The sequence below is a fragment of the Halomonas stenophila genome, assembly GCF_014192275.1.
Lineage (GTDB): Bacteria > Pseudomonadota > Gammaproteobacteria > Pseudomonadales > Halomonadaceae > Halomonas > Halomonas stenophila.
The window spans coordinates 107,083-162,587 of record NZ_JACHXR010000007.1 but is presented as its reverse complement, the minus strand read 5'-3'; the positions used below and the strand labels follow the sequence as shown (position 1 = coordinate 162,587).

At 68.0% G+C, this 55,505-nt stretch carries 53 protein-coding genes (2 of these 53 only partly in view); 18 read left to right on the top strand and 35 right to left on the bottom strand.

What is annotated here, in order from left to right:
• The 3 genes from FHR97_RS13370 to FHR97_RS13360 form a co-directional block, all read right to left on the bottom strand.
• A protein-coding gene (locus FHR97_RS13370) for a toxic anion resistance protein (RefSeq protein ID WP_183384313.1) crosses the window boundary here: on the bottom strand, positions 1-939 show its 5' portion. The gene continues 240 nt to the left of window position 1, outside the view; 939 of the gene's 1,179 nt are visible here — the first part of the coding sequence; the start codon lies at positions 937-939; the stop codon falls past the left edge of the window.
• An 88-nt stretch (positions 940-1,027) separates the two neighbouring features.
• Positions 1,028-1,972 (bottom strand): cobyrinic acid a,c-diamide synthase, encoded by a 945-nt coding sequence (locus tag FHR97_RS13365; RefSeq protein ID WP_183384312.1) that lies wholly within the window; start codon positions 1,970-1,972, stop codon positions 1,028-1,030.
• Between the two features lie 115 nt (positions 1,973-2,087).
• Positions 2,088-2,789, bottom strand: a complete 702-nt coding sequence (locus FHR97_RS13360; RefSeq protein ID WP_183384311.1) for an extensin-like domain-containing protein — start codon at positions 2,787-2,789, stop codon at positions 2,088-2,090.
• 120 nt (positions 2,790-2,909) lie between these two features.
• Between FHR97_RS13360 and FHR97_RS13355 the strand changes: the two genes are divergently transcribed.
• Together FHR97_RS13355 and msrA are read left to right on the top strand one after the other, a co-directional pair.
• On the top strand, positions 2,910-3,734 hold the full coding sequence (locus tag FHR97_RS13355) for a helix-turn-helix transcriptional regulator (RefSeq protein WP_183384310.1): 825 nt from the start codon (positions 2,910-2,912) through the stop codon (positions 3,732-3,734).
• Positions 3,735-3,826: 92 nt separating this feature from the next.
• A complete protein-coding gene (gene msrA / locus FHR97_RS13350) occupies positions 3,827-4,543 on the top strand; it encodes a peptide-methionine (S)-S-oxide reductase MsrA (protein ID WP_183384309.1) in 717 nt (238 codons plus the stop codon).
• Positions 4,544-4,618: 75 nt separating this feature from the next.
• On the opposite strand, the gene FHR97_RS13345 is transcribed toward msrA, so the two are convergent.
• The 6 genes from FHR97_RS13345 to FHR97_RS13320 form a co-directional block, all read right to left on the bottom strand.
• A complete protein-coding gene (locus FHR97_RS13345) occupies positions 4,619-5,842 on the bottom strand; it encodes an MFS transporter (protein WP_183384308.1) in 1,224 nt (407 codons plus the stop codon).
• Positions 5,843-6,006: 164 nt separating this feature from the next.
• Positions 6,007-7,125: an agmatine deiminase gene (gene aguA / locus FHR97_RS13340; protein ID WP_183384307.1), complete on the bottom strand. Its 1,119-nt coding sequence runs from the start codon at positions 7,123-7,125 to the stop codon at positions 6,007-6,009.
• 70 nt (positions 7,126-7,195) lie between these two features.
• Positions 7,196-8,107, bottom strand: a complete 912-nt coding sequence (locus FHR97_RS13335) for a LysR substrate-binding domain-containing protein (protein WP_183384306.1) — start codon at positions 8,105-8,107, stop codon at positions 7,196-7,198.
• Positions 8,108-8,294: 187 nt separating this feature from the next.
• Positions 8,295-10,190, bottom strand: coding sequence for an amidohydrolase (locus FHR97_RS13330; RefSeq protein ID WP_183384305.1), 1,896 nt, complete (start codon positions 10,188-10,190; stop codon positions 8,295-8,297).
• Positions 10,191-10,251: 61 nt separating this feature from the next.
• Entirely contained in the window at positions 10,252-11,769 is a 1,518-nt protein-coding gene (locus tag FHR97_RS13325) for an aldehyde dehydrogenase (RefSeq protein ID WP_183384304.1), read from the bottom strand.
• Between the two features lie 15 nt (positions 11,770-11,784).
• Entirely contained in the window at positions 11,785-13,023 is a 1,239-nt protein-coding gene (locus FHR97_RS13320) for a M20 family metallo-hydrolase (protein WP_183384303.1), read from the bottom strand.
• A gap of 267 nt (positions 13,024-13,290) precedes the next feature.
• Between FHR97_RS13320 and FHR97_RS13315 the strand changes: the two genes are divergently transcribed.
• The 4 genes from FHR97_RS13315 (at position 13,291) to FHR97_RS13300 (ending at position 17,759) form a co-directional block, all read left to right on the top strand.
• The gene (locus tag FHR97_RS13315; protein ID WP_183384302.1) at positions 13,291-14,709 is read left to right on the top strand and encodes an aminotransferase; all 1,419 of its coding nucleotides are present in this window, start codon (positions 13,291-13,293) and stop codon (positions 14,707-14,709) included.
• A 198-nt stretch (positions 14,710-14,907) separates the two neighbouring features.
• Complete coding sequence (locus FHR97_RS13310) at positions 14,908-16,290, top strand: Na+/H+ antiporter NhaC family protein (RefSeq protein ID WP_343065602.1); 1,383 nt, start codon at positions 14,908-14,910, stop codon at positions 16,288-16,290.
• An 8-nt stretch (positions 16,291-16,298) separates the two neighbouring features.
• Positions 16,299-17,423 carry an agmatine deiminase gene (gene aguA / locus FHR97_RS13305; protein ID WP_183384300.1) on the top strand — a complete coding sequence of 375 codons (1,125 nt, stop codon included), beginning with the start codon at positions 16,299-16,301 and terminating at the stop codon, positions 17,421-17,423.
• 93 nt (positions 17,424-17,516) lie between these two features.
• Positions 17,517-17,759, top strand: a complete 243-nt coding sequence (locus FHR97_RS13300; RefSeq protein WP_183384299.1) for a hypothetical protein — start codon at positions 17,517-17,519, stop codon at positions 17,757-17,759.
• 42 nt (positions 17,760-17,801) lie between these two features.
• Here FHR97_RS13300 and FHR97_RS13295 read toward each other — a convergent pair whose 3' ends face one another.
• Entirely contained in the window at positions 17,802-17,978 is a 177-nt protein-coding gene (locus FHR97_RS13295) for a hypothetical protein (RefSeq protein WP_183384298.1), read from the bottom strand.
• Positions 17,979-18,125: 147 nt separating this feature from the next.
• Between FHR97_RS13295 and FHR97_RS13290 the strand changes: the two genes are divergently transcribed.
• The 3 genes from FHR97_RS13290 (at position 18,126) to gfa (ending at position 20,458) form a co-directional block, all read left to right on the top strand.
• Positions 18,126-19,127 carry an LLM class flavin-dependent oxidoreductase gene (locus FHR97_RS13290; RefSeq protein ID WP_183384297.1) on the top strand — a complete coding sequence of 334 codons (1,002 nt, stop codon included), beginning with the start codon at positions 18,126-18,128 and terminating at the stop codon, positions 19,125-19,127.
• A gap of 104 nt (positions 19,128-19,231) precedes the next feature.
• On the top strand, positions 19,232-19,627 hold the full coding sequence (locus tag FHR97_RS13285) for a hypothetical protein (RefSeq protein WP_183384296.1): 396 nt from the start codon (positions 19,232-19,234) through the stop codon (positions 19,625-19,627).
• A 258-nt stretch (positions 19,628-19,885) separates the two neighbouring features.
• Complete coding sequence (gfa, locus tag FHR97_RS13280) at positions 19,886-20,458, top strand: S-(hydroxymethyl)glutathione synthase (protein WP_183384295.1); 573 nt, start codon at positions 19,886-19,888, stop codon at positions 20,456-20,458.
• Positions 20,459-20,509: 51 nt separating this feature from the next.
• Here the strand turns inward: gfa and FHR97_RS13275 are convergent, their stop codons facing one another.
• From FHR97_RS13275 to FHR97_RS13250, 6 genes are all read right to left on the bottom strand, one after another.
• Positions 20,510-21,295: a M48 family metallopeptidase gene (locus tag FHR97_RS13275; protein ID WP_183384294.1), complete on the bottom strand. Its 786-nt coding sequence runs from the start codon at positions 21,293-21,295 to the stop codon at positions 20,510-20,512.
• A 183-nt stretch (positions 21,296-21,478) separates the two neighbouring features.
• Positions 21,479-22,309 (bottom strand): 3-oxoadipate:acetyl-CoA acetyltransferase, encoded by an 831-nt coding sequence (locus FHR97_RS13270; protein WP_183384293.1) that lies wholly within the window; start codon positions 22,307-22,309, stop codon positions 21,479-21,481.
• 100 nt (positions 22,310-22,409) lie between these two features.
• Positions 22,410-23,201: an alpha/beta fold hydrolase gene (locus FHR97_RS13265; protein ID WP_183384292.1), complete on the bottom strand. Its 792-nt coding sequence runs from the start codon at positions 23,199-23,201 to the stop codon at positions 22,410-22,412.
• A 76-nt stretch (positions 23,202-23,277) separates the two neighbouring features.
• Entirely contained in the window at positions 23,278-24,483 is a 1,206-nt protein-coding gene (pcaF, locus tag FHR97_RS13260) for a 3-oxoadipyl-CoA thiolase (RefSeq protein WP_183384291.1), read from the bottom strand.
• 15 nt (positions 24,484-24,498) lie between these two features.
• On the bottom strand, positions 24,499-25,275 hold the full coding sequence (locus FHR97_RS13255) for a CoA-transferase subunit beta (RefSeq protein WP_183384290.1): 777 nt from the start codon (positions 25,273-25,275) through the stop codon (positions 24,499-24,501).
• Positions 25,275-26,093: a CoA transferase subunit A gene (locus FHR97_RS13250; RefSeq protein ID WP_183384289.1), complete on the bottom strand. Its 819-nt coding sequence runs from the start codon at positions 26,091-26,093 to the stop codon at positions 25,275-25,277. Before FHR97_RS13250 ends, FHR97_RS13255 begins: the two co-directional genes overlap by 1 nt.
• 361 nt (positions 26,094-26,454) lie before the next feature.
• On the opposite strand from FHR97_RS13250, the gene FHR97_RS13245 reads away from it, so the two are divergent.
• Both FHR97_RS13245 and FHR97_RS13240 read left to right on the top strand, forming a co-directional pair.
• Positions 26,455-27,234, top strand: a complete 780-nt coding sequence (locus tag FHR97_RS13245; protein WP_183384288.1) for an IclR family transcriptional regulator domain-containing protein — start codon at positions 26,455-26,457, stop codon at positions 27,232-27,234.
• Between the two features lie 101 nt (positions 27,235-27,335).
• Positions 27,336-27,635 carry a hypothetical protein gene (locus FHR97_RS13240; protein ID WP_183384287.1) on the top strand — a complete coding sequence of 100 codons (300 nt, stop codon included), beginning with the start codon at positions 27,336-27,338 and terminating at the stop codon, positions 27,633-27,635.
• A gap of 13 nt (positions 27,636-27,648) precedes the next feature.
• Here the strand turns inward: FHR97_RS13240 and aroQ are convergent, their stop codons facing one another.
• Positions 27,649-28,089: a type II 3-dehydroquinate dehydratase gene (gene aroQ / locus FHR97_RS13235; protein WP_183384286.1), complete on the bottom strand. Its 441-nt coding sequence runs from the start codon at positions 28,087-28,089 to the stop codon at positions 27,649-27,651.
• 339 nt (positions 28,090-28,428) lie between these two features.
• On the opposite strand from aroQ, the gene FHR97_RS13230 reads away from it, so the two are divergent.
• Positions 28,429-29,232, top strand: coding sequence for an SDR family NAD(P)-dependent oxidoreductase (locus FHR97_RS13230; RefSeq protein ID WP_183384285.1), 804 nt, complete (start codon positions 28,429-28,431; stop codon positions 29,230-29,232).
• Between the two features lie 24 nt (positions 29,233-29,256).
• On the opposite strand, the gene FHR97_RS13225 is transcribed toward FHR97_RS13230, so the two are convergent.
• From FHR97_RS13225 to FHR97_RS13150, 16 genes are all read right to left on the bottom strand, one after another.
• Complete coding sequence (locus FHR97_RS13225; protein WP_183384284.1) at positions 29,257-31,029, bottom strand: extracellular solute-binding protein; 1,773 nt, start codon at positions 31,027-31,029, stop codon at positions 29,257-29,259.
• 81 nt (positions 31,030-31,110) lie between these two features.
• Positions 31,111-31,848, bottom strand: a complete 738-nt coding sequence (locus FHR97_RS13220; protein WP_183384283.1) for a sulfite exporter TauE/SafE family protein — start codon at positions 31,846-31,848, stop codon at positions 31,111-31,113.
• A gap of 84 nt (positions 31,849-31,932) precedes the next feature.
• Positions 31,933-32,523: a malonic semialdehyde reductase gene (locus FHR97_RS13215; RefSeq protein ID WP_183384282.1), complete on the bottom strand. Its 591-nt coding sequence runs from the start codon at positions 32,521-32,523 to the stop codon at positions 31,933-31,935.
• A gap of 41 nt (positions 32,524-32,564) precedes the next feature.
• Positions 32,565-33,428 carry an intradiol ring-cleavage dioxygenase gene (locus FHR97_RS13210; protein ID WP_183384281.1) on the bottom strand — a complete coding sequence of 288 codons (864 nt, stop codon included), beginning with the start codon at positions 33,426-33,428 and terminating at the stop codon, positions 32,565-32,567.
• A gap of 4 nt (positions 33,429-33,432) precedes the next feature.
• Positions 33,433-34,350 (bottom strand): NAD(P)-dependent oxidoreductase, encoded by a 918-nt coding sequence (locus FHR97_RS13205; RefSeq protein ID WP_183384280.1) that lies wholly within the window; start codon positions 34,348-34,350, stop codon positions 33,433-33,435.
• A complete protein-coding gene (locus tag FHR97_RS13200) occupies positions 34,347-35,714 on the bottom strand; it encodes an amidohydrolase family protein (protein ID WP_183384279.1) in 1,368 nt (455 codons plus the stop codon). The genes FHR97_RS13205 and FHR97_RS13200 overlap by 4 nt, the downstream gene beginning before the upstream one ends.
• The gene (locus FHR97_RS13195) at positions 35,711-36,790 is read right to left on the bottom strand and encodes a maleylacetate reductase (RefSeq protein ID WP_183384278.1); all 1,080 of its coding nucleotides are present in this window, start codon (positions 36,788-36,790) and stop codon (positions 35,711-35,713) included. The genes FHR97_RS13200 and FHR97_RS13195 overlap by 4 nt, the downstream gene beginning before the upstream one ends.
• Before the next feature lie 40 nt (positions 36,791-36,830).
• Complete coding sequence (locus FHR97_RS13190; RefSeq protein ID WP_183384277.1) at positions 36,831-38,414, bottom strand: sugar ABC transporter ATP-binding protein; 1,584 nt, start codon at positions 38,412-38,414, stop codon at positions 36,831-36,833.
• The gene (locus tag FHR97_RS13185) at positions 38,411-39,370 is read right to left on the bottom strand and encodes an ABC transporter permease (RefSeq protein ID WP_183384276.1); all 960 of its coding nucleotides are present in this window, start codon (positions 39,368-39,370) and stop codon (positions 38,411-38,413) included. Before FHR97_RS13185 ends, FHR97_RS13190 begins: the two co-directional genes overlap by 4 nt.
• Positions 39,371-39,383: 13 nt before the next feature.
• Entirely contained in the window at positions 39,384-40,394 is a 1,011-nt protein-coding gene (locus FHR97_RS13180; protein WP_246403995.1) for an ABC transporter permease, read from the bottom strand.
• A 197-nt stretch (positions 40,395-40,591) separates the two neighbouring features.
• Complete coding sequence (locus FHR97_RS13175; protein ID WP_246403993.1) at positions 40,592-41,596, bottom strand: sugar ABC transporter substrate-binding protein; 1,005 nt, start codon at positions 41,594-41,596, stop codon at positions 40,592-40,594.
• Positions 41,597-41,863: 267 nt separating this feature from the next.
• The gene (glnE, locus tag FHR97_RS13170; RefSeq protein ID WP_183384275.1) at positions 41,864-44,848 is read right to left on the bottom strand and encodes a bifunctional [glutamate--ammonia ligase]-adenylyl-L-tyrosine phosphorylase/[glutamate--ammonia-ligase] adenylyltransferase; all 2,985 of its coding nucleotides are present in this window, start codon (positions 44,846-44,848) and stop codon (positions 41,864-41,866) included.
• Between the two features lie 146 nt (positions 44,849-44,994).
• Positions 44,995-45,366: a diacylglycerol kinase gene (locus tag FHR97_RS13165; RefSeq protein WP_183384274.1), complete on the bottom strand. Its 372-nt coding sequence runs from the start codon at positions 45,364-45,366 to the stop codon at positions 44,995-44,997.
• A 109-nt stretch (positions 45,367-45,475) separates the two neighbouring features.
• The gene (dacB, locus tag FHR97_RS13160; RefSeq protein ID WP_183384273.1) at positions 45,476-46,918 is read right to left on the bottom strand and encodes a D-alanyl-D-alanine carboxypeptidase/D-alanyl-D-alanine endopeptidase; all 1,443 of its coding nucleotides are present in this window, start codon (positions 46,916-46,918) and stop codon (positions 45,476-45,478) included.
• 98 nt (positions 46,919-47,016) lie between these two features.
• Positions 47,017-47,349 carry a DMT family transporter gene (locus FHR97_RS13155; protein ID WP_183384330.1) on the bottom strand — a complete coding sequence of 111 codons (333 nt, stop codon included), beginning with the start codon at positions 47,347-47,349 and terminating at the stop codon, positions 47,017-47,019.
• Entirely contained in the window at positions 47,346-47,762 is a 417-nt protein-coding gene (locus tag FHR97_RS13150; RefSeq protein ID WP_183384272.1) for a PACE efflux transporter, read from the bottom strand. The genes FHR97_RS13155 and FHR97_RS13150 overlap by 4 nt, the downstream gene beginning before the upstream one ends.
• A 120-nt stretch (positions 47,763-47,882) precedes the next feature.
• Between FHR97_RS13150 and FHR97_RS13145 the strand changes: the two genes are divergently transcribed.
• Entirely contained in the window at positions 47,883-48,776 is an 894-nt protein-coding gene (locus FHR97_RS13145) for a LysR family transcriptional regulator (RefSeq protein WP_183384271.1), read from the top strand.
• 6 nt (positions 48,777-48,782) lie between these two features.
• On the opposite strand, the gene trmB is transcribed toward FHR97_RS13145, so the two are convergent.
• On the bottom strand, positions 48,783-49,472 hold the full coding sequence (gene trmB / locus FHR97_RS13140; RefSeq protein WP_183384270.1) for a tRNA (guanine(46)-N(7))-methyltransferase TrmB: 690 nt from the start codon (positions 49,470-49,472) through the stop codon (positions 48,783-48,785).
• A gap of 201 nt (positions 49,473-49,673) precedes the next feature.
• On the opposite strand from trmB, the gene FHR97_RS13135 reads away from it, so the two are divergent.
• The 4 genes from FHR97_RS13135 to FHR97_RS13120 all read left to right on the top strand — a co-directional run bounded on the left by FHR97_RS13135 (position 49,674) and on the right by FHR97_RS13120 (position 53,378).
• Positions 49,674-51,566, top strand: a complete 1,893-nt coding sequence (locus tag FHR97_RS13135) for a beta-ketoacyl synthase (RefSeq protein ID WP_183384329.1) — start codon at positions 49,674-49,676, stop codon at positions 51,564-51,566.
• Positions 51,563-52,042: a pantetheine-phosphate adenylyltransferase gene (gene coaD, locus FHR97_RS13130; protein WP_183384269.1), complete on the top strand. Its 480-nt coding sequence runs from the start codon at positions 51,563-51,565 to the stop codon at positions 52,040-52,042. Before FHR97_RS13135 ends, coaD begins: the two co-directional genes overlap by 4 nt.
• Before the next feature lie 88 nt (positions 52,043-52,130).
• A complete protein-coding gene (locus FHR97_RS13125; RefSeq protein ID WP_183384268.1) occupies positions 52,131-52,379 on the top strand; it encodes a YfhL family 4Fe-4S dicluster ferredoxin in 249 nt (82 codons plus the stop codon).
• 375 nt (positions 52,380-52,754) lie between these two features.
• A complete protein-coding gene (locus FHR97_RS13120) occupies positions 52,755-53,378 on the top strand; it encodes an outer membrane beta-barrel protein (protein WP_183384267.1) in 624 nt (207 codons plus the stop codon).
• Positions 53,379-53,503: 125 nt separating this feature from the next.
• Here the strand turns inward: FHR97_RS13120 and FHR97_RS13115 are convergent, their stop codons facing one another.
• Positions 53,504-53,842 carry a hypothetical protein gene (locus FHR97_RS13115; RefSeq protein ID WP_183384266.1) on the bottom strand — a complete coding sequence of 113 codons (339 nt, stop codon included), beginning with the start codon at positions 53,840-53,842 and terminating at the stop codon, positions 53,504-53,506.
• 440 nt (positions 53,843-54,282) lie between these two features.
• On the opposite strand from FHR97_RS13115, the gene FHR97_RS13110 reads away from it, so the two are divergent.
• On the top strand, positions 54,283-55,505 hold the 5' portion of the coding sequence (locus tag FHR97_RS13110; RefSeq protein ID WP_183384265.1) for an MATE family efflux transporter. The gene runs 115 nt beyond the window's last position; only the first 1,223 of its 1,338 coding nucleotides appear in the window; its start codon is at positions 54,283-54,285; its stop codon lies beyond the right edge, outside the window.

Sequence of the window (55,505 nt, the reverse complement as noted above, 5' to 3'; positions counted from 1 at the left end):
CAGGGCGCGGGCGGTCCCGGCGATGGTCTCCGAGGTGGCGGCATTGAGGGACTCGATGCGATCCAGCACCAGCCGCTGGTTGGCCAGCGCCAGGGCGACCGTGGCCGCCACGCTCAAGGCCGAGACGGTGACGTTGATGGCGCGGTCCACGCCGCGCATCAGCTCACGGTTGTTGCGGATGATCACCTCGAGGGCCAGCACGCCCTGCTGGCAGACCGCCTGCTGCTGCTGGAGGTCGAGGATGCGCTGGCGCAGCGGGAACAGCAGCTCCTCCTCGACGAAGGCCCGCCGCGGCTCGTCGACGATCTCGGGCAGCGCCCGCTCGAGGCGCCGGTCGATCAGCCGCCCCAGGGCCACCTGGCGCTCCAGTTGCGTCAGGGTCTGGCGCATGGCGTCCTGGTCGTCGGCGAGGGTCAGGTTGTCGCGCGCCAGCATGTCGCGCCCGCCCTCCAGGTCGGCGATGATCGCCTCCAGGGCCTGCTGCGCGGTCTCGAAGCGATGGAAGTAGCGCTGCAGCCGGCCGCCCACCCCGGGCAGCAGCCGCAGCACCCGGTCAAGGGGCCCCGGCGTCAGGCGATGGTGGCGGGGATCCAGGGCGCCCATGCGGTCGCGAAGCTCGACCAGCGCCTTGGCCACCGGGCCGCCCTCCTCGCCGTGCTCGGCCAGCTGACGCAGCGGGGTCTTGAGCATCTCGCTCTGGCGGGCCGCCTGCTGCTGCAGCTCGAGGCCCATCTCGTCCACCGCGCGGCGCTGGCGGCTGGGCCCGCCCTCCCCGCGGTCGTCCAGGGTCTCCGCGACGAAGGCATCGGCCATGGCCGCCAGCTCGGGATCCTCGTCCTGGTGGCGGGACGCGGCCGCCTCGGCCCCCTCCAGTTCCTCGGCGATGCGTTCCACCGGTGGCAGCGACAGCGGGCTGCCGGGCTTGGGCGCGTCAATCATGGCATGGGACTCCCCTGGTTGCCGGTTCTGCGTCTCGGACAAGGCTTAGGACCCCTGCGGGAACGGCCTGTTCGCGAGGGGCCTCTCCCTACCGTGAGGGGCGACTGTAGCGCTCGGCGCCGTCGATGAAGCGGCGCAGCTCCTCGCAGGCCTGGTCGGCCCCGACCCGGGCCCGGGGTCGGTCGGTGACGATCCGCGAGAGCGCCACGCTGGTGTCGTCGAGCGCCGTCAGCGCCGCCTCGTTGCGGGCCGCGAGGCGACGCAGCGAGCGCTCGGTATCCTCGATCAAGGCCAGGCGCCGGCGCAGCGCGCTGGTTTCGTTGGCGGTCAGCCGGTCGGCCCCCTGGCCGAGGCGGCGGCGCACGAAGTCGACGTCGAGACCGGCCACGCCCCGGGCCTGGGCCACCATGGCGTTGAAGTTGTCCACCGCGCCCAGGCAGACCTCCTCCACCAGCGAGCGGGCGCGCTCGAAGGCCAGCTCGCTGCTGTCGAAGCGCGACCCCAGCACCCCCAGCACATGGCGATAGCGACTGTAGAGACGATCGACCTGGCCGGCATGGTCCTCGCGCCCCGCCTCGAGCAGCTCGCGCTTGGCGCGACACAGGGCCTGCACCACCTCGTCGGCATCGTCCGGCGGGTTCGCCGGGTCGAGCTCGCTGACCCCGGCCTCGCGTCCCTGCCGGGCCTGTTCGGCGCGGCGGCGGCTCGCCTCGGCCTCGAGCATCGCCTCGAGCCGGCGCTTGTGGCGCCGCGCCCGGAACCGCCGCCAGCGCCGCTCCAGGGGTATCTCCACCGCGATGCCGACCAGCCCCGTCAGCCAGCCCGGGAGGCTGGGATCGAAGCCGCCCCACAGCGAGGTCAGCCACATCAGCAGGCTGAGGAAGGGCACCAGGAAGGCGTAGCGCAGGACGACCTGCCAGCGGGTGGGGTGTTCGGTGGGCAAGGCCAGTCGAGGCCTGGCCAGGCCGATCAGGCACCAGGGCAGGCACGTCAGGAACAGGCCGTAGGCGGCCCCCTGCAGGAATCCCAGCATGGTGTGGTCGAAGCTCCTCTCTCTACAAGCGCGACAAGGCTACGGTGGCGGATGCCCCATGATGAGGCCAGAGGCCGGCCACCGCCAGTGACGCGGCCTCGCGGGGGCGATATCCCTAGCGGCAGACGCCCGTCCCGCGCAGGCCCAGGTGGAAGTGGCCGGCATGCGCCGCGTTGTAGTCCGGCCCGAGCACGGTGCCGAACAGCCCGCAGGCGCCCCGCTGGGCCCGGCGCAGAAAGCGCCCGTCCGGCCGCTCGTCGCCCCAGTCCCGGCGCACCGAGACGCGCCGTCCATCGCCGAGCCGGAAGGCCGAGACGTCCAGGGCGGCCGCGGCGGCATGGTCGCTGCGACGTCCCTGCTCGCGTCCGTAGATGTTGCGACAGGCGAAGCTGCCGACGTGCTCCACCGCCACGACCGGCTGATCGAACACCTCCCGGGCGAGAGGCTGCAGGCGATGCCGCTCGTAGAGCAGCCAGCTCACGGCCAGCGGACAGCTGGCGATGAAGCTATCGTCGAAGGCGACCCCCGCGCGATGCAGGCGCAGGACATCGGTGAGGGGGCAGCCGGCGACCGGGGTATGGTCCGCCAGGACGGTGTAGCGCAGCTGCGCGTCGGGCACCGCGGCCAGCACGGCTCGACAGGCCTGGGGATCGTCCTCCAGGCGGGCCAGCTTCCAGCGGGTCACCGGCGTCACTGGCGCCGCCACCCTCAGGGGCGCCCAGGGGTTCCAGGCCGGCGGAACCGACCACCAGCCCTTGTCGAGGCCGATGCCCAGCAGCAGGCCGAGGATCACCAGGCCCAGCAACAGCGCGCGCATGTCTCTCCCGTCTCCTCGCGGTCGCGTCGTCCCGAGCATAGCCCGGCGCGCGCCTTGTCACCCGCCGCGCCGGCGGTGGTACCCTGAGTCGGCGATCCCCACTCGAGCCTGCCGTTACCCATGACCCTCACCGACCTGCTCGCCACGGCCGACAGCCAGGCCTGGCACCAGCGTCTCGCCCAGCTCACCCTGGCCGCCGGCGGGGTCGGCTTCCCCGTCCTGCTGGAGAAGACCCTCCACGAGTTGGCCGGCTTCGACACCATCCTGGTCAATACCTACCAGGGCCAGCATCGGCCGCTACTGATCCACGACAACTACCCGCCGGGGCGTCGCGAGCAGGGCATCGAGCGCTACCTGAGCCAGGCCTACCTGCTCGACCCCTTCTTCAAGGCCGTCCACGACGGCCTGGCGAGTGGCGTCCATCGCCTGCGTGAACTGGCCCCGGACCGCTTCGAGAGCAGCGACTACTACCACCACTACTATCGTGCCCTGGGCCTGACCGACGAGGTCGGCCTGTTCGCCCGGGTCGATGCCGAGGTGGTGATGGTGGTGTCGCTGGGCTTTCGCGAGGACGCCCCGCGGCTGACGCGGCGCAGCCTGCAGGCGCTGCGCCATGTCGCGCCGGTCATGGAGGTGCTGCTCGGCGAGTACTGGAAGTGGCAGGGCCACCGCTTCCAGGAGCGGCTGGCGGAGCGCGAGCCGGTGGAAGCCGCCTTCGACAGCTTCGGCCAGGAGGCCCTCACGGCCCGGGAACGGGAGATCGTGCGCCTGCTGCTGGCCGGCCATTCCACCAAGTCGGCGGCCCGGGAACTCGACATCAGCGACGGCACCGTCAAGGTCCACCGCAAGCACATCTACCAGCGCCTCAATCTCTCGAGCCAGTCCCAGCTGTTCCGGCTGTTCCTCGACCACGTGGCGCTGGTCTCCCGCCAGCAGGGCGGTTGAATGCGAGTCTGTGCTGCGTGACCGAATCGTGATGATTTTCGCCGGGCCGAGCGCCTAGCGTGGGACAGGGTCCACAGCACAGGAGTCCCGCCATGCTCGCCTCATCCCTGCCCCGTCGGCCCCTCATCGGGCTGGGCGCCGCGCTGGCGCTTGGCGTCGCCCTCGCCTGGTCACCGCTCGGTCACGCCGCCAGCCGCGCCGTCGCTCTGCCGCCGCCGGCCACCACCGGCCCCGCTCCCCCGGACGATGCGCCGCACAGCGCGGTGCTCGCCGGTGGCTGCTTCTGGGGCATCGAGGCGGTGTTCCAGCACCTCGACGGCGTGACCGACGCGGTCTCCGGCTACAGCGGCGGGGCGGCCAGGACCGCCGACTACCGCAGCGTCAGTGCCGGTCGCACCCGCCACGCCGAAGCGGTGCGCATCACCTACGATCCCGGGAAGATCTCCTATGCCCGACTGCTGCAGGTGTTCTTCTCGGTGGCCCATGACCCGACCCAGCTCAACCGCCAGGGGCCGGACATCGGCCCGCAGTATCGCTCGGCGATCTTCCATGCCGACGAGACCCAACGGCGGGTCGCCCAGGCCTATATCGACCAGCTCGACGCCGCGGGCGCCTTCGATCGGCCGATCGTCACGCGGCTCGATCCGCTGGAGGCCTTCTATCCGGCCGAGGCCTACCACCAGGACTACGCCTATCACCACCCGAACCAGCCCTACATCGTGTTCAACGATCTGCCCAAGGTGGCCAACCTCGAACGCCTGTTCCCCGAGCTCTACCGCGACGATCCGGTCCTCTCCGCGATGCCCTGAACCACAAGGAGCGACACCCGGCGCCCGTGAGGGGCGCGGGGTGTCAGGCAGGCGAGCCCGCGATGGAGGCCAGCCTCACTCGGCGTCGGCCAGGCCCGGGGCCAGTCGGCGCATCTGCGCGTAGACGATGCCATAGAGGCACAGTGCCGCCAGCGACCCCGCCGCGCCGAGCAGCATCACCGCGCTGTAGCCCAGCTCGCGAGCCAGCAGGAAGCCGGCGATCGCCGGGGCGGCGGTCTGGGCGAGCCCTTGGGCGGCCGGCACCAGCGCCGCGTAGCGGCCCGAGGCGTCGATATGGCTCAGGGTGCCGAGCTGGAAGATGTCGGTGAACAGCCAGGCGATGCAGAAGCCGAAGGTGCCGATGACGAAGGTCGTCGCGGAGATCTCCACGGCCAGCAACAGAAGCACCCCGGCCATGCCCACCAGCGCCGCCATCAGCACCCGCGACTGGCCGGCGCGATGACTCAGCCAGACTGCCGCGACGCAGCCGGCCAGGGTGAAGACATTGCCCAGGGTCAGCACGTTGGCGATGAAGGCGTCGCCCAGCCCGGCGTCGACCCCGGCGCGCTCGATGAACGCCCAGAACGAGCCGATGGTGATGTAGAAGCACGCCACCGCCAGCAGGCAGCACAGCGGCAGCAGGCGGGGCAGCCGCGGGGCGCTCTCTGCCTGGTCCGCCCCGGTCGCTCCCTCGGCGTCGCCCGGCGTGTGCGGATAGAGGCAGGGCAGCACCGCCAGGCACAGCGCAAAAGCCACGCAGAAGGCCAGGAAGATGCCGTCGATGCCCCAGGCACCGGTCAGGTAGGGAATGGTGTAGAGCTCGATGGCGTTGATCGCCACCAGGCCGAACATCATGATGCTGAAGTTGCGCCCGGTCCTGTGGGTGATGGCCAGGCAGGCGATGCCGGTGGAGTAGCAGATGCCGCCGCCGAAGCCGGCCAGCAGCCGCGCCGCCACCAGCGGCCCGAAGTCGTGATACTGGGTCGACAGCAGGTTGCCGGCGATTGCCACCAGGATGCCGAACAGCGCCAGGTGGCGCCGGTTGAGGCGCGACACCAGGGCGGCGGTGGCCAGCGAGGCCAGGAACATGCCGCCCAGGTCCGCCGAGGCCAGCCAGCCCACCTGCTGCTCGTCGAAGTGCAGGAAATCGGCCAGCGCCCCGACCATCAGCGGCATGCCCATGACCACGGCGTTGCCGACGAAGCTGATCGCCACGGCGGCGGCGATCGCCAGCGGATGGTCGACGCCGATGCGGGGGAGTCCCCGGGCCTCGCCCGGGACGGTGGTGGATTGCGTCATCGTGGATACCTCACTCGCTTGTTGGTTGTTGTCGAGTCGGTTCCGGCCGCAGGGGCCCCTGGCGCCCCGCGCAGGAGGGGCACCGGCGGCCGCTGGGGCCGACTGTCGAGCTGGGGGATAAGGCCACGGCCGCCGCACGAGGGGCGACGGCCGGGCGCGCCGGCTCAGCCGCCGGTCGGCGTCGGGGCGGCGTACTGGGGCATGGTGATGCAGGCGACGTTGCCGCCGCCGAGCAGGATCTCGCGGGAGCCCTCGATGCGGACGATGCGGTGACGGGGGAACAGTTCGGCCAGGGTGGCCTGGGCGACGCGATCGTTGGGATCGCCGAACAGCGGCACCACGATCACCGAGTTGCCGGCGTAGTAGTTGATGTAGGAGGTGCAGATGCGGGTGCCGGCCTGGCGCGGGTGAGTGCCGTCGACCTGGTCCAGGCCCTCGGCTTCCTCGGCCGTCCACTCCAGGGCCCGCGGCTGAGGCATCTTGTGCACGGTGAGCTCGCGCCCACGGGCGTCTCGGGAGCTCTTCAACACCTCATACGCCTCCTGGTAGATCTCCCACTGCGGGTCGTCGCGGTCGTCGGTCCACTGCAGCAGCACCTCGCCGGGGCGCACGAAGCAGGCCAGGTCATCGATGTGGCCGTCGGTCTCGTCGAACTTGCAGCCTCGCGGCAGCCAGATCACCCGCTCGGCGCCGAGGTAGTCCTCGAGATGCCGGGTCACCGCGTCCTTGCCCAGGTGGCCATTGCGGTTGCGGTTGAGCAGGCACTGCTCGGTGGTCAGCAGGGTGCCCTGGCCGTCTGACTGGATACCGCCCATCTCGGCGATGAACGGCGCCCGGTAGCGGTCCAGCCCCTCGATCTCGAGCACCTTCCGGGCGATCTGGTCGTCCTGGTCCCAGGGAAAGTACAGGCCGCCGTCGAGGCCGCCGTAGGCGTTGAACTCGAGGTCCACCCCACGCACCTCGCCGGTGGCGTCGTTGACCACGAAGGCCGGCCCGCTGTCGCGGAACCAGCTATCGTTGCAGGTCATCTCCACCACCCGCACCGAGGGCGGCAGCAGTCGCCGGGCGTTGGCGAACTGGGCGGCGGAGGCGCAGACGGTGACCGGCTCGCTCTCGGCGATGGCGGCGGCGATCCCGGCCCACACCCGCTGCGCCGGCTTGCCGCCGTTGCGCCACACGTCCGGGCGCTCCGGCCAGCCCAGCCAGCAGCCGGCCTTGGGTTCGAACTCGCCGGGCAGCCGGAAACCGTCGGCCTTGGGCAGGGAGGTCAGCAAGCGCGCCATGGAACACCTCGTTCTCGTTGTTGGGGTATTCCGATGCTAGGCCCGACCTCTCGTGACGCACCAACGACGATTATTGCGCCACCCTTGAATGGAATTCAGGGGTCTCGAGAAGCGCGACGCACCAGTCGATGAAGTGCGCGACTGCCGGCCGCTCGAGGCGCTGGCGGTCGCAGACCAGCGCGTACTGGCCGAGCGAGCCCACGCTGGCGGCGAAGGGGCGCACCAGCCGCCCTCGTGTCAGGTCCTCCGAGGCCGTCAGCGCATCGCCGAGCGCCACGCCCAGGCCGTTCGCGGCGGCTTCCAGGGCCAGGCCGGCATGTTCGAAGTAGAGGTTGCGTCCGGCCCGGGCGTCGCCGGCGTGAGTGGCCAGCCAGGCGGCCCAGGTGCCGCCGTCCTGGTCGTCGTGCAGCAGCCGGCAGCGGGCCAGGTCCTCCGGTCGGGTCAGGCCGCCCGCATTGAACAGCCCCGGGCTGCACACCGGGAAGAAGTGCAGCGGCGGCAGGGGGCGCACGAAGAGCTCGTGGGCATCCGCCGGCCCGGCGCCGTAGATGATCGCCAGGTCGAGGTCGGGGCCGACGTCCTGGACGTCGTAGGCCCGGGCATGCAGGTGCAGGTCGATGTGCGGGTACCGACGGCAGAAGTCGTCCAGCCGCCCCACCAGCCACTTCTGGGCCAGCTCGGCGGGCACGGCCACCTGCAGCGCAGCCTGGGTATCCGGGGCGGCGATCGCCTCGCAGGCCTCGCCGACCCGCTCGAAGGCCTGCTGCAGGCTGTGCAGCAGGCGCCGGGCCTGGGGCGTGGGCTGCATGTGGCGCCCGCGGCGCACGAACAGCGTCGCCCCGAGCTGCTCTTCCAGCTGGCGGACCTGGTGGCTGACGGCGCTGTCGGTGACGCACAGCTCCGCCGCGGCGCGGCCGAAGTGGGCATGGCGGGCGGCGCACTCGAAGGTGCGCAGCGCGGTCAACGAGGGCAGACGGCGCATGGCGGGAGCCTCCTCGGGCGCTCTCTCGACGGTTGGACGACAGGATACGCGATTCCCTCTCGCCGGGCGCGCCACCAAAAAAGCCGGCCCGAGGGCCGGCAAACGACGTGGAAAGCGTTCCCCAATGGCACGTCGATGAACCTCGAAGGCACCGCTGGCGGCGCCCCGATGTCGCAGGGAGATCGGCCTAGGGCTGGAAGTCCTCGGCGCGATGAACGACGTCGCCGCCGACCATGGTCATCAGCACTTGGGTCTCGGAGATGTCCTCGGCCGGGACCTCGAACAGGTTCCGGTCGAGGACCAGCAGGTCGGCGAGCTTGCCGACTTCCAGCGAGCCGGTGACCTCGTCCTGGTGCATGGCGTAGGCGGCGTTGAGGGTGATGCCGCGGATCGCCGCGTCCAGCGACAGGGCCTGCTGCTCGGCGTTGAGGTCGCCGGCATAGGCCGGGAACTCCGGCCCCCAGTCGGCCTCGCGCAGCACCGCCGCCTCGAGGGCGAACCAGTGGTCGAGCGGGTCCACCGGATAGTCGCTGCCGTAGGCGATCTTCGCGCCCGCCGCGGCGAGCTCGCCCTCCGGCTCGTAGCCGGCCCAGCGCTCGGCGCCGAGGTAGGGCTTCACCGCATCGGTGGAGTCCGGCGCCGGCTTGGCCCATTGGTAGGACATCACCGGCACCACCCCGAGCCCCGCGAAGCGCTCGTGATCGGCGGCGTCGACCAGCTCGGCGTGGGACATCAGCGGCCGCGAGTCGCCGACCCGGTCGTAGCCGCTGGCCTGCGGCGCGGTGGCGTCAGCTTCCCGCAGCATGGCGAAGGCGTCCAGGGTGTTGCGCACCGCGCGGTCGCCGATGGCGTGGATCTGCGTCTGGTAGCCGCGCTCGGCGAACCGGGTCGCCATCTCGCCCAGGGTCTCGGCGTCGATGTAAGCCTCGCCACGGTTGTCCCCGGGCCGCCAGTCCGGTGCGTCCTCGCTGCCGGCGTTGACGCGATAGGGCTCGAGCAGCGCCGCGGTCTGGGTGGGCGCCTGCAGGATGCCGTCGGCCATCACCTCGCCGACGCCCGCTACCGAGACGCCGGGCTCGGCCACCAGGCGGGGGCCTTCCTGCTCGCCGGGCCGCCAGGCGCGGACCTGCAGCGGCAGCCGCTCGGGGTTCTCGACGGCCTCGCGGATGGCGTCGAGCTCGTCGATGAAGGCCGCCAGCTCGTCGCCGGTTTTAGCCCCGGAGTCGATCAAGAAGTGGGCCCGGGCGGTCAGGCCGTGGGCCTCGCGCAGCTCGGCGAAGGTCTCGACCGTGTCCCGCGATTCGCTCTGGGCCTGGAAGCTGGTGATGCCCTCCTCGGCCAGCACCGCCAGGCCGCGACGGGCCGCATCGACGGGATCCAGCGGCGGCCGCTCCGGCATGGCCTCGTCCACCAGGAACTGGGCGTCGTCGTAGAGCCAGCCGTTCGGCCGGCCCCGGTCGTCGTGCTTGATGACCCCGCCCTGCGGGTCCGGGGTGTCGGCGTCGATGCCGGCCAGCTCGAGGGCCCGGGAGTTGGCCAGGGCCGCGTGGCCCCAGACGTCGTAGACGATGATCGGCCGCTCGGTGTCGATGGCGTCCAGCACCGCCTTGTCGACCTCGGTGCCGCGGGGCTTGAGGAACTGCACGTACCAGTGCTCGACCGTCAGCCAGTCGTCTCGCTGGGTGCCGAAATCGGGATCGGCGAGGCAGCCCTCGAAATGCGCCGTGAACTCGTCGACGCTTAGGGGCCGGTAGTCGAGGTCGCACTGGGCACGGCCGGCGGTGATGCCGTGGATATGGGCGTCCTGCAGCCCCGGCATCACCATCCTGCCGTCGAGGTCGATCACCCGGGTGTCCGGGCCGACGTAGGCGTCCACGCCGGCCTCGTCGCCGACGTAGACGATCTCCCCGTCGCGCACCGCCAGCGCCTCGGCGCTGGGGTGCTCGGCGTCGACGGTGTAGAGGCTGCCATCGCGCAGCACGGTATCGGCCGGCGACTGAGCCTCGGCGGTGGCACCGACGCTCAGGGTGGCCAGCGCGCCGGCCAGCAGGGCACGACTCGGCATCGAGGTCTTGTTGGGCATTGTTGTTGTCCTTCCGTTGGTGGTGCTGGGTTCACGCCCCCGCCTAGGGGCCAGACGACGCTCAAGTGGCGAGCGTCATCCATACGCTCTTCAGATCGGAGTACTCCTCCAGCGAGTGGTGGGACTTGTCGCGGCCGTTGCCCGACTGCTTGACGCCGCCGAAGGGCACCGTCTGGTCCATGTCCGCCCAGTTGTTGACGAACACCTGGCCCGAGCGCAGCCGCCGCGTCACCCGCATGATGCGATCGATGTCCTGGCTCCACAGTCCCGCCGCCAGGCCGTAGTCGCTGTCGTTGGCTAGCCGCACGGCCTCTTCCTCGCTGTCGAAGCCGAACACCGCCAGCACCGGGCCGAAGATCTCCTCGCGGCCGATGGCCATGGCGTCGGTGACGCCGTCGAACACCGTCGGCGGGATAAACAGCCCCGGCCCCTCGAGGGCACGCCCTCCTGTCCGTAGCGACGCGCCTTCCTCCACGCCGCGGCGGATATAGTCCAGGATGCGGGCATGCTGGGTTTCATCCACGATCGCGCCCATAAAGCTCGCCGGGTCCAGCGGGTCGCCGGGCTGCATGCGCTCGGCGGCGGCCAGCACCTTCTCCACGAAGGCCTCGCGGATCGCATTCTCGACCAGCAGCCGCGAGCCGGCGATGCACACCTCGCCCTGGTTGTGGAAGATCGCCGCGGCGGCGTGCTCGGCCACCCGGTCCAGGTCCTTGCAGTCGGCGAAGACCAGGTTCGGGCTCTTGCCGCCGCACTCCAGGAAGACCTTCTTGAGGTTCGACTGGCCGGCGTACTGCATCAGCTGCTTGCCGACCCCGGTGGAGCCGGTGAAGGCCAGGCAGTCGACGCCCATCGACAGTGCCAACGCCTTGCCCACGCTGTGGCCGAAGCCCGGCAGCACCTGGAAGACGCCCCGCGGCAGGCCGGCCTCGCGGGCCAGGCTCGCCAGACGCAGCGCCGAGAGCGGCGACTTCTCCGAGGGCTTGAGGATGACGCTGTTGCCGGCGGCCAAGGCCGGGGCGATCTTCCAGGCGGTCATCATCAGCGGGAAGTTCCACGGCACGATGGAGGCCACCACGCCGAGCGGCTCTCGCAGCACCAACCCCAGGGCGTCGTCGCCGGTGGGCGCGACCTCGCCGTAGAGCTTGTCGATGGACTCGGCGTGATGGCGAAGACAGCCCACGGCGCCGGCCATGTCGCCCAGCGAACTCGACACCGGCTTGCCCATGTCCAGGGTGTCGAGCAACGCCAGCTCGTGCCTGTGCTGCTCCATCAAGTCGGCCAGGTGCAGCAGCACGGCCTTTCGGCCCGCCGGGGCCAGGCGCGACCAGGCGCCGCCGTCGAAGGCGCGCCGCGCGGCCGCCACCGCGGCCTCGGCGTCGGCGGCGTCGCAGCTCGCCACCTCGGCCAGCACCTCGCCGGTGGCCGGGTTGGTGGTGGTCAGGGTCGCGCCGTCGGCGGCATCGACGAAGGCGTCGTCGATATAGGCGCGGGTCTCGAACCCTTTCTCGAAATTCAGCGAGGCGGCCAGCGCCTGCCAGTCGTCGCGGGTTTGGGGAATTCGACGGTTATCGGTCATCAGGGGCTCCCGTGATCAGGTCGGACGGTCGGCACGCGCGACCATGGCGTCGCACAGCACCTGGGCACCCAGGCTGCAGTGCTCCGGGGTGGCGTACTCGGCCTCGTTGTGGCTGATGCCGTCGCGGCAGGGGATGAAGATCATCGAGGTGGGGGCGACGCGCGAGACGTAGACGGCATCATGGCCGGCGCCGCTCATCATGCGCCGATAGGGCACCGCCTGGGCCCGGGTCGCGGCCTCCACGGCCTCGATGCACTCGGGGGCGAACGCCACCACCGGCGAGGCCCAGATCCGCTCTCGGGACACCGCCACGCCGAAGGTCTCGCCGGCGGCGGCCAGCTCGCGCTCGAACACCGCCTGGAGCGCATCCAGCTCGGCCTCCACCACGTGGCGCAGGTCGACGGTGAGGCGCACCTCGCCGGGGATGACGTTGCGCGAGGCCGCCTCGATGTCCAGGCAGCCGCAGGTGACCTTGGTGTCGCCGCTGTCATCGGCCAGGGCGTGGGCCTGCAGGCGGTCGATCAGGCGCGCCGCCGCGGCCAGGGCGTCGTGGCGCAGCCGCATCGGGGTGGGGCCGGCATGGGCCGACTGGCCGGCGAAGGTGACGTCGAACCAGCGCATGCCCTGCACGCCGGTGACCACGCCGATGGCCTCCCCTTCCTCCTCGAGGACCGGTCCCTGCTCGATATGCAGCTCGAAGAAGCCGTCCAGCCGCGGCTCGCCCACCGGCAGGTCGCCGGCATAGCCGCAGGCCTCCAGAGCCTCGCCGAGGGTCACGCCGTCGGCGTCGCGACGACTCAGGGTATCGTCGACGGCGAATTCGCCGGCATAGGTGCCCGAGGCGACCATCGCCGGGGCGAAGCGGCTGCCCTCCTCGTTGGTCCACACCACCAGCTCGAGGGGGCGCTCGGTGACGATGCCCCGGTCGTGCAGGCTGCGGAACACCTCGAGCCCGGCCAGCACGCCGAGGATGCCGTCGAAGCGGCCGCCCTTGGGCTGGGTGTCCAGGTGGCTGCCGGTGCCCACCGGCTCGAGGTCATCGCGCTTGCCGGCGCGGCGGATAAAGAGGTTGCCGACCCGGTCGACCCGCCAGGTGCAGCCGATTGCCTCGCACCAGTCGAGCAGCAGGCGCCGGCCGGCGGCGTCCTCGGGAGTCAGGGCCAGGCGGCAGCTGCCGCCGTTCGCGGTGGGGCCGATCTCGGCCATGGCCATCAGCGTGTCCCACAGCCGCTGGCCGTCGATGGAAGTCGTCATGGTGCGCCTCGTTGGTCGTTGTTCGGGCAGGGCCGTTGACGTTGTCGCGCGGGGCTGCTCCGTCGACAGGTCTAAGTTTCCCTTCTTCGACCTGTCCCCGGCGCCCCTCGATACGTTCACCGCCGGTGGCCTCGGTCATTCGGGGCAATGCGTGCCGTGAGATCACCTTACGAGGGCGGCGCGAGCCCCCGATATACCCCAATCAGGATATGTCGCCCGCTCCCCGGGCCTGGCTAGGCTGGCCTCCATACGACAGGAGGTAACGCCATGACCACAACAACCATCCGCCCGACGACCGATCGCCCCGTCCTCGATACCCAGACCCTGTGGCAGAAGGACAAGGATCACTTCATCCATCCCTTCACCGACTTCAGCGTCTTCCACGAGGAAGGCTGCGACCTGATCACCGACAGCGAGGGCATCCACGTCCAGGACTCCCGTGGCAATCGGTTCATCGACGGCATCGCCGGGCTGTGGTGCGTCAACGTCGGCCACGGTCGCGCCGAGATCGGCCAGGCCATGGCCGACCAGGCCACCCGCATGGCCTACTTCTCGACCTTCAACAACCTGTCCAACGCCCCGGCCGCGGAGCTCGCCGCCAAGCTCGCCGAGCTGGCGCCCGCGCACCTCAACCACATCTTCTACAGCTGTGGCGGTTCGGCGGCCAACGACGCCACCATTCGCCTGGTGCACTACTACTTCAACCGCCTGGGCAAGCCGGAAAAGAAACGCATCCTCTCGCGCAACAACGCCTACCACGGCACCACCTACCTGGCCGCCACCCTGACCGGCATCGAGAGCAACAACTGGGACTTCGACACCCTCGACCACCTGGTGACCCACCTCAGCGAGGCGAACTGCTACCGTCGCCCCGAGGGCATGAGCGAGGCCGAGTACTGCGATCACCTGGTACGGGAGTTCGAGGACACCATCGCCGAGGTCGGCGCCGACAACATCGCCGCCTTCATCGCCGAGCCGATCATGGGCGCCGGCGGGGTGCTGGTCGCGCCCGAGGGGTATCATGCACGCATGCAGGCGATGTGCCGCGCCAACGACATCCTCTTCATCGCCGACGAGGTGGTCACCGGCTTCGGCCGCCTGGGGCACTTCTTCGCCTCCGAGGCGGTGTTCGACACCCGGCCTGACATCATCAACTGCGCCAAGGGACTGTCCTCGGGCTATGCGCCGCTGGGCGCGACCCTGATCTCCGACGAGATCTACGAGGTGCTGGGCACCCCGCAGCGCAAGGGCGGCGTGCTGAGCACCGGCTTCACCTACTCCGGCCATCCGGTGAGCTGTGCGGCGGCGCTCAAGAACATCGAGATCATCGAGCGCGAGGGGATCTGCGAGAACGTCCGTGAGGTGGGGCCCTACCTCGAGGAACAGCTCAGGACCCTGTCGCACCACGCCACCGTGGGCGACGTGCGCGGCAGCCACTTCATGATGTGCCTGGAGAACGTGGCCGACAAGATTACCAAGGAGCTGCTGCCGGTGGAGGCGCGGGTCGGCGACCGAGTCGCCTTCGAGGCCCAGCAGCGCGGCTTGATCATCCGCCCGGTGGGCCATCTGAACATCGTCTCGCCGCCGCTGATCTGGACCCGCGGGACCGTCGACCGGGTGGTCGCGATCCTCGACGAGGCGCTGACGGCCGCCACGGCCTCCCTGCGCAAGGACGGTTACCTGTAAACGGTTAACGGTAACCCGCCGGCAACCGCCGCATGTATCACTCGGCATTTCCCGGCGGGTCGAGCCACGGCGCAATGATCAACCACAACAATTCAACAACAAAGGTTAATGACCATGTCACACTCTCCTTCGGGCTCGAAGGCCCACCCCATAGGCTTCGGCAGCGCCACTAAGGGTGGCCTGATATTTCTCGTTGTCGTGCTGATTGCCAGCCTCAGCAACGTCGCACTCGTCGACGGCGACGACTATGGCCTCTACAGCCTGCTACCAACCGCAGTGGTGCTGGGCATGGCCATCCTCACACGACGCACCATCGAATCGCTGCTGGCGGGTACCCTGGTCGGCCTGCTGATGGTCGACCCGACCTCGGTCATCACCCAGGGCTCGGATATCCTGCTCGGCGTGCTGGGCAACGACACCGTCACCTGGATCATCCTGGTCTGCGGCCTGTTCGGCAGCCTGATCGCCCTGCTGGTGAAGACCGGCGGGGTGCTCAGCTTCGGCGACACCGTCACCCGGCGCATCCACACCAGGCACCAGAGCCTGCTGACCACCTGGTTCCTGGGCCTGATCATCTTCGTCGACGACTACCTGAACGCCCTGACCATCAGCGCCTCGATGAAGAAGATCACCGACCGCTTCAACATCTCCCGGGAGAAGCTCGCCTACATCGTCGACTCCACCGCGGCGCCGATCTGCATCCTGGTGCCCTTCTCCACCTGGGCGGTGTTCTTCGCCGGCCTGCTGGAGGAGAACGACGTGACCGGCAACGGCATGGGCCTGTACATCGAGGCCATTCCCTACATGTTCTATGCCTGGGTGGCCGCGGCCATCGTGCCGCTGGTGGCGCTCGGCTGGATCCCCGACATCGGCCCCATGAAGGCCGCCGAGGCGCGGGCCGCCGGCGGCCAGCTGATGCCCGAAGGCGTCGACGACGCCGCCCTGGAGGTGGACGAGAACCAGCCGCGCCCTCACCTGCTGAACTTCCTGTTGCCCATCGCCACCCTGATCTTCTTCACCTGGTACTTCGAGATCGACATCCTGCGCGGCGTGATCGTCGCCCTGGCGGTGACCCTGGTGCTGATCGGCGCCCAGCGGCTGCTGAGCTTTCATGACACCTTCGACACGGCGCTCGAGGGCTTCAAGGCCATGATCATGCCGCTCGGCACCCTGGTCGCCGGCTTCAGCCTCAAGGAAGTCAACGACGTGCTGGGGCTGACCGACTTCGTGATCGGCACGGTGCAGCCACTGATGACCTCGGGCATGCTGCCGGCGGTGGTGTTCGTGACCATGGCCTTCCTGGCCTTCGCCACCGGCTCCTTCTGGGGGCTGTTCGCCGTGGCCATGCCCATCGTGCTGCCACTGGCGGCCAGCGTCGATGCCAGCATGCCGCTGGTGGTGGGCGCGCTGATCTCCGCCAGCGCCTTCGGCAGCCACGCCTGCTTCTACGGCGACTCCACCGTGCTGTCCGCCCAGGGCAGCGGCTGCACCCCCATGGCCCATGCCCTGACCCAGCTGCCCTACGTGCTGATTGCCGCGACCATCGCCACCGGTGTATTCCTGATGGTCGGCCACCTGTGAGAGATGCCATGACGACACACGATCACCCCGGCGCCCCGGCGGGTGCCGCCCACGGGACCCCGTCCGAACTGGGCTTTTCCATGCCGGCCGAGTTCGCCCCCCACGACGCCTGCTGGATGCTGTGGCCGCAGCGTCCCGACACCTGGCGCTATGGCGCCAAGCCCGCCCAGCAGGCCTTCATCGAGGTGGCGACCGCCATCGCCGAGAGCGAGACGGTGTTCGTCGGCGTCAACGACGACCAGTACGAGAACGCCCGCATCCAGCTGCCCGAGCAGGTGCGGGTGGTGGAGCTGTCGAGCAACGACGCCTGGATGCGCGACGTGGGGCCCACCTTCCTGACCCACCCGGACGGGCGCCTGGCCATGGTGGACTGGGAGTTCAACGCCTGGGGCGGCCTCGACGGCGGCCTCTACTTCCCCTGGGACAAGGACCGGCGCATCCGCACCAAGATCGCCGAAATGCTCGGCGTCGAGCGCTTCGCGGTACCGGTGATGCTCGAAGGCGGCGCCATCCACGTGGACGGCGAGGGCACCCTGATCACCACCGAGGAGTGCCTGCTCAACGCCAACCGCAACCCCGACCTGACCAGGGCCCAGATGGAGCAAGTGCTGCGCGACACCCTGGGCGTGGAGAAGGTGATCTGGCTGCCCCGCGGCTGCCACCTCGACGAGACCGACGGCCACGTCGACAACCTGTGCTGCTTCGTCGCCCCCGGCGAGGTGGCCCTGACCTGGTGCGACGACCCGGACGACTCCCAGCACGCCATCTCCCGGGAGGCGCTGGCAGTGCTGGAGGCGGCGGTGGACGCCCGGGGCCGGAGGCTCAAGGTGCACAAGCTGCCCCAGCCGGGACCGCTGCATATCGCCGAGGACGAGGCCAGCGGCATCGACCGCCTGCGCCATTCGCACCCGCGGCGTCCCGGCGACCGCATGGCCGGCTCCTACGTCAACTTCTACATCGGCAACGCGGTGGTGGTGATGCCGCTGCTCGACCCGCAGCGGGACGGGCAGGCCAGGGAGATCCTGCAGGCGCTCTTCCCCACCCGGCGGGTGGTCGGCGTAGCGGCCCGGGAGATCCTGCTCGGCGGCGGCAACATCCACTGCATCACCCAGCAGCAACCGCGCTGCCGCTGATCGCGGCCGACCGGGAGAGTAAAAAAACAGCGTTTTGAAACTTACCCGAGAAGTCGCTACTCTAACGCCCACACCCCTCAATGGATGAAGGCTATGAAGCGTATCGTGACAACGGGACTGGTCAGCTTGATGCTCGCGCTGGGACTCGCCGGCTGCGGCACCACAACGAGTGAGCGCGCCCTGAGTGGCGCCGGCGTGGGCGCTGCCGTGGGGGCCGGGGCGGCCGCCGTGACCGGCGGCAGCGTCACCCGCGGCGCGGTGATCGGCGGTGGCGTCGGCGCCGCCACCGGGGCCGCCACGGATTCGGACGACATCGACCTCAATCGCTACCGGTGAGTCCCGGCCTGGGCACCGGCCCCCCGCCGGTGCCCTCCTCCCCTAGAGCACCAGGCTGATCAGCAGGGCCGCCCCCCCGACCACCAAGGCGGTCACCACCGCCAGGGTCACCAGCCGATCCAGCCAGCGGTCGAAGACGCTCCAGTCGAACCGTCGCTTCCGGCGACGACGCGTGGCCCCCCGCCGCGGGACCCGCTGGCCGGAACGTATCAAGGTCATGTCGGGTTCCCGGTTCTCCAAGTATCTGAGCTTAGGGGCTGGCGACGCGCCCGGCTAGCGTTGGCTGCCGCTCATGTGCCGCGCTGTTGTTTCCCGATGGCCTCGCCCCCACCTGGGTAATAAGCACGCTAACATATGGAGCCTCGCATGCCCCGCCTCAAGGATACCCCGCTTTCTGTGCTGGACCTCGCGCCGATTCGCCAGGGCGGCAGCGCCGCCGACAGTTTCCGCGACAGCGTCGCCCTGGCCAGGCTCGCCGAACGGCGTGGCTTCACGCGCTTCTGGCTGGCCGAACACCACGGCATCGAGGGCATCGCCAGTGCCGCCACGGCGGTGCTGATCGGCCACGTCGCGGGGCAGACCTCGCGCATCCGGGTCGGCAGCGGCGGCATCATGCTGCCCAATCACCCGCCGCTGGTGGTGGCCGAGCAGTTCGGCACCCTGGAGACGCTCTACCCGGGCCGCATCGATCTCGGCCTGGGCCGCGCCCCGGGCTCGGACGGGGCCACCATGGCGGCCCTGCGCCGGGACCCGCGGGCCGGCGTGGACGACTTCCCGGCGCGCCTCGAGGAACTGCGCGGCTTCCTCGACGAGGCCCGGCCCGGCCAGCGGGTTCGCGCCGTGCCCGGCCAGGGCACCCGGGTGCCGCTGTGGCTGCTCGGCTCCAGCGACTACAGCGCGCGCCTGGCGGCCCGCGAGGGGCTGCCCTTCGCCTTCGCCGCCCAGTTCGCCCCGGCCCAGCTCCACGAGGCGCTGCGGCTGTATCGCGACAACTTCCGCCCCTCGGCGGTGCTTGAGGCGCCCCATGCCATGGTCGGCCTGCCGGTGATCGCCGCCGACAGCGATACCCAGGCCGAGTACCTGGCCTCCACGGCGCGCCAGAAGTTCCTCGGCATGGTCCGCGGCCGGCGTACCCTGGCCAGGCCGCCGGTGGAACAGCTCGACTGGACGCCCCTCGAGCAGGCTCAGGTCGAGCAGTTCCTGGAGGCGGCGGTGATCGGCGGGCCGGACACGGTGCGCGAGGGCCTGGAGGCCTTCCTCGCGGCGACCGGAGCGGACGAGCTGATGCTGCATACCGATGTCTTCGCCCTGGAGGATCGCCTGCGCAGCTACGAGATCGTCGCCGACCTCTGGCAGGCAGGGGCCTGACGGCGGGTCGGCGCCCGGCGAGGGACAGGAACGTTTCCCCACCGGCGCTTTCCAACGGGCAGCCATTCACGGCGAGTCGTCGCTCGCCCACCCAGGAGATTCCCATGCCCGACCCCAAGGATCCGCGCCACAACGCCGCCTGGCGGGCAGCGCAGCAGTGGCAGGAACGCGCCCGCCAGGCCCGCCCCGGCGGCAACGCCGGTGGCCTGCGGCTGTTCTTCACCTGGCTGGTCTTCGGCGCCCTGATGATCGTCGGCGTGGTGCTGGGCCTGTTCTTCCTGCTGGTCGGCTGGGCCATGCTGCCCATCCTGCGCTACCGCATGAAGAAGCGCATGGAACGCATGCGCGCCGACCAGGCCGAGGATGTGGGGGGCAGCTTCCATTATCGGGAAACCCGCTATCGCGAGCCCCGCAGCGGCGAGGGACGTCGCCACGAGCAACAGGTCCTGGAAGGGGACTACGAGATCAAGGACGCCGACCGCGACGACGAGTGGCGCTAAGCGTCACTGCCGGTTCTCGATCCTTTATCGACTCTGTCGGCCGGCTTCTCGCGGCAGGCCAGTTTTCCGCGCTCCCGCCGCCTCGCCCAGCGCGCGCACTTCGCCGTGCGCCTCGACGCCTCGCTCCCTGCCGAGTGCTTACCCGTGTGGCCCGCTCGCCTCCTATACTCGGGCTATGGGATCGGCTCCTACCGCAGCGCATGACAGCGTCATCGCCCCTGCGGACCATCATCGCGCCACTCGAAGGGGAGACACGCCATGAGCCACGATTTCTGCATCCACCCCGCCGTCGACGGCGGCGTCCGCCCCGGCCGCGACGACTTCACCGGCGGGACCCTGCACTGCCACTGCACGGAGCGGCCGGTGGAAGTGACCATCAATGCCCAGTGTGCGCACAACCACGTGTGCGGCTGCACCAAGTGCTGGAAACCGGAAGGCGCGCTGTTCTCCATGGTCGCCGTGGTGCCGCGAGACGCCCTCAGCGTCACCGCCAACCAGGACAAGCTGGACATCGTCGATGCCTCCGCGGCGATCCAGCGGCACGCCTGCCGCGACTGCGGGGTGCACATGTTCGGGCGCATCGAGAATCCCGACCATCCCTTCCACGGCCTGGATTTCATCCATCCCGAGCTGTCCGACGAGACGGGGTGGGCGGCCCCGGAGTTCGCCGCCTTCACCTCCTCGATCATCGAGTCGGGCACCGATCCTCAGCGCATGGGGGCGGTGCGGGCACGGCTCGAGGCGCTCGGGCTGACGCCCTATGACTGTCTCTCCCCGCCACTGATGGATGCCATCGCGACCCACACCGCCAAGGCCAGGGGCGTCCTCTGAGGCCGCTCCTGGTCTCGGCAGGGGGCGGAACGGCCGCCGCTGGATGATGCCTCAGCCGCAGGGCGTCGGCGCGGCATCCCGGCCCAGGCGTCGGGCCGCCTCCAGATGGCCCTGGAGCGCCTCGATGCGGGACTCGTGGGCGGGATGGGTGGAGAGGAACTCCGGCGGCTGGCCGCCGCCGACGTTGGCCATGTTGCGCCACAGCGTCACGCTCTCCCGCGGGTCGAAGCCGGCCTCGGCCATGATCTCGAGGCCCATCAGGTCGGCCTCCTCCTCGTGGGTGCGGCTGAACGGCAGGGCGATGCCCAGTCGGGCACCGATCCCCAGGGCCTGGAGCAGTGACTCCTGCCCCACCTCCCCCTCGCTGAATAGCCCGACCACCAGCAGCACCGCCTTGATGCCGAGTTGCTGGGTGAGCCGCTCGTTGCCGTGGTCGGCCAGCACGTGGCCGACCTCATGGCCGATCACCGCCGCCAGCTGGGCCGGGGTCTGCGCGACCTCCAGCAGGCCGGCATTGACGCCGATCTTGCCGCCGGGCAGCGCGAAGGCATTGGGGGACGGGTCGTCGAACACCACCACCTCCCAGGCCTCGGGCATCGCCTCTCCGGGATAGTGGCGCCGCGCGGCCGCCACCACCGCCCCGGCCACGCACTGCACGCGGCGGTTGAGGGAGGCGTCACCGGCGACGGGCTGGCGCTCGCGCAGCTGGCCGAAGGTGTCCGCGCCCAGCTTGGCCATCAGGGTATCGGGCACCAGCGCCAGCTGGCTGCGGCCGGTGGGGGTCTTCTCGCAGCCGGCCAGGGCCAGCAGGGCGAGCAGCAGCAAGGCCAGGCGCATCTTGCAAGCACTCCTCGAACGGGTCACGCCGCCAGCATACCCTGCGCAACACATCGCGCAACTTCCCGGGTCCGGTCGATGATCCGGCCAGGCTGTCTCCCGCAGGACCGAGAGGGCCCGGTCCTGTTCCCTGCGCCGGGCCTCCTCGCCAGGAAAGGCCAAAGCGTGCGCCAGGAGGCGTCGTCAGACGGCCTTGAGCCCCAGGATCTCGCGCGCCTGTTGCCAGGTGGCCACCGGGCGCTCGTATTGCTCGCACAGCTTCGCCACCCGCTCGACCAGCGCGGCATTGGAGGGGGCGAGGGTCTCCTTGTCCCAGCGAACGTTGTCCTCCAGGCCGGTACGGGTGTGGCCGCCCGCGGCGATGGACCATTCGTTGAGCAGTAACTGGTTGGCGCCGATGCCGGCCCCGCACCACTGGGAGCCCGGCGCCAGGCGCTCGAGGGTCTCCACATAGAAATCGAAGGTCGGCTTGTCCACCGGCATGGCGTTCTTGACCCCCATCACGAACTGGACGTAGAGCGGGGCCTTGAGCTTGCCCTGCTCGGCGAGAGTCGCCGCCTGGTGGATATGCGACAGGTCGAAGGCCTCGATCTCGGGCTTGATGTCGTACGTCAGCATCTCGTCGGCGAGCCACTCCACCAGCTGCGGCGAGTTCTCGTAGACCCGGGTGGGGAAGTTGTTGGAGCCCACCGCGAGGCTGGCCATGTCGGGCTTCAGCGGCAGCATGGCGCCACGCTCTTCACCCGCCCCCGAGCGCCCACCGGTGGAGAGCTGGATGATCATCCCCGGGCAGTGCTTCCGGAGGCCTTCCATCAGCCTGGCAAACTTCTCGGGGTCCGAGCTCGGCGACTGGTCGTCATTGCGGACATGGCAATGGACGATGCTCGCGCCGGCCTCGAAGGCCGCCTGGGTGCTCTCGACCTGCTCGTCGATGGTCACCGGCACGGCAGGGTTGTTTTCCTTGCGCGGCAGGCTGCCGGTGATGGCCACACAGATGATACAGGGCTTCGACATGGTAACCTCGCATGCCCCTTCGTACTCGGTTCGGGGCAGGTGGATGGGTGAGTGTCACGGCCTGTCAGTGGCAACGCCGTGAGGCGGCAAGGCGCACCGCCTAGGTGGTGTGCTGCATGGCCGCCAGCAGCTTGTCGGCGAAGAGGCCCGGCACCTCCACGGAGGGCACGTGGCCCACCCCCTCGAGGATCTCGAGGGGCGCGCCATCGAGCTCAGCGGCCAGGGCCTCGAGGGTCGCCGGTGGGGTGGCCAGGTCCTCGCTGCCGCCCAGCAGCTGGACCTCGACGCCCTTCCCGGCGAGCTTGCCGGTGAAGGTGTCGCGACCCAGCATCTCGCATAACAGGGCATAGGAGTCGTCGTCGCCACGCCCCATCTGGATGCACCAACCAGCCTTGAGCGCCGGCTCGGCCTCGAAGCAGGCGGGGGCGAACCAGCGCGGCACGATCTCCTCGGACATCGCCACCAGGCCCTCCTGGCGAACGCGACCGGCACGGGTGTTCCACAGCTCGGCATTGCCGATCACTGCCCCGGTGTTGGTCAGCATGACCGAGAGCAGACGGTCGCCGTGCTCGCCGATCAGTGCCTGGCCCACCACGCCACCGATGGAGGTGCCGGCGAAGTGGAAGCGCTCAGCGCCGGCATGGTCGGCCAGGGCCAGGGCCTCGGCGGCCAGGTCGGCCGGGGTGATGGGGCCCTCGCCCCAGGCCTGGCTGGCGCCATGGCCGGGCAGATCCCAGGTCAGCACGCGATAGCGCGGCAGCAGCGCCGGCAGGACGTCGTCCCACACCGCCTGGCTCATGCCTAGCGGATGCGCCAGCACCACCAGGGGATGGGCCTCGGCGCCGAGCAGGCGGTAGGCCACGCTGCGGCCCTGGATATTCAGAAATGCCATCTCGGTCTCTCCTTTCGTTGCACCGGGTAGAGCCGGCGCGTCCAGACCGCCGGCTTGCATGTCGTGCGTCGCGCGCCTAGGCCCGCTCGATCAGCGTGGCGATGCCCTGCCCCACCCCGACGCACATGGTGCACAGCGCGTAGCGCTTGCCGGTCTTCTGCAGTTCAACGGCCGCGGTCATCAGCAGGCGCGCGCCGGACATGCCCAGCGGATGGCCCAGGGCGATGCCGCCGCCGTTGGGGTTCACCCGAGGATCGTGGTCGTCGATGCCCAGCTCGCGCAGGCAGGCGAGGGCCTGGGCGGCGAAGGCCTCGTTGAGCTCGATGATGTCGATCTCGTCGAGCGACACGCCCAGGCGGTCGAGCAGCTTGCGCACCGCCGGCACCGGGCCGATGCCCATGGTGGCCGGCTCCACCCCGGCGGTGGCCATGCCCAGGATGCGCGCCATGGGCTGGAGACCGTGCTGCTTCACCGCGGCCTCGCTGGCCACCAGCATCGCCGCGGCGCCGTCGTTGACCCCGGAGGCGTTGCCGGCGGTGACACTGCCGCCGTCACGGAACGGTGTCGGCAACCTGGCCAGCTTCTCCAGGGTGGTGCCCGGGCGCAGGTGCTCGTCCTGGTCGAAGATCAGCGGCTCCTGCTTGCGCCGCGGGATCTCGATGGCGATGATCTCCTCCTTGAACCGCCCTTCCTGCTGGGCGCGCTCGGCCTTCTGCTGGGAACGCAGGGCGAAGGCGTCCTGGTCCTCACGGGAGATGCGGTACTGCTCGGCGACGTTCTCGGCGGTCTCCGGCATGGCGTCGACGCCGTACTGCTTCTTCATCAGCGGGTTGATGAAGCGCCAGCCAATGGTGGTGTCTTCGATCGCCTGGGTGCGCGAGAAGGCGGTCTCGGCCTTGCCCATCACGAAGGGCGCCCGCGACATGGACTCCACGCCGCCGGCCAACGCCAGCTCGAACTCGCCGGCCTTGATGGCACGGAAGGCGGTGCCCACCGCGTCCATGCCCGAGCCGCACAGGCGGTTCATGGTAGTGCCGGGCACCGAGGTCGGCAGGCCCGCCAGCAGCGACGACATGCGTGCCACGTTGCGATTGTCCTCGCCGGCCTGATTGGCGCAGCCCATGATCACCTCGTCGATGGCGGCCGGATCGAGATCCGGTGCCTCGGCAAGCACCGCCCGGAAGAGGGTGGCGGCGAAGTCGTCGGGACGCACCGCGGCCAGGGTGCCGCCGAAGCGGCCCACGGCGGTACGCCGCGGATGACACAGGTAGACGTTAGTCATGGAAAGTCTCTCTCTTCAGGCCTCGCCGGCATGCTTGCGATTGGTCCGCTCCTTCAGCTCGCGCAGGACCTCCAGTTCACGGGCCGAGGGTTCCGGGGTGCTCTCGAGCGCCTCGACGAAGCGGATCTCCCAGCCGGTGGCCTCGATGACGTCCTGGGCCGTCACGCCGGGGTGCAGCGAGACAACCACGAGTTCCCTGGTCTCGGGGTCGGGCTTCATCACGCACAGGTCGGTGATCACCCGGGTCGGACCACGGCCGATGTTGGGCACGCCGTCGCGGCCCTTGCCGTCACGGCCGAAGCCCAGGGTGGTGACGAAGTCGACGTCCTTGACGAAGGTGCGCTTGGAGTGCTTGAGGGTGATGAACACCTCCCCGGCGTTGGTGGCGATCTCCGGGGCCCCACCGCCCCCCGGCAGGCGTACCTTGGGATCGTGGTAGTCGCCGATCAGGGTGGTGTTGAGGTTGGCGTAGCGGTCGATCTGGGCGGTGCCCAGGAAGCCCACGTCGATATGGCCGCCCTGCAGCCAGTAGCGGAACATCTCCGGCACCGAGACGGTGGTCAGTGCCGACTCGCACAGCTCGCCGTCGCCGATCGACAGCGGCAGCACCTCGGGCTTGGTCTGCAGGGTGCCGGACTCGTAGATCAGCACCACGTCAGGGGCATGGGTCAGCCGCGCCAGGTTGGCGGCCTCGGAGGGCAGGCCGATGCCGACGAAGCAGGTCATGCCGTTCTCGAGCGCCCGGGCGGCGGTCACGGTCATCATCTCCGCGGAGGTATATTCGGTGCGCATCAGGACTGCCCTCCTGCGTTGTAGACGTTGTCGTCGAGCCAGGCGTTGAAGGCGTCCCGATCCCGGGCGATGGTGTCCCACTCCTTGTAGAAGCGGTTGTCGCGGTCGTAGTAGCCGTGGGCATAGGAGGGATAGGCGCCCCTCTCGGCCACGGCGATGGCGCTGATCGCCCAGCCTGGGATCACGCAGGCGTTGGGCTCGACGCCGAGGTCGTCGACGATCTCCTCGACCGTGACGATGCTCTGCCGGGCGGCCAGCACGGCTTCCTTCTGCACGCCGACGATGCCTTCCACCAGCACGTTGCCCTGGCGATCGGCCTTCTGGGCATGCACCAGCGAGACGTCGGGGCGGATCGAGGGCACCGCGGCCAGGCGCTCCCCGGTGAAGGGGCACTCGATGAACCTGATCTGGTCGTTGACCTTGGGCAGGTCGCTGCCGACGTAGCCGCGCAGCACGGCCAGCGGCAGGCCGGCGGCCCCGGCCTCGAAGGCACAGGCCATGGCGGCGTGGCTGTGCTCGAGGATCTCGACCCGCTGGGGCCAGCCCTTCTCCACGGCATCGCGCAGGCGGTGCAGCGAGCCCACCCCGGGGTTGCCGCCCCAAGAGAAGATCAGCTTGCTGACGCAGCCGGCGCCGATCAGCTGGTCGTAGACCAGGTCCGGGGTCATGCGGATCAGGGTCAGGTCACGCTTGCCCTGGCGGATGACCTCGTGGCCCGCCGCGAAGGGGATCAGGTGGGTAAAGCCTTCCATGCATACGGTGGCGCCGTCTTCGACGTAGCGCGCCACCGCGTCATGCAAGCTGAGGAACTCGGCCATGATGGTGCACCTCTGCTGGGGTGAGCTCGGCGGCCGCTGTCTGCCAGGCGACGGCCACTATGTTCGTTTTACGAACAGAAATTCTTCATGCGAACAAACTAGCGCCGCCATCGGTGATCGTCAAACCTCACGCCGCCCCTGGTCCTGGTCCACTCGAGCGAAACGTCCGCTAACCCCCTGCCGGGACGGTATTTCCGCGTCCCGAGCGAGGCATCCGGCTACGACCAAGGTCTAATGGTCTGCCGATATTCCACCTCCCGGAAGGTGGTGATCACCATGTTCGCTTGCCGAACAGCTGTGCTAGATTGGGCCGGTGTCGGGGGCGCCCGGCGCCACCATCGGGCAGGGGGAGACAGACAGGATGCAGGAAGAGGGATTGAGCCCGGATGATCGTGACTTCGTCACGGCCCTGGCCAGCGGGCTGGAAGTGATCCTGGCCTTCGACGAGGAGCACCCGCGCATGACGCTCAGCGAGGTCGCCGCGCGCACCGGCATGAACCGGGCCCGGGCCCGGCGCTTCCTGCTGACGCTGCATTCGCTTGGGTATGTGCGCAAGACCCAGCGCCATTTCGAGCTTGCGCCCAAGGTCCTGCAGCTCGGCTACGCCTTCCTCTCGGCCAACAACTACCGCTCGGTGATCCAGCAGTATCTCGAGGACATCACCGACGAGATCGGGGAATCCTCGTCGCTGGGGGTCCTGGACGGCGACGAGGTGATCTATGTGGCGCGCTCTTCCGCCAAGCACAGGCTGATGGCCATCACCCTGTCGGTGGGGACGCGCCTGCCGGCGGCCTACACGTCCATGGGGCGGGTGCTGCTCGCCCAGCTCCCCGATGACGAGCTGGAGCGCTATCTCCAGCGGGTGACGCTGGAGGCGCATACCGCCAGGTCCCTCACCGACCCGGTCCAGCTGCGCAACTGCATCGCGCAGGTGCGTCTGCAGGGCTACAGCATCGTCGACCAGGAACTGGACCCGGGACTTCGCTCCCTGGCCGTCCCGGCGTTCGACGCCCACGGCAAGCTGCTCGGTGCCATCAACATCAGCACCAACGCCGCGCGCATCGACTTCGACACCCTGACCCAGTCGTTCCTGCCACTGCTGCAGGACAAGGTGCGCCTGATACGGACCCACGTCAGTTGAAGCTACGAGCAGGGTGGACCGCCAGCGGCCGCCGCGTGCCGGCGGCGGCCCATCGCGTGTCTTCCACATGAGACGGGAACGCAACGGCAAGGAGGCCCGGGGTGCTCGATATTCTCGCCATCACCATCCCGACCTTCTCGATCATCGGCCTGGGCTGCCTGGCCCGGATCAGTGGCCTGATCGGCCGCGAGCCGCTGCTGGGGATCGGGACCTTCGTCCTGTACTTCGCCCTGCTGTTCGCCTGCGCGCCGATGATCAGCGTCTACCCGCTGTTCGGGCAGCGCTTCGGGTTGGGCGACATCACCGCCGCCACCCTGATAGTCAGCACTCTGGCCTCGTTCGTGACGATCAGCCTGGTGCTGTGGCTGATTCGTCACGGCGGCCTCTTCGTCACGCCCTGACGGCGCAGAGCCCTCAGGCGTCGGCCATCACCGCCTCCAGGGCCAGGCCATAGCCGCGGCTGCCGAGCCCGGCGATCACGCCGTCGGCGCGCAGCGAGACGTAGGAGTGGTGGCGAAAGGCCTCGCGTTTGTGGACGTTGGAGAGGTGGACCTCGATGACCCGGCCGTCGAAGGCGTTGAGGGCGTCGAGGATCGCCACCGAGGTGTGGGTATAGGCGGCGGGATTGATGATGATCGCCACGGTGCCGTCGAGCCGGGCGGCATGGATGGCATCGATCAACTCGCCCTCGTGGTTGCTCTGCCGGCAGTCGATCTCCCAGCCCGCCCCCAGGGCCTGCTCGCGCAGGGCGTCGTCGATGTCCTCCAGGGTCTCGCGACCGTAGATCTCCGGCTGGCGGATGCCCAACAGGTTGAGATTGGGGCCGTGCAGGACCAGGACTTTACCTTGACTCATCGTGCTATCTCCGGAGAGGACTGCCGTGACGCGAGGACATCTCGCATCTGCCTGTTGACGCTTCATGTTCCCAGACCCCTCCGCCGGCGTCGACCCGCCCCCCGCCGGCAAGGGAGATCGAGATACCAACGCGAAAAAATCCAATCTGGTCAGAATCCCTTTGTGGCCCGCTACCCCTCATCGGCGTGCCTTGCCGACAATGCGCTTCAGCAAGGCGGCGTGACCCCACCTGCCTCGCTCCGCTTTCGGGGGTAGCGCCTATCACGCCTTCCCCTGGTTCCGTTATCGGCATGGCATATCGTCGTGCCACTGCCATCAACAAGTCCAAGAGGTGACACGATGGATAAGACTCGTCTGGCTGGAAAGCATTGCCTGATCACCGGGGCCGCCCGTGGGATGGGGGCCGCCGTTGCCGAATACTATGCCGCTCAGGGCGCCAAGATCTGCGTAGCGGACCTGAATCTGGAAGGTTGTGAGGAAGTCGTCAAGCGGATCACTGAGAAGGGAGGCCAGGCCATCGCCGTCAAGCTCAACGTGACCGAGCGTGACCAGATGCGGGACGCCGTAAAGGCCACCGTCGAGGCCTTCGGCAGCCTCAACGTGATAGTCAATAACGCCGGCATCAACAAGCCGCTTATGTTTCTCGACATCACCGAGGAGAACTGGCACCAGATCATGGACGTCAATGCAATGGGCTGCCTGATCGGCATGCAGGAAGCCGCCAAGCAGATGATCGCGCAGGGCAAGGAGAATGGTCCCTACAAGATCATCAATGTCGGCTCCATCCTCTCCCGCCAGGCCTTCGACGACGTGGTTCCCTACGCCTGCAGCAAGCATGCCGTGCTGGCCATGATCAATGGCGGCGCCAAGGCGCTTGTGGATCACAACATCACCGTGAATGGTTACGGGCCAGGGGTCGTACGTACCGAGCTGTGGGAACAGCTGGACAAGGACCTGGTCAGCATCGGAAAGTTTGACAAGCAGGGCCAGTCCATGGACGAGCTTGCCGAGAAGATGATCCTGATGAAGCGCTACTCCTATCCGGAAGATGTCGTCGGCACGGCAAGTTTCCTGGCCAGTCCGGAGTCGGACTACATGACCGGCCAGCTGCTGATGATCGATGGCGGCATGATCATGCAGTGACGCCTCGGCACCCCGGGCGATAGCTCAGTAGCACCCCCTGTCGCGCATTACCCGATCGGCCCTGTCCTGCGCCAAGGACAGGGCCCTCTTGATGGAGCGACGCCCGTCGAGCACCTCGAAGATCTCGTGCCCGGCGATACTGATCAGGTCCGTGATGCCCGGCACCGGAGGGCGTGGCCACGCCTGCAGAACGTTCTCCCTGGCCATCCGGTCCACGACGTCGATGATCGGTGACAGCGCCGAGACCTCCGGGTCCTGACTAACGCTGAAGCGCGGGGTCACCAGGCTGCCATTGAGGATATAGAGTTTTGACATGTTGGCTGAGGTCAGGTGACGCAGAGCCGTCCAGACGCTCTCGATACGTTCCTCGGAGAGATTGGCGGGAATGGCCAGGGCATATCCCCCGATCGGGGTGATCGGGCGGCCATGGTTACCGACGGGATGAGGCAGATAGCCGGTCTTCCCCCAGGCCGGTGACTCCCGATTGAATTCGATGAGAGGAGCCAGCAGCGTATAGCAGTAGGCCATGCAGGACTCGCCGGACGCATAGGATTTGGCGCGCTCATACCAGGCCATGTTGAGGATATTGGGTGGCGAGTATTTCAGGATGTCCAGCATGTACTCACAGGCACGAAAAGCCGCATCCGACTGGAACATCGGCCGATACTCCTCGCCCGAAACGTGCTGGAAGTCATAACCCTCCGGGGTGCGCCGAAGATTGATGATCGGCTGGCCGAACTTGGCCATCAGGAAAGTGAAAGTGTGGCCGAGCGGCGTGCCTCTCGCGGCATTCCAGGCAATGCCATACCGCCCCCTGGCGGGATCATACAACCGCCTGGCGACCTTGACCAGCTCCTCGGTGGTCGTCGGGGGATCGAGTTGTGCCTGCTCGAGGAGATCCTTGCGGTAACAGAGCAACTCGGGCGTGGTCTGCAGGGGAATACCGTATTGCCGTCCGTCATAGCGCGTGCTCTGGACGGCAACCGAATGGAAGTCGGAAAGGTCATAGGCATCGCGACGAATGAAGCGGTCGAGGGGCAGCAGCATCCCTTTCGACGCCAGTTCGCCGAACCAGGGAAGGTCACAGGCCACGAGGTCATAGCGAGACTTCGTCCGACCGGCATTGGCAAGAATCGCCTCAAGCAGGTCGTCGATCGACCTGGAAGCGTTGTGAATCTCGAGGCCGAAGACCGATTCCAGCTGCTGTTTCAGGTTATGCATCGCCATGAACGTCGGATCGGCGTGGATGAGCCCACGCAGCCCGCCCTTCAGTTCAAGCCGTGCCGACAGCACCGCCGGCGGCGAGATCACGCGACCCGTCGAGGCCTCGTCAAGGAAGAGTCGTCGGCCGGAGTCCGACGCCGGATCCACACCGAAGAGGGGGCCCAGAAGGCCCTTGATCCGGTGGGCATAGCTCTCCCACTCGTCGATCATCATGGGCGAGGGGTGCAGCGAGACGGTCTTGCCCGATTTCGTCCTGGGGCGTGAAAGGATCAGCCCGCGCTTGATCAGGCTCTCGATCCCGCGCTTGGCGGTGCCGTAGGATAGCCCGGACGCATCCGCGAGCGAGGTGGGCGTCGTCAGTCTCCCGGCCAGGTGGTTGCGCATGAGATGGAGCATCATGTGCATCTCCCGGTAACCGTGGCTCATGGAGAGAGTGTGCTCGGTCTCCCCCTCGAACTTCTCGATGAAGTCGATGAAGCGCGAGAGCTCCGTATTGGAGAGCTTCGGCATCGGCGTCTGGGACAGACTGTCATAGGGGCCCTCCGGATGGCTCTCGTCGGGGAGTTCGCTCATGGTCGCCCTCGGGCTGGAAACGCGCTGATGCATCAAGATAGCGCCGCCTGACGCCCGGCAGCAAACGTGACACCAACGCGGTTATCCCCAGCCGTCGACGATCAGCCGAATGCCCAGCAGGATCAGCAGACCCAGAATGATCCGGAAGAACAGTTCACCGCTCAGCCGCTTCTGGATGACCAGCCCCAGGCGTACTCCCAGCCAGGCCACCGGGATCAGCAGCAGCGCGATGGTGAGGTTCGCGACATTCAGCAGGCCAAGCAGCCCGTAGGGCACCAGCTTGACGAGGTTGGTGGCGGCCAGGAAGACCACGGCCGTTCCCAGGAACTGTTCCTTGGAGAGTCGGCACTGGAGCAGGTAGAAGTTCAGCGGCGGCCCGCCGGCATGGGCGATGAAGCTGGTGAACCCGGCGATCCCCCCACAGAGTCCGCCTATCCAGGCAGGCATCAAACGACCACGGAAGGGCTTGAACAGCCCCCAGAGGCCGAACAGGATCGAGAAGATGCCCAGCAGCACCTTGAGCAGGGCTTCATCGAAGACACCGTAGGTGAGGTAGCCGACCGCCACCCCCAGCACGGCCGGAGGGAACATCAGCCACAGTAGCGAGCCGAGACGATACCGCCACCAGGCCCGCAGACTGAAGACATCCATGACGATCAACAACGGCAGCATGACGGCCACGGCAAAGGTCGGGCTGGCCTTCAGCGAGATCAGGGGCACGGCTACCACCCCGACGCCACCGGCGAAGCCCGACTTCGAGATACCGGTGAGCAGCACCGCCACGACCATCAGGACAATGAACTGCCAGTCATACACCATTTGCGCCTCGTGCTTTGTGGAGGGAATAAAAAAGGGCCGTGAAAACACGGCCCAATTCGGAGGCACCTGCAGTTGTCAGCCTCGTCAGAGGACCTGGCAGACCTCATCGAACTCGAACCGATCCTGGCGCGGGAAGAGCGCCGAGGCATCGCCATACCCCAGGTTACAGAGGAAGTTGCTCTTCACCTTGCCATCGGGGAAGAACTCCTCATCCACGGCGGCATTGTTGAAGCCGGACATTGGCCCCGCACTCAGTCCCAGCGCGCGAGCGGCCAGGATGAAATATCCTCCCTGGATGGAGCTGTTGCGAAAGGCCGTGGTGTTGATGAAGTCGGTCTTGCCCTCGAACAGCGACTTGGCATCCTTGTTGTGGGAAAACATGCGCGGCAGATGCTCGTAAAACTCGGTGTCATAGCCCAGCACGGCGACCACCGGCGACTGCATGGTCTTCTCCTGGTTACCGGGAAGCAGTGCCGGCTTGAGCCTTTCCTTGGCTTCCTGGCTCTTCAGGAAGAGCACGCGAAGGGGCTGGCAGTTCATGGAGGTCGGGCCGAAATGCATCAGGTGATACAGCTTGCGCAGCATCTCCTCGCTGACATCCTGATCCTTCCACACATTGTGGGTGCGTGCCTCGGTGAACAGGGTCTCGACCGCATGGTTGTCGATGATCGTCATGTCGCGTTCCTCTTTCTGGCGGGTTACGTCTTGAGATGGGACTAGCGGCTCGCCTTCAAGCCGAAGTCGTATGTCAGATGGCGGAAGGGAACTTCCATTGACCGTCCATCCGGTGCCCTTCCGGGCGGCAGCCGCTCGTACACCTTGACCAGGGAATCCTTGACCCCGAACACCGCGTCGGAATCCAGGTAGGGATCATCCTCGGCAAATACCTGGGTCACGAGGGTTTCACACCCCTCAGCCATCAGCATGAAATGCACATGGGCCGGTCGGTAGGGGTGGCGTCCGGTCACCTCGAGCATCTTGCCGACGGGGCCGTCGGTGGGAATCGGATAGGGCGCCGGGGTCACGGTCCAGAAGGCATAGCGACCCTGGTCGTCGGTGGTGAACCGAGCCCGCAGCGACGCACTCTCGAGCTCCTTCTGGACGTCATAGAAGCCTTCGCTGTCGGACTGCCAGACGTCGATGACGACATTGGCCAGTGGCTGGCCGAGTTCGTCGTGGACCCGTCCCTCCACGAAGAAGGGCTCGCCTTCGACGTTCCAGTCGATCGACTCGCCCTGGGAGGCCTGGGGCGGATCGGCGACGTAGAAGGGGCCGAGCACCGTGCTCTCCGACACCATGGGGTCCGAGCTCTGGTGGTTGAGGGCGTCAACCAGCATGGTCACGCCCAGGGTATCGGAGAGCAGAATGAATTCCTGGCGCTGGTCGTCGCACATCTGACCGGTCCGGGTCAGGAAGTCGATGGCCTGGGTCCACTCCTGTTCGGTGGGTTCCACCTCGCGCAGGAAGGCGTGCAAGTGGGTCACCAGGCTGTTCAGGATCGCTTTCAATCGCTCGTCCCGACAGCCGGAGAACTCCTCGATCACGGCATCCGTGATGTTGTTGGCATTCAGGTTGCGCATGGCATTACCCCCTTGCGTCAGCGGTACGCTCGATGGCCGGAAGCCCTGCGAGTCGCTCGGTGTGATGGACCGTGGCGATGTAGTCGTCCTCGCCGTGCCCCGTGCCGATCAGGGAGGCGTAGGCCTCGCGCATCTGGGCGGCGAGAGGCACCGGCACGCCGGCGTCATGGGCACAGCCGAGGATCAGGTCGAGATCCTTGGCCATCTGGGCGGCGGAAAAGGTCGAGGTGAAGTCCCGCTCGCGCAGGGGCGGCACCTTGTACTGGACCATCGGCGAGCCCACCGCGCTGTCGGCGACCAGTTCCAGCATCGCCTCCCACTCGATGTTGCCCTTGCGAGCCATGGTCAGGGCCTCACCCAGCATCCCGGCGCTGACCGCGATCATCAGGTTGATCGCCAGCTTGGCGTAGCGCGCCTGCTCCGCGTCGCCCAGCCAGTACTGGGCCTTGGTGAAGCTCTGCATGACCGGTACGGCCGCCTCCAGCGCCTCCCGCGGACCGGAGACCATGGCCGACAGGGTGCCGGCCTCGGCGGCGACCGGGTTGCCCGACACCGGGCTGCGCAGATAGGCGATGCCCCGGGCCTCGGCGGCCCGGGCCAGCTGCTCTGAGGCCTCGATGCTCACGGTGCTGGTCTCGATCAGCGTGGCACCGGGAGCCATCTGCTCGACCAGCGCCCCCTCCCCCAGGCAGAGACCCAGCAGGGCCCGGTCATCGGGAATCGAGACCAGCACCAGGGAACAACCGTCGACGGTAGTGGCCAGGTCATCCTGGACGACGATGCCGGCCTGCTCGGCCAGGGCCATGCGCTCGGCGCTGAGGTCGAACCCCTGCACGGCATGCCCCGCTTGGGCAATGCGGGCCGCCATGGGCAGGCCGAGTTTGCCCAGGCCCACCCAGGCCACCTTGTATGCGGTTGTCATCGGGCTGTCTCCTCGTGTTGTTGGCGTGTCTGCAGCTCGGCGTAGATGCGATGACCGGACGCCTCCAGCTCGCGCAGGCCATCCGCGACATCGGCCAGCAACCGGCCGTGTCGCTTGTGAAACTGCCCCGCCACCATGACGCTGTCGACATTGGCGAGGCTCGCCTGCATGACGACGCTCGACACCGGATCACTCACCGGCTGCATGTTCAGCAGGCTACTGTCCAGCAATACGAGGTCGGCCTGCTTGCCGGGCGTGAGGCTGCCGATGCGGTCCTCGAGCCCGAGGGCGCGCGCGCCGTCCAGGGTGATCCACTCGAGCGCCTCGCGAGTGCGGATGGTGGAAGTGGCGGGGATCGTGCCCTGCTCGCGGCGCGAGGCGTCGTTGTCCAGCGAGCGCTGCATGCCCAACGCCATGCGCGCCACCGAGAACATGTCGCCCGAGATCACCGATTCGAGATCCACGCCCAGCGACACGACGCCGCCGTGGGGGCGGACATGCCCGGTGATCGGGAAACCGTGCCCCTGGGTCATCTCGTTCTCCGGGGCGATGGAGAAGGTCACGCCCTGCGCACAGAAGCGGGCCAGCTGGCCGTCATCCAGACTCTGGCCGTGAACGATATTGATGTCCGGCCCCAGCAGTCCGCGCTCCTCGATGACATCCCACCCGCCGGGGCTCACGGCCTCGCCGCCGCCCTGGTGCATGGAGGCCACCAGGCCGAACTCCTTGGCGAGCTCGAAGTCGTGGAGGGAGACCTCGAGGGTCGAGTAGTGTGGGCCCAGGATGGCAAGGCCCAGGGTCACGCGCCCTTCCGGATCGCCCAGCGGCCCGGCCAGCAGTCTCTCCACCTCGCCGCGGGGGTGGGGAATCTCGCTGAAATGGGGCTGGCCGGGCTTGGGGGCCGGCTTGGGGGAACCGTGGAAGAACACGGCGCGGATGCCCGCTTCCTGCAACCCCTTCACCGCGGCATCGGTATGCGCCGGCGTGGGGTTGTTGTGGCACCAGTCCCCCAGGGTGGTGGCACCGCAGTTGAGCTGGTTCAGCGCGCCCAGCCGGGTCGCGATATGGATGTCGTCCGGCGTGAACAGCGTCGCCAGGCCGCGATGCACGTGGCCGAAATATTCGAGCAGCGTCCAGTTGGCGGCCACCCCGCGCAGGGCCGTCTGCCAGGTATGCATGTGGGCATTGACCAGCCCCGGCATCAGGATGCCGCCGCGACAGTCGATGATCTCGGCCCCCTCGGCGGACAGGTCATGTCCCACCGCCAGGATGCGGTCGTCTTCCACCAGGACCTGGCCCGAGGTCAGATCCCCGATTTCCGGGTCCAGGGTCAGCACGGTGGCATGGGTCAGCAAGGTCTTCATGCCTCAGTGGCCTCCATGGTCGCGGGGCGGCGGCCGGCGTAGGCATCGTTCAGCAACCGGCGGATGCCGTTGGCCTCGATGTCGCGCGGGTTCCAGTAAGGGTTGGCGGTGGCGATCTCCGTGGCCCGTTCGATGTCGTCCTCCTTGAGACCGATATCACGCAGGGCGAGGGTAGCCCCCACGGATCGTGCCAGGTCATAAAGCCCTCCGGCGGCATCCGCCGCATCCAGCGCCCGCGCGATGCGGGCCATCGCGTCCGGTGCGGCTGTGGCGTTGTAGGCCACGGCATGGGGCAGCACGATGGTGTGGGTCTCGGCATGAGGCAGGTCGAAGGAGCCCCCCAGGGTGTGGCAGAGCTTGTGATGCAGCGACATCCCCACCGAGCCGAGACAGGCGCCGCACAGCCAGGCGCCATAGAGCGCATCGGAGCGGGCGGTGGCATCGGAGGGGGTGCCGGCGATCGTCGGCAGGCTGCGCGCCAGGGCCGCGATGCCCTCTTCCGCCATCAGCGAGACGATCGGGTTGCGGTCCTTGGCATAGAGGGCCTCCACGGCATGCGCGATGGCGTTGATGCCGCTGGTGCCCGACATGCCGACGGGCAGCCCGAGCGTCAGGTCAACGTCATAGATGACCGTCTCGGGCAGTACCTTGAGGGTCCGCTGGGTGGTCTTGAGGCCGTCCTTCGTCTCGCCGAGGATCGGCGTCATCTCGGAACCGGCATAGGTGGTAGGGATGGCGACCTGGGGCAGGTCGGTACGCAGGGCAATGGCCTTGCCGAGCCCGATGGTGGAACCGCCCCCGATGGCCACGACACCATCGGCGCCCAGCGACGCGAGTGCGCGCATCGCTTCCTCGGTGGTCTCCACCGGGGTATGCATCCTGGCCCCGGCGAAGACGTCGGCGCCCAGCTCGCCGAGCTGGACCAGTATCTGGCGGGCCTGGCCTTCCTGCTCAGGCGTGGAGAGTACCAGGACCCGCGAACAGCCCAGCGACCGGACCTCCTCGGCCACCTGGGCCAGGGTGCCCTGGCCGAAGATGACCCGCGACGGCAAGCCATTGTAGGTGAATGGCATCATGATGTTGTCCTCGTTGGTTGGGTGAACGCCAAGGTGGGTGTCAGGCGGCAGGATGACCCGCCGTCGAGCCGGTACCGCTCTGGCCCGTCACCGGCTGCCCGGTGATGGCCTGCACCAGCACATCCTCGGAGACGGCATCGCCGTCGAACTCGGCGGTCACTCGCCCGTCGTACATGGCGATGATGCGATTGCTGACGCCCAGCACCTCGGGCATCTCCGAGGAGATCACCAGGACCGCATAGCCGGTATTGGCCAGCTCCTTGATCAGCGCATGGATCTCCGCCTTGGAGCCGACATCGATGCCACGGGTGGGCTCGTCGAGGATCAGCAGCTTGGGATGGGTATGCAGCCACTTGCCGATGACGATCTTCTGCTGGTTGCCGCCGCTCAGGTTGCCGACCTTCTGTCGCCAGCTGGGCGTCTTGATCTTCATCGCCTGCTGATACTTGTCGTAGACGCGCTTCTCGGCAGCGGTCTTCATGAACCCCCGCCAGGAAACGCTTTGCAGGCCCGCGAGCGTCATGTTGTCGCGACAGTTCATCCCGAGGATCAGCCCCTGGTCCTTGCGATCCTCCGGTACCAGCGCGATCCCCTCGGCGACCGCATCATGGGAAGACCGCAACTGGGCGACGTGGCCGTCGAGCAGTATCTCGCCCGAGCAAGGCTTGCGCAGGCCGAAGATGGTTTCCGCCACCTCGGAACGCCCGGCCCCGACCAGGCCGTACATGCCGACGATCTCGCCCTTGCGGACGTTGAAGCTGACATCCTCGAACACCCCGTCGACGCTGAGGCCCCGCAGCTCCAGCATGTTCTCGCCGAAATCCTTCGGCTTGCTGGCATGATCGAGTTCGAGGCTGCGGCCGATCATCAGCTTGGTAACCTCATCCTCGTTGGTATCGGCGGTGTTCACCGTGCCGTTGTACTCGCCGTCCCTGAGCACCGAGATCCGTTGAGAGAGATGGAAGATCTCGTCCATGCGGTGGGAGATATAGACGATGCCCACCCCCTGCTCTCGCAGCGTATTGATGATGTCGTAGAGCACCGGCTTCTCGTGGTCGGTGAGCGACGCCGTCGGCTCATCGAAGACCACGATCTTGGGGGTGAAGACGAGCGCCCGGGCGATCTCGACCATCTGCTTCTTGGCGATGGAGAGGTCGCTCACCATGTCCTTCGAACTGAAGGAACACTTGAGACGATCGAGAATCTCGGTACTTTCCCGGTGCAGGGTCTTCCAGTCGACCCAGTTGCCCCATTTCTTGGGGAGGCTACCCAGGAAGATGTTCTCGGCCACCGACATCTCCGGCACCAGCGACTGCTCCTGGTGGATCAGCACGATGCCACTCTTCTTGGCCCGCTTGGGGGTATCGAAGACTTTCTCTTCCCCCTCGAGCAGGATCTGGCCGCCGTTGGGCTTGTGCTTGCCGGCCAGTACCTTCATCAGCGTGGACTTGCCGGCCCCGTTCTCGCCGAGCAGGGCATGGACCTCGCCTGCCCGGACATCGAAGCTGACCTTGTTGAGCGCGATCACTCCCGGGAATTTCTTGGTGATATCGACCAGCGACAGGATCGGGGTCTCCCCCCGTCCAGGGGTCCGCGGGGTCTGTGTCCTGACTGCGGTGCTCATGCCTGCACCCCCTTGGAAGACTTGACGTTGATCTTCTGGTCGATGATCAGCACGGAGATAAGGATCACACCGAGGATGACCAGCACGTAAAAGGCCGGCACCTGCATCATGTTCATGCCGTTGCGCAGGATCCCGATGGCCAGCACGCCCCCGAGAGTGCCGGTGATGCTGCCGAAGCCGCCGGTGAGCTTGGTACCGCCGAGCACCACGGCGGTGATCGTCCAGAGCTCGTAGTCCCGGCCGAGGTTGGGTGTCGAGGCCCCCATCTGGGTGGCCAGCAGGACACCGGCCAGGGCCGCGAAGAAGCCGACGATCATGAAGTTGATCATCATGTTGCGGCCGATGCGGATGCCGGCATCCAGGGCCGCTTCGGGGTTGCCGCCCACGGCGAAGGTGTTGCGGCCATGGCCGGTCTTCTTGAGCACCAGGTGCATCACCAGGGTGCAGGCCAGGAAGATGATGGCCAGCACGGGGATGGGGCCGATGGCACTGGCACCGAAGTCGGAGAAGGCGAAGTTGCTGGCGTAGAAGGACTGTTCCTCGGTGTAGACGAAGATCAACCCTCGCACCCCGATCATCGCCCCCAGGGTGACGATGAAGGCGTTGACCCCGGTCTTCCAGACGAGCAGGCCGTTGAGGGCACCCAGCACCACGCCCGCAGTGATGGCGGCGAGCACTGCCACCACCAGGCCGTGGTCCTGCAGGCCCACCGAGAGGGACGCCGCCAGTCCCAGGGTCGCCCCCACGGAGAGGTCGATGTTGCCGTTGATCATCACGTAGGTCATGCCCAGGGCGATGAGCCCGATGGTGGAGGTCTGGACGAGGATGTTGGTCAGATTGCCCACCGACAGGAAGTAGTCTGACATGACGCTGAAGAAGACGGTGATGGCGATGACGAAGATCCAGATCGGCTGGATGGCCGCACCGCCGCTCATGAAGCGTTTCATATCGATCATGGTGTTCACCCTGTCAGGAGTGGCGGGTCAGCAGACGCTTGCGCTTGTTGGCAAGGTCCAGCCATACCGCGAGGATGATGATGACCCAGGTCACGAGCCACTGGGTGTAGTAGGGGTAGCCCAGCAGCAACAGGCCGTTCTGGATGAAGCCAAGGATCAGCACCCCGATGACCGTCTTCCAGATACTGCCGGCGCCGCCCAGCAGGCTGGTCCCGCCGAGGATGATCCCGGCCAGCACGAGCAACTCGTAGCCCTGCCCCACGTTGTTCTGGGAACCCATCACGCGCGAGCCGAGCACCAGGGCGGCACAGGCCACACAGAAGGCCGAGGTCAGATAGGTGCTGAACACGCACCAGTTCTTGCGGATACCGGAATAGACGGCCGCCACGGGATTGCCACCGATGGCGAAGATGCGTCGGCCGTAGCCGGTGAAGGACATGACGACCTGGACGATGACGGCCAGCAGGGCGAAGATGATGACCGGTACCGCGATGCCCAGCAGGTACCCCTGACCGAACACGCTGAACCATGTCTCGCTCTGATTGGCGATGTCGACGTTCTGGCCACCGCTGTAGATCAGCACCAGGCCCTGAATCGCCGAGAGCATCGCCAGGGTGACGATCAGCGAATTGAGCCGCATGAACCCCACCAGAAAGCCGTTCACGGCTCCGAGCATCAGGGTCAGTGCGAACATCACCAGGATGGCACCGACCGGACCGATCTTGTCATGGAGATCCACCACCAGGACGGTGGCGAACGACAGCATCGAGCCTACCGAGAGGTCGAGGTTCCCGCCGATGATCACCACGGTCACGCCGACCGCGATGATACCGATGATCGAGGCCTGTCGGACCACCGTCATGATATTCGACTGGGAAAGAAACTGTTCGGAAAATAGCGAGAATGCCAGCATGCAGATCAGGAAGAACACCAGGATTCCCTGAGCCGAGAGGAAGTTCAGGAGACCGGCCTTGTGTGTCTTGCTGAGCATGAAGCCTTGCTTGATGTGTTCTGCAGAAGCCATGTCACTCACCTGTATGGGCGCAACCTTGTTCCGAAGGTCACCGGTTGTCCGTCCAGCGCGCTGACTTTCCCGATACGGCTTCGCTGCCGGGAAAGAGCAGAGCACTGCAGGGCCATCCAGCATGGCCAACGGACTGTCTTTGACGGAGCGCTACGGCGCATGAGGAACAGAGACCTCATGCGCCTCGGCGGGAGCCTTCAGAACACCGGCTTGTCGAACTCGGCCAGGTTGTCGGCCGTAATCTTGGGGGTCTCGAAGAAGTTCATCTTCGGCACCTCCTTTCCCTCCAGGACATCGAGTGCCGTCTGGAGAGCCGCTTCGGCGTCATCCACCGGGGACTGATAGATGGAGCCGTAGTACTCGCCACGCTCGATGGCCTCATAACCCACGGCAAAGTTGGTGGCGCCGATGAAGGCGATATCTCCTGCCCGGCCGGCACTCTTGGCCGCATTCAGGGCGCCGACGCCCATGTTGTCGTCCCCGGCATAGACACCATCGATGTCGTCGTACTTGGTGAGGAAATTCTCCATGACCCGCTGGGCCTTCTCGCGGTTCCAGTCAGCGGGTTGGGTCTCGAGGATCTCGACGTCGGGACAGGCCTCGGCAAGCCGGTCCTCGAACCCCTTCGAGCGTTCCATGGCAGTGGTGTAGCCGGGTTGCCCGGCGATCTGGACGATCTGACCCTCTCCATCCAGGGCCTCGCACATCATTTCGGCGGAGGAAGCACCCTGCTGGACATTGTCGGGGCCCGAGAAGGCGGCAATGTAATCGAGCCCGGCCTCGGCGATCTTGGAGTTGGTGACCACGACGGGGATACCCGCCCGGTGGGCCTGGCGGATGGTCGGGATCACCGCCTGGCCATTGGTAGGCCATATGATGATGGCATCGACACGCTGCTGGATCAGGTTGCGAACCTGACCAATCTGGCGGGCCACATCGCCGCCGGCATCCAGCACCACCACGTCGACGTTATCGAGCTCATCGGCGGCATTCTCGAAGGCGCTTTCGTAGGTGGTCTGGTAGCTGTCGACGCCGACATTGTTCTGGGTGATGCCGATACGGTAGGTCTGTTCTGCCTGGACAAGGCCTGCCGATAACATCATCACACTGGTCGCTAGCGCTGTTTTGTAGAACATGGTGTCACCTGCATTGTTGTAGTCGTGCTCTGAACGATTCGCTCCGGGGAGTTCATCGGGTGTCATGCAGCTTATGGGCGGCCCTTGATCCCCGGCAACGCGACCATCCATGAGAAATGACCAATCTGGTTATTTTGCCGTCGGCCGGCGGCGGCGGTGACAGGCGCCGCCAGCGAGGGTCTAGCCGGCGCCTGTCACCGGCATAAAGGCATTCGCCGTAACAGCAAGGTGAGCGGCCGGACAGTGACCCGGAAGAAGTGCGCCCCGCCTGTCATCGACAGCCGGGGCGCAGCGTGAACCGGGAGGGATAGTCGCGGTGTCGGGTAGGCTCGCTCAGTCGCCGTCCGGCTCGAGCAGTCGTTCCCAGACGGCGATCACCGCCTGGCGATGGGCCTGGAAGTCGGCGTTGCGGCCGCGTGCGGGGTCGCGGGTCAGGGCCGAGCGGTGGGCCGCGGTGCGACAGGCGAGGTAGGCCTCACGCAGCCGGCGGCAGTCGTCGGCCGGCAGTCGCCCGCTGGCCTCCAGGGTCTCGAGGATGCGCATGTTGTCGCTGTAGGTCAGCAGCTCCGGCGTCTCGTGGCCCATGGAGAGCACCGCGAACTGGCACAGGAACTCGATGTCGACCATGCCCCCCGGGTCATGCTTGAGGTCGAAGTCGTCGCCCTCGCCGTTGCCGGCCAGGTGGTCACGCATCTTGTGGCGCATCGCCACCACCTCCTCGCGCAGCGCCTCGAGGTCGCGCTGTCGGCCGAGGATCTCGCGGCGGATCTCGGAGAAGCGCTCCGCCAGTGCCTCGTGGCCCGCCACCACCCGGGCCCGTACCAGCGCCTGGTGCTCCCAGGTCCAGGCCTCGCGGCGCTGGTAGTCGGCGAAGGCCTCCAGGCTCGAGACCAGCAGCCCCGCGTTGCCGGACGGGCGCAGGCGCATGTCCACCTCATAGAGGCTGCCCGCGGGGGTCACGGCGGTGAGCAGGTGGATGATGCGCTGGCCGAGCCGAGTGAAGAAGACCGCGTTGTCGATGGGCCGCGCCCCGTCGGTGCTGCCCTGTCCCGCGCCATCGTGGAGGAACACCAGGTCCAGGTCGGAGCCGTAGCCCAGCTCGATGCCGCCGAGCTTGCCGTAGCCGACGATCAGGAACTCCGGTACCTGGCCGCAGCGCCCACCATCGCGCCGCTCGGGGACGCCATGCTTGCGGGTGAGGTGCTTCCAGGCCATGGCCAGCACCGTCTGGAGGATCACCTCGGCGATATGGGTCAGGTAGTCGCTGACCTTCATCAGGTGGCGGGTGCCGGCGATGTCGGAGGCGGCCACGTGCAGCACCTGGGCGTGCTTGAAGACCCGCAGCGCCTCGAGCTGGGCCTCCTCGTCGTCCTCGGGGAGGCGCCCCAGCGCCTGGCGCAGCTCGTCGGCGAGCCGTGCCTTGTCAGCCGGGGTATAGAGGGTGTCCGGCGTCAGCAGCTCGTCGAGCAGAATGGGGTGGCGGGCCAGTTGCTCGGCGATCCAGGGGCTGGCGCTGCACAGCCGCATCAGGTGCTCCAGCGCATCGGGATTCTCGCGCAACAGGGCCAGGTAGGCGGTCCGCCGCAGCACGGCCTCGACCAGCGGCAGGACCCGCTCCAGGGCGGTGTCCGGCGCCTCGCTGGCGGCCACGGCATCGAGCAGCAGCGGCATCAGCGCATCGAGCCGCTCGAAGCCGATGCGCTGCATGGCCTGCACTTGCCGGGAGTGGCGCAGGGCCCGTAGCCGGCGTTGGCCGGCCGAGGCGTCGCCGAAACCGGCCTCCTCCAGCCGGGACTCGGCCTCCTGCTCGGGGAGCTCGTCGCGCCACAGGGCCCGCCACTCGTCCAGTTCGACCTCCCCTGCACCGGTGGACGCGGCCGCCTCCTCGGCCTCCTCCTCGGGCTCGGCGATCACCGCGTCGAAGTGGCACCGCACTCGGGCGCGGACCTCGTCGAGCCGCGCCATGACCGCGGGCCAGTCCTCCGTGTCCAGGGCCAGGGCGACCCGCTCGCGATCCACCTCCTCGACCGGCAGGCTCTGGGTCTGGCGGTCCTCCAGGGCCTGGAGGATATGCTCGATGTCACGCAAGAAGACGTAGTCGGGGGTCAGCTCGTCGACCACCTCCTCGGGCAGCAGCCCCAGCGCCGGCAGGCGCTCCAGGGCGGTCCTCAGGGAGGTCACCTGCAGCTCGGTGTCGCGCCCGCCGCGGATCAGCTGGAAGGCCTGGACCACGAACTCCACCTCGCGGATGCCGCCGGGACCGAGCTTGATGTTGCCTTGCATGCCGCGGCGGCGTACCTCGCGGTTGATCATCGACTTGAGCTCGCGCAGCGACTCGATGGCGCCGAAGTCGAGGTACTTGCGGTAGACGAAGGGGCGGACGCTGGCCAGCAGCTCGGCGCCGGCGCCCAGGTCGCCGGCCACCGGCCGCGCCTTGAGCATGGCGTAGCGCTCCCACTCGCGGCCCTGGTCCTGGTAGTAGCCGGCCAGCGAGGCGAAGCTGCCGACCAGCGGCCCGCCGTCGCCCAGCGGACGCAGACGCATGTCGACGCGGAAGGCGAAGCCGTCGGCGGTCACGGCGTCCAGGGCGGTGATCAGCTTCTGGCCGAGCTTGGTGAAGTACTCCTGGTGCTCGAGGGCCTTGCGCCCGCCCTCGGTCTCGCCCTTCTCGGGGAAGGCGAAGATCAGGTCGATGTCGGAGGACAGGTTCAGCTCGCCGGCCCCGAGCTTGCCCATGCCGAGCACCACCAGGCGCTGCTCGCTGCCGTCGGCCCGGGTCGCGGGGCGCCCCCAGCGGGGTGCGAAATGGGTCTCGAGCCAGTCCAGGGCCAGCTCCAGGCAGGCCTCCGCCAGTTGGGTGACGGCCGTCGCCGTGGCCCACATGTCGATGCCCGGCGGGCGCGTCAGATCTCGCCAGACGATGCCCAGCATGCGCGCCCGGCGAAAGCGGCGGATAGCGGCGTGCAGGGCCGCCTCGTCGTCGGCGGCCTCCAGGCGCTCGGCGAGGGTCTCGCGCAGGGCCTCCGGGGCCGGCGTGGCCTCCAGTTCGCCGGCGGCGTCCAGGTGGACCAGCCAGTCGGGGTGGCGGATCAGCGTCTCGCCGGCGAAGTCGGAGACGGCGAGCACCCGCGCCAGTTGCTCGCGACGGGTCGCCGAGAGCGCCGACCAGGTCTCGCCGGGGCCTTCCTGGTCCTGCATCGATGCCAGGTCGTCGGCCTGCTCGAGGGATGCCCCGAGGCGCTCCCAGGCGTGTCGCAACGGTGCCACCAGCGGCTCGGGAATGGCATCCAGCGGCAGGAAGTCATCGGGCAGGGCCATGGGCGTCTCGCATCCGGTTGATGAATGCCTTCAGCATACCCAAGCCGGGGCGCTCGGCACTAGCGACCCGGCCTCACACCCAAGGCTATCGCAGTTGGTATCGACGGATCAGCCCCTCGTCATGTTCAGCTGCAATTGCCCTGGCCTCACACCAGGAAGCGCTGCCAGGCCAGCAGACCCCAGGTGAGCCCGGCGATAACCAGCGACAGCATCACCGCCGCCGAGCTGATGTCCTTGGCCCGGCCAGAGAGCTCGTGGCGGTCGGGGCCGATGCGATCCACCACGCTCTCGATGGCGCTGTTGAGCAGCTCGACGATCAGCACCAGCAGGCAGCTGCCGACCAGCAGGATCCACTCCACCGGTTCCCGCCCGATCCAGGTGGCCAGCGGCAGCAGGATCACGCAGATGCCCAGCTCCTGGCGAAAGGCCGCCTCGTGGAGAAAGGCGGCCTTGAGGCCCTTGAGGGAGTAGCGGGTGGAGTGCACCAGGTGGCGCCAGCCGGTGTGTCCGGGTTTCATCTGCGAGCGTCCATCGATCAGTCCTTGGCGTAAGCGGCGATGGTAGCAGAGCCGGCCGGCCGGCGCGCCGTCGACGCCTGAGCCCCGGCGACCGGGTCAGGAGGGCGACTCAATGCGCCTGGATCATCGCGTCCAGGTCCCGTGACAGGCGGTCCAGCACCGTCGTCCAGCTCAGGTAGGGCGTCGCGCCGGTGCCGTTGACCAGCACCGTGAACACGCCCCAGCGCCCCGACAGGGTGCGGAAGTAGCCGGTCACCGCGCGCACCGTCACCGGTTGGTTGAGGGTGCCGGTCTTGAGCATGACGTGGTGCTGGAAGGTCGCCGAGCCCCGCCGGATGAAGCGCATCACGCCATTGCCGGGCGACTGCAGGGCCGCCACGAAGCTCGGGAACAGCGACGGGCGACGGAACATGTGCTCCAGCAGGGCGTTCACGCCGGCCGCGGAGGTTCGGTTCTCCGGGGTCAGGCCGCTGCCGCTCTCCAGGGTGGCGGGGCCGTGCCCGGGGATGGTGCCGGCGAAGGCCTCGAGGGCATCGCCCGCCTGGGATAGTGACGGCCGGGGGACCTCGGCCAGGTCGAGGGCCAGGGTGTCGGCCATGAAGTTGTTGGAGTAGTTCAGGGTACGCAGCAGCAGTTCCTGCAGCGGCTCGCTGTCCACCGCGGCGAGCCGCCGCGCCGAGGCCGGCGGCTGGGTGGTGCTGGTGGCCTGGCCGCCCTGCACCGGGATATCGGCCTGGCCGAGCATGGCCATCAGGATGTCCGCGGCCTGCGCGGCGGGGTCGGCGCTGGTGCGATAGACCTCACGGGGATGGGCGTTGGTGGAGATCTGGCCACCGACCCGCATGACGTCGCCGTCGTCCTCGGTCAGGCGCTCCGCCGTGAGCTCGGTGCCGCTGTCGTCCGGCCGGGTCGCCACGCGGTTGTCGATGCGAGGCAGGCGGGACTGGCTGTCGCAGCTGGTGACCTCCGCCGGGTCGCCGGGGATACGCGCCGGCGCGACGGTCACGCACCAGTTGCCGTAGTTGACCGCGGCCGACGACAGCAGGGCGCTGTAGGCGTTGTCCACCCGACGCTCGCCCTCGCAGCGGTCGGTGGTGATGCAGCTCACCGGGCCGAAGCGCCACTGGCTGACCACCAGGCTTCCGGTTACCTCGCGCACCCCCGCCTGGTGCAGGCGCTGCACCAGCCGCCACAGGTCCTCGGTGGTCAGCGCCGGATCGCCGCCACCCTCGAGCACCAGGTCGCCGTGCAGCACGCCCTGGTCATCCGGCTCGGCGGTGCTGACCAGGCGGGTGGTGAAGCGGTGCTGGGGACCCAGGCGGTCGAGGGCCGCCGCGGCCAGGTAGACCTTGGTCACCGAGGCCGGTGACAGCAGCCGCTGCGGCTCGAGGCTGCCCAGGGTCTCCCCCGGCTCGCCGTTGCCCAGCAGGCGAGCCTCGGCGCCGATCACGAAGCCGTCATCGGCGAGGCTCGAGAGGCGCGTAAAGCCGTGCCCGAGGGCGGTCAGCGGCAACAGCAGGAGCAGGCAGAGCGAGAGCGGGCGGTACAGCATGAGCGGCGTCCAGGCGGCATGAGTCGACGGCGCCCGGGCCAGGGCGCCACCAGGCCGCAGTCTACCCGCCCACCGGCGGGGATTCGACCGGCCCCGTCTCAGTGGGGCGACACGCTCGAGAAGGCCTGGATGACGACCACGCCTCCAACGATCATCGCCAGGCCCAGCACGGCGGGCAGATCGGGGCGTTCACCGTAGACCAGGAAGCCGATCAGGGTCACCAGCACGATGCCGAGGCCCGCCCAGAACGCATAGGCGATGCCCACCGGCAGGCTACGCAGCGCCAGGGTGAGCGTGTAGAAGGCCAGCCCGTAGCCGACCACCACCACCACGCTCGGCCAGAAGCGAGTGAACTCCTGGGACGCCTTGAGGGAACTGGTGGCCACCACTTCGGCGATGATCGCCAGGGCCAGGTACACATAGGACATCAGCACCCCCTCTGCGCCAGTCGACGGCGCATCACGTGATCGAACAGCGTATTGAACACCAGCGCATAGGCCAGGAAGAACAGCATGAAACCGAGGTCGAGCCAGAAGGCCTCGGCCAGGCCGATGGCCAGCCACCAGGCTACCACCGGCAGGGTCATCACCAGCAGCCCCAGCTCGAAGCCGAGCGCCTGGGCGAGGCGCTGGACCAGGCTGCGCCGCCGGGTCGGCACCCAGCCATCGAAGAGCCGGTTCCATACCAGGTTCCACAACATGGCGGTGGTCGCGAGCCCCAGGGCCAGGACGCCGATCTCGCCGGGCCCATGGCCGCTGACCCAGCTCGCCAGCGGCGTCACCATGACCAGGCCGCCCGCCTCGAAGAGCAGGGTATGGGTCAGCCGTTCCTTCCAGGAGCGCATGGTGATCTCCTCTCCGAGCACTCGCCGAGGCCGGAATGGCCTCGACGTGGCTTCCCATTCTCGCCATGATGACGATGGATACGAGTTGGATTCCATCAGGAAAGCAGATAGGTCAAGACCATGCGCTGGAGCCTCGATCAGTTGGAAGTGCTCATCGCCTGTGCCGAACGGGGCTCCTTCTCCTCGGCCGCCCGCCACCTGGGCCGCGCCCAGTCCGCCGTCAGCACCGCCATCGCCCATCTGGAGGCCGATCTCGGCTGCCAGCTGTTCGACCGCAGCGGCCGGCTGCCCCGGCTCACCGAGGCGGGCAAGGCCCTGCTCCACGAGGCCCGGGCGGTGATCCGCCAGTGCCAGCGGCTGGAGTCCCGCGCCCGGGCCATCGCCCAGGGCGAGGAGGCCCAGCTGGTGCTGGCCATCGATGAGGCCCTGGTGGAGATGCCGCCGGTGGACGAGACCCTGGAGGCCCTGGCCCGGCATTACCCGGCCCTGCAGCTCACCCTGCTCTACGGGGCCCAGGGCGACATCGCCGGCTGGGTGGAAGACCGAACCGCCGACCTGGGCATCCTGCTGCGCCAGCAGAGCCAGGGCCCGGTGCTGGAAGGCATCCGGATCGCCCACCTGCAGCAGGTCCTGGTGGTGGGGCGCGACCATCCCCTGGCCGGGCTCCCCGCCCTCACCGCCGGCGACCTGGCCGACCACCGCCAGTTGCTGATCGCCTCGCGCTCCGAGGGCGACGCCGGGGCGACGCTCAGCGCCCAGTTCTGGCGCCTCAACAGCTTCTACTCGATGGGCGAGCTGGCCACCCGGGGGTTGGGCTGGGCCCTGGTGCCCCAGCATATCGCCCAGTACCCGCCCTTCCGGGAGGACCTCGTCGAGCTGTCCGGCGAGGCGTTGGGCCGACCGCCGGTCATCGAGGTGGAGACGGTCTCGCGGCGCGACGCCGCCCAGGGACCGATCGCCCGCTGGCTGCGCCAGACCCTGGGGGAGCGCTTCCGCGATCGCCGCCGTCGCTGAGCGGTATCAGGCGACGGGCAGCAGCTCGGGGCGATAGGGCAGCTCGACCACCAGCCGCCACAGCGGCTGGCCACTGTGGTGGTACTTGCGCTCGAAGGGGGTGAGGAAGTCGCCGCCGGGGTCGAAGCCCTCCACCGCCCCCCGGCGGCCGGTCGCCTGCTCGAGCGCCAGGGCGAACTCCTCGACGTAGAGGCGCCAGTTGGAGCGCAGCTCGAGTCGCCCGCCCAGCGCCAGGATGGCGGGAAACACCGGATGGCCCTGCCAGCGCATCTTGAGATGCGCGGCCTTGGGGTAGGGGTTGGGGTAGAGCAGGTAGTGGCGCGCCGGGTGCCAGCCGTCGGCCAACGCCAGGCGCCAGAAGTCCACCAGGTCCGCCCGCACCAGCCGGGCGTTGTCGGGCAGCGGGCCATGGTCCCGGGACAGCCGATCCGCACTGCGGTCGATGCCGATCACCGCGCACTCGGGGTGCCGCTCGGCCAGGTGGCGCGTCGACAGGCCGACGCCACAGCCGGCGTCCAGGATCAGCGGCGCCCCGGCACGTTCGGCTCGCCAGGCGTCGGCCGCGGCGAAGGCCTCGCGGGTGTGCGCGGCCAGCGGCTTGCGCAGCGGATGGGTCAGCGCCCGGGCGACGCGGCGCGAGAGGCCCTGGTGGGGGCCGGACTGGCTGGAGGTGACGATGCGCGAGCGCTCTGGCATGACGGGAACCGCTGGGCGACGACGAAGTCCGCCATTCTAGCAGCCGGCACCCGGCCCGCGCAGGCCGAGAGGCGCCATGCCCCGGCATGACGCCGTGGCGGGCCGGGTGCTATGATCCTTGCCCAAACAGCGGCAATGAAGCCCAGACATCAACCGCACAACGAGGAACCCGGCTTGTCACATTTACCGGTGATCGTGGGTATGGGCGGCGTGAATCCCGCCGGCCGAACCTCGGGCCATCAGGCGTTTCGCCGCACCGTGCTCGACGCCCTGCCCGCTGACGACCAGGCCCAGACCCTGCTCGGCCTGGCGGCGATGATGCGCCTGGCCCACGCCCAGGCGGACGACACCTGGCACGACGCCGATGGCCAGCCCCTCGACGCCGCCGCCATCGTGGAGCAGACCCGCCAGCGGGTGCTGGACCACACCCTGATCCGGCGCATCGAGGATCCCCGCTTCAATGCCGAGGGTCTGCCCGCCAATCGTCGTGCAAGCCTGGCCCTCGAGGCACCGATGACCTTCCACGTGCGGCGCCGCCAGCTGCCCGAGAGCCTGCCGCCCACCTGGCAGGTCCGCGAGCTCGACCGCCGCACCCTGGAGGTGACGGTGCCGGCCGGCGAGATGGACGTGATGCTGCCCGAGACCCGCCCCGCCCAGGTGCGCGCCGCCGGCCAGCTGCCCTCGGGCTTCGAGCCCAGCCGCCTGTACCGCAGCGTCCACCACCCCCGGGGCCTGTCCATGACGATCTTCGCGGCCAGCGACTGCCTGGGCGACAGCGGCCTGGACTGGGACGAGTTGCGCGACCGCCTCGATCCCGACCAGGTCGCGGTCTATGCCGGCAACTCCATCGGCCAGCTCGACGACGAGGGCTGGGGTGGGCTGCTCAAGAGCTTCGTCTCCGGCAAGCGGGCGACCTCCAAGCAGATGCCGCTGGGCTATGGCCAGATGCCCGCCGACTTCCTCAACGCCTACGTGCTGGGCAGCGTGGGCGGCACCGGGGCGGCCCTCGGTGCCTGCGCCAGCTTCCTCTACAACCTGCGCCTGGGCGTGGACGATATCCGCGCCGGGCGGCGCCGCCTGGTGATGGTCGGCACCGCCGACGCGCCGATCACCCCGGAGATCGTCGAGGGCTTCCGGGCCATGGGCGCCCTGGCCGACGACGACAGCCTCAAGGCCCTGGACGCCCTGGAGCTGCTCACCGATGCCGACTACCAGCGCGCCTGCCGCCCCTTCGCCCGCAATTGCGGCTTCACCATGGGCGAGTCCAGCCAGTTCCTGATGCTGATGGACGATGCACTGGCCCTGGAGGTCGGCGCCGAGGTGCTCGGCAGCGTGCCCGAGGTCTTCGTCAATGCCGATGGCTGGAAGCGCTCGATCTCGGCCCCGGGCATCGGCAACTACATCACCCTGGGCAAGGCGGCCTCACTGGTGCGCGACATGCTCGGCGACACGGCCCTGCGCGAACGCACCATCGTGCATGCGCATGGCACCAGCACCCCCAAGAATCGCGTCACCGAGTCCCATGTCCTCGACCTGGTCGCCCAGGCCCACGGCATCCAGGCCTGGCCGGTGGTGGCGGTGAAGGCCTTCGTCGGCCACTCCCAGGGCAGCGCCGCCGGCGACCAGCTGGCCAGCGCCCTGGGCAGCTTCGCCCATGGGCTGCTGCCGGGCATCCCGACCCTGGAGGCCGTGGCCGATGACGTCCACGCCGAGCGGCTGCGCCTCTTCCGCGACCCGCAGCGTTTCCGGGCCGACGCGGCCTTCATCAACGCCAAGGGCTTCGGCGGCAACAACGCCACCGGCGTGGTGCTCTCGCCCGCGGTGACCGAGCGCCTGCTGGTGGCCCGCCACGGCGAGACCGCGGTGGCGGCCTGGCAGGCGCGTCGCGAGGCGACTCGAGAGGCCGCCGCCGGCTACCACCGAGACGCCGACTTCGGCCGCTTCCATCCCCGTTACCGCTTCGGCGAGGGGGTGCTGGAGGGGCCCGAGCTCGAGGTCAGCGACGCGGCCATCCACATCCCCGGCTATGCGCGGCCGGTCTCGCTGGTCGTCGACAATCCCTTCGGGCGTCTCGATGACGGGGAGGAATCATGAGCATCGCCGTCTATCCCGGCACCTTCGATCCCATCACCAACGGCCACTATGACCTGATCGAGCGCGCCGCGCGACTCTTCGACAAGGTGGTCGTGGCCATCGCCACGAGCCCCGGCAAGGGGCCGGTGCTCGACCTCGACATCCGGATCTCCCTGGCCCGGGAGGTCGTGGCCGGCCTGGACAACGTCGAGGTGGTCGGCTTCTCGGGACTGATGACCCAGTTCATGAAGCAGCAGCATGCCCGCGTGCTGCTGCGCGGACTGCGGGCGGTGTCGGACTTCGAGTACGAGCTGCAGTTGGCCAACATGAACCGCGCCCAGATGCCGGAGCTGGAGACGGTGTTCCTGACACCCGAGGTGGAGAACTCCTATATCTCGTCCACCCTGGTCCGCGAGATCGCCCGGCTCGGCGGCGACGTGTCGAAGCACGTGCATCCCGAGGTCGCCGCGGCGCTGAAGAGCCATTACAATACCTGACCATGGCACTCGGGCATCCCGCGCCCGAGATCGACTGCTCCAAGGGCAAGGGCCGGCGTGACCGGCCGCGACTTCCGTGAGGTAACCCATGGCCCTGATGATCACCGACGAATGCATCAACTGCGACGTCTGCGAACCCGAATGCCCCAACGGCGCCATCTCGGCGGGGGAGGAGATCTACGTCATCGACCCCAACCTGTGCACCGAGTGCGTCGGGCACTACGACGAGCCCCAGTGCCAGCAGGTCTGTCCGGTGGACTGCATCCCGCTGGACCCGGAGCGCCAGGAGAGCCGTGACGAACTGATGGAGAAATACCGGACCATCACCGCAGCCTGACCCCGCGGCCTCGATACCCAACGCCAGCGCCCCGCTCATCGAGCGGGGCGCTTTCGTTGGCTTGATTCTAATGCTTTCAAGCCCTGCCGACGCTATCCAGTGCAGAGTTGCCGCCCCCGCCCCTCCCAGTCGCGGCCCCAAGTACCACTTATCTAGTCATTAAGCACTAGTTATAGATGCCATCATCTCATCAAAATGACTACTTTCTTCGTCCAATTAGTGCCAATAAAACCATCTGGAAGAAGTACAGTCATTCCTCCTAGGCTAGGAACGTAACACTTTGTTACTAAGATTAACCGCGCAGACACATAGAGACTTCCCCCGCGGTTTTCCAACTTCAGAAAAATGCCATAAGGAAATCGGCAGGGAGGAATCATGAAAGGCGTCATCCCCTTGAGCACTTTGATCTTACTATCATGCAATCTCGCGATGGCCCAGGATTATTCCTCTCGCCATACGGGAATCTATTTCGGCGCCAGTGCCGGCAGTGCCGAACTAAACAACAACACCTTCGAACGACTCAGCAACCACGGCTTCAGCAATGATGAAACCACCAGTGGCTATCAAATCCATTTCGGCTACAACTTCACCCCCAATGTCGGGCTCGAGCTGAGTTACACCGACTTTGGCGACTACACCTCCGAGATCTCCCTTCCCGTGCAGGGCAGCACTCTGCAAGAAGATATAGAAACCGGCATCGAAGGGGCTGGACTGGCATTGGTCGGGAAGATGCCGGTGACTCGAGGCCTTAGCTTTTACACCAAGGCCGGAATCATTGCCTGGGAAAGCACGACCCTCGATGTCGCCAGAATGGATGACGAACAGTTCATGGAGCTCGAATTCAAGGCAGAGGGAACAGATCCCTTCTTCGGGCTAGGTGCCGAATACAACCTTGGCCGTTCGGCCATTCGCAGTGAATACGCCCGATACTCACTCGCCGATGGCGATGAGAGCTTCCAGATCGACATGTTCTCCTTGAGCTTGAGTTACCTGTTTTGACTCAAGAACGACTCGGTGACTTGTTCACCACGAGCCGCGCTCAACCCTTCGTGAGCTGAACGCGGCCGCTTCCTCGTCTCGTTGCCAGCAGACAACGCTCGAGCAGCAAGCAGGGCGGAGCGGCTTCAATACCCGGGACTATCGCCGGCGCGATGGCTCATCTCGCAGCCCAGGCAGCGCCGGAAGGTCGCCTCGGCGGGCGTCTTGATCAGGGTCTCGGCGGCGGCATCGACGTTGCCTCCCAGGGCACTGAACGGCAGCGACACCAGAAAGACCGCCGCTCCCCCGACCGTGGCCACGGCCAGCAGCGGCCGGGCCAGCAGCGCATCCGCCACCATCGCCCCCCCACTCGGCCGTGCGGTGTCATTGGCGTAGTCATCCTCGGCCATGGCCGACTGACTCCCCACCACCATGACCATGGTCAGCATGACACCCATCGCGTACTTGCCCAATGCCTTCATCATCCCCGCCCCCTATTGGTAGTCGGCCACCCTACGACCCGAATCATGCCTCACCGTCGCGTCACGGATTCCCGGGCCCCGCTCCCGGCATCGGGCGACGGCGACACGCGTTCACAGAACCTTACATCAGGGTAGTTGGCTTTACCGGGTTCCCCCAACCTTCGGAGCGCCCCTCACCGATCCCGGATAACGCATGATGCCGCCACTGACCGCGCGTCTCATGGCCATGCCGACGCCGTGGTCAACCGCTCATCGGGTAGGCCCTCCACCTGACCAGCGACGGCGAGATGGCGTCAGGTCGACCTGATCTCGGTCAGCCGGGGATAGCGCTTCTGACCCGGGCCCTGGGCCCACGATGCCCCACGGCCCCGCCATCGCGGGGCTGTTGCGTTGCGGGCAACGGGACGCCATGCTGCCGGCCCCGCCCGCCGACCGGAGCCACCGTGACCTCACCCGCGACCACCACCGCCCAGGCCACCCAGCGCATCTGGGCCCTGGCCTGGCCGATCATCCTCTCGAACATCAGCGTCCCGTTGCTGGGACTGGTCGATACCGCCGTGGTCGGCCACCTGCCGGACTCCCGCTACCTGGCCGCCGTGACCCTGGGTGCCACCCTGTTCGGCTTCCTCTACTGGGGCTTCGGCTTCCTGCGCATGGGCACCACCGGTCTCACCTCCCAGGCGGTCGGCCGCGAGGATGACGAGGCCATCCGCCACCTGCTGGGGCAATCGCTGCTGCTGGCCGGCGCCATCGGCGGCCTGCTGGTGCTGGCTGGTGGCCCGCTGGTCGAGTTCGGCCTCTGGTTACTGGATGGCAGCGACCAGGCCACCGCACTGGCCGCGGACTATGCACGAATCCGCCTGCTCTCGGCCCCGGCGGTGCTGGCCAACTACGCCATCCTCGGCTGGTTCCTGGGCCAACAGAACTCCCGTGTCACGCTGTGGCTGCTGGTGTTGACCAACGGCGTCAATATCCTCCTCGACCTGGTGTTCGTGGTCGGCCTCGGCATGACCAGCGACGGCGTGGCCTGGGCCACGGTGATCGCCGACTACAGCGCCCTGGCCTTCGGCCTGTGGCTGGTGTCGCGCCAGCTGAGAAACCTCGAGGGGTGTTTCCGCCGTGCCCGACTGTACCGACCAGCCGCCTATCGCGAGCTCTTCCAGGTCAACGCCAACCTCTTCGTGCGGACCCTGGGCCTGCTCTTCGCCATGGCCTTCTTCACCTCCCGGGGAGCGGCCCAGGGCGACACCGTGCTGGCCGCCAACGCCGTGCTGCTGCAGTTCATCATGCTGACCTCCTATGGCCTGGACGGTTTCGCCCACGCCGCCGAGGCCCTGACCGGTCGCTCGGTGGGGCGCCGGCACTGGGACGAGTTCGCTGCCACGGTCCGCTCGGCCGCCCGCTTCTCGCTGGCCACCGCGGGGGGCGCCGCCCTGGCCTTCGCCCTGGGCGGCGAGTGGCTGATCGCCCTGCTCACCGGCCTGCCGGACGTGCGGGACACGGCCGGCCACTACCTGCCCTGGATGGTGGCCATGCCGCTGATCGCGGTGTGGAGCTACCTGCTGGACGGGGTCTTCATCGGCGCCACGGCGATCCGCGAGATGCGCAACAGCATCTTCGTCGGCCTGGCGATCTACCTGCCGGCCTGGTGGCTCACCCGAGGACT

Excerpts from the sequence above, each read along its gene's own strand:
- FHR97_RS13355 (WP_183384310.1), top strand. The coding sequence starts at position 2,910 with ATGACCCTCACCGACCTGCTCGCCACGGCCGACAGCCAGGCCTGGCAC.
- FHR97_RS13295 (WP_183384298.1), bottom strand. The coding sequence starts at position 17,978 with ATGACCTTGATACGTTCCGGCCAGCGGGTCCCGCGGCGGGGGGCCACG.
- trmB (WP_183384270.1), bottom strand. The coding sequence starts at position 49,472 with ATGCCAGAGCGCTCGCGCATCGTCACCTCCAGCCAGTCCGGCCCCCAC.
- FHR97_RS13225 (WP_183384284.1), bottom strand. The coding sequence starts at position 31,029 with ATGAGCGAACTCCCCGACGAGAGCCATCCGGAGGGCCCCTATGACAGT.
- coaD (WP_183384269.1), top strand. The coding sequence starts at position 51,563 with ATGAGCATCGCCGTCTATCCCGGCACCTTCGATCCCATCACCAACGGC.
- FHR97_RS13365 (WP_183384312.1), bottom strand. The coding sequence starts at position 1,972 with ATGCTGGGATTCCTGCAGGGGGCCGCCTACGGCCTGTTCCTGACGTGC.
- FHR97_RS13180 (WP_246403995.1), bottom strand. The coding sequence starts at position 40,394 with ATGGCTTCTGCAGAACACATCAAGCAAGGCTTCATGCTCAGCAAGACA.
- FHR97_RS13320 (WP_183384303.1), bottom strand. The coding sequence starts at position 13,023 with ATGACGACTTCCATCGACGGCCAGCGGCTGTGGGACACGCTGATGGCC.
- FHR97_RS13345 (WP_183384308.1), bottom strand. The coding sequence starts at position 5,842 with ATGACGCAATCCACCACCGTCCCGGGCGAGGCCCGGGGACTCCCCCGC.
- dacB (WP_183384273.1), bottom strand. The coding sequence starts at position 46,918 with ATGCTGTACCGCCCGCTCTCGCTCTGCCTGCTCCTGCTGTTGCCGCTG.
- FHR97_RS13230 (WP_183384285.1), top strand. The coding sequence starts at position 28,429 with ATGGATAAGACTCGTCTGGCTGGAAAGCATTGCCTGATCACCGGGGCC.
- aguA (WP_183384307.1), bottom strand. The coding sequence starts at position 7,125 with ATGGCGCGCTTGCTGACCTCCCTGCCCAAGGCCGACGGTTTCCGGCTG.
- FHR97_RS13325 (WP_183384304.1), bottom strand. The coding sequence starts at position 11,769 with ATGACCGATAACCGTCGAATTCCCCAAACCCGCGACGACTGGCAGGCG.
- msrA (WP_183384309.1), top strand. The coding sequence starts at position 3,827 with ATGCTCGCCTCATCCCTGCCCCGTCGGCCCCTCATCGGGCTGGGCGCC.
- FHR97_RS13115 (WP_183384266.1), bottom strand. The coding sequence starts at position 53,842 with ATGATGAAGGCATTGGGCAAGTACGCGATGGGTGTCATGCTGACCATG.
- FHR97_RS13185 (WP_183384276.1), bottom strand. The coding sequence starts at position 39,370 with ATGATCGATATGAAACGCTTCATGAGCGGCGGTGCGGCCATCCAGCCG.
- FHR97_RS13190 (WP_183384277.1), bottom strand. The coding sequence starts at position 38,414 with ATGAGCACCGCAGTCAGGACACAGACCCCGCGGACCCCTGGACGGGGG.
- FHR97_RS13335 (WP_183384306.1), bottom strand. The coding sequence starts at position 8,107 with ATGCGCCGTCTGCCCTCGTTGACCGCGCTGCGCACCTTCGAGTGCGCC.
- FHR97_RS13360 (WP_183384311.1), bottom strand. The coding sequence starts at position 2,789 with ATGCGCGCGCTGTTGCTGGGCCTGGTGATCCTCGGCCTGCTGCTGGGC.
- FHR97_RS13270 (WP_183384293.1), bottom strand. The coding sequence starts at position 22,309 with ATGTCGAAGCCCTGTATCATCTGTGTGGCCATCACCGGCAGCCTGCCG.
- FHR97_RS13200 (WP_183384279.1), bottom strand. The coding sequence starts at position 35,714 with ATGAAGACCTTGCTGACCCATGCCACCGTGCTGACCCTGGACCCGGAA.
- aroQ (WP_183384286.1), bottom strand. The coding sequence starts at position 28,089 with ATGAGTCAAGGTAAAGTCCTGGTCCTGCACGGCCCCAATCTCAACCTG.
- FHR97_RS13255 (WP_183384290.1), bottom strand. The coding sequence starts at position 25,275 with ATGCGCACCGAATATACCTCCGCGGAGATGATGACCGTGACCGCCGCC.
- FHR97_RS13120 (WP_183384267.1), top strand. The coding sequence starts at position 52,755 with ATGAAAGGCGTCATCCCCTTGAGCACTTTGATCTTACTATCATGCAAT.
- FHR97_RS13145 (WP_183384271.1), top strand. The coding sequence starts at position 47,883 with ATGCGCTGGAGCCTCGATCAGTTGGAAGTGCTCATCGCCTGTGCCGAA.
- FHR97_RS13125 (WP_183384268.1), top strand. The coding sequence starts at position 52,131 with ATGGCCCTGATGATCACCGACGAATGCATCAACTGCGACGTCTGCGAA.
- FHR97_RS13275 (WP_183384294.1), bottom strand. The coding sequence starts at position 21,295 with ATGCGCCTGGCCTTGCTGCTGCTCGCCCTGCTGGCCCTGGCCGGCTGC.
- FHR97_RS13220 (WP_183384283.1), bottom strand. The coding sequence starts at position 31,848 with ATGGTGTATGACTGGCAGTTCATTGTCCTGATGGTCGTGGCGGTGCTG.
- FHR97_RS13315 (WP_183384302.1), top strand. The coding sequence starts at position 13,291 with ATGACCACAACAACCATCCGCCCGACGACCGATCGCCCCGTCCTCGAT.
- FHR97_RS13285 (WP_183384296.1), top strand. The coding sequence starts at position 19,232 with ATGCCCGACCCCAAGGATCCGCGCCACAACGCCGCCTGGCGGGCAGCG.
- glnE (WP_183384275.1), bottom strand. The coding sequence starts at position 44,848 with ATGGCCCTGCCCGATGACTTCCTGCCGCTGGATGCCATTCCCGAGCCG.
- FHR97_RS13215 (WP_183384282.1), bottom strand. The coding sequence starts at position 32,523 with ATGACGATCATCGACAACCATGCGGTCGAGACCCTGTTCACCGAGGCA.
- FHR97_RS13135 (WP_183384329.1), top strand. The coding sequence starts at position 49,674 with ATGGGCGGCGTGAATCCCGCCGGCCGAACCTCGGGCCATCAGGCGTTT.
- FHR97_RS13175 (WP_246403993.1), bottom strand. The coding sequence starts at position 41,596 with ATGACACCCGATGAACTCCCCGGAGCGAATCGTTCAGAGCACGACTAC.
- FHR97_RS13195 (WP_183384278.1), bottom strand. The coding sequence starts at position 36,790 with ATGATGCCATTCACCTACAATGGCTTGCCGTCGCGGGTCATCTTCGGC.
- FHR97_RS13265 (WP_183384292.1), bottom strand. The coding sequence starts at position 23,201 with ATGGCATTTCTGAATATCCAGGGCCGCAGCGTGGCCTACCGCCTGCTC.
- FHR97_RS13205 (WP_183384280.1), bottom strand. The coding sequence starts at position 34,350 with ATGACAACCGCATACAAGGTGGCCTGGGTGGGCCTGGGCAAACTCGGC.
- pcaF (WP_183384291.1), bottom strand. The coding sequence starts at position 24,483 with ATGACTAACGTCTACCTGTGTCATCCGCGGCGTACCGCCGTGGGCCGC.
- FHR97_RS13210 (WP_183384281.1), bottom strand. The coding sequence starts at position 33,428 with ATGCGCAACCTGAATGCCAACAACATCACGGATGCCGTGATCGAGGAG.
- FHR97_RS13330 (WP_183384305.1), bottom strand. The coding sequence starts at position 10,190 with ATGCCCAACAAGACCTCGATGCCGAGTCGTGCCCTGCTGGCCGGCGCG.
- FHR97_RS13245 (WP_183384288.1), top strand. The coding sequence starts at position 26,455 with ATGCAGGAAGAGGGATTGAGCCCGGATGATCGTGACTTCGTCACGGCC.
- FHR97_RS13300 (WP_183384299.1), top strand. The coding sequence starts at position 17,517 with ATGAAGCGTATCGTGACAACGGGACTGGTCAGCTTGATGCTCGCGCTG.
- FHR97_RS13290 (WP_183384297.1), top strand. The coding sequence starts at position 18,126 with ATGCCCCGCCTCAAGGATACCCCGCTTTCTGTGCTGGACCTCGCGCCG.
- FHR97_RS13150 (WP_183384272.1), bottom strand. The coding sequence starts at position 47,762 with ATGCGCTCCTGGAAGGAACGGCTGACCCATACCCTGCTCTTCGAGGCG.
- aguA (WP_183384300.1), top strand. The coding sequence starts at position 16,299 with ATGACGACACACGATCACCCCGGCGCCCCGGCGGGTGCCGCCCACGGG.
- FHR97_RS13250 (WP_183384289.1), bottom strand. The coding sequence starts at position 26,093 with ATGGCCGAGTTCCTCAGCTTGCATGACGCGGTGGCGCGCTACGTCGAA.
- gfa (WP_183384295.1), top strand. The coding sequence starts at position 19,886 with ATGAGCCACGATTTCTGCATCCACCCCGCCGTCGACGGCGGCGTCCGC.
- FHR97_RS13165 (WP_183384274.1), bottom strand. The coding sequence starts at position 45,366 with ATGAAACCCGGACACACCGGCTGGCGCCACCTGGTGCACTCCACCCGC.